This is a genomic window from Mucilaginibacter sp. UYP27 (assembly GCF_040547175.1).
GTDB lineage: Bacteria > Bacteroidota > Bacteroidia > Sphingobacteriales > Sphingobacteriaceae > Mucilaginibacter.
In genome coordinates, this window is the sequence record NZ_JBEPPE010000016.1 from 1 (window position 1) to 55,462 (window position 55,462).

A 55,462-nucleotide genomic window follows, 5' to 3' on the forward strand; every position below is an offset into this window, starting at 1 on the left:
AGTTTCCAACATCCCCACAGTTACAACAACAATAATTATATTTTTGAATTAAATAAGTCTATAAAATACCAGTCCGAACTAAGGGAGGGTTACAAATGGGCGGTACGCCCGGAAGCATATTGGTTTTTATAGGGCGCGGAAAAGCCTTCAACTTATCCTGTTCGGTAATAAGCAGGGCGAGCTGTTCATGCAATCCTGGGATATTGTTGAGCGCATCCCTGTACTTACTGATACAGTAATAATAAAACTCCGGCAGATTGAAGCCGTTCAGTATGAGTAAGGCCCTGATCGATTGGGTACTGGGGTTGTCGGCACTGGTTACAACGTTCATCAGATGACGGCAGTAATCCGCAATCAAAATGTTGATCTCCTTTCTATATACTAAATGGAAAATTCCTTTTTGCAGGCTAGTCTTTAGATTTTCATCCACAACCATTTGGTGTAGCTGGAGTGAAAATATTCTGTATTGTTCTTTCAAACCCATCATCAGCTCTGGCAGGCTGTAACGGGTAACGGGAATTTTCCGGTGAATCTTCGGAGCCAATCTAGCCATATCTTCCAAATGTGTTTCTATGCAATTGAGCGTATCAATGTAAATAGATTTGATTTGGGCGGCTGACTTACCCTGATTCCAGGCGGGCGCAAGGCGATTCAGATAATAATGGATTGTATCACTGGTGGATACCAATTGTTGCAAACTGTTAACGACATCTTTTTTAGAAAGGATGAGCTGTTTGAACACCATCTTTCTGAAAGTTTTAATTTCTGATGCAAATTCTCCTTGCAGGGACAGAACGTCAGCTTCGGTTAGCGATGAATTGGACAGTTTTTGGGGATGGATGTTATCCTCCACCCAATTCAGTATTGGTACGGATCCGTTATTCATAGGTCAATGATTTTCGTAGATGATTGCTTAACAAAAATTTGCTAACAAAAATCGATACTCTGCTCAGCCTATAAAATACGTTAAAAGGAGATTTGACTAAGTAAATCGACTTATTTGTGTGGTTATGATCTACATAATGAGATTATTAACATTACTGATAAGTAACGGTCCTAACTCAGTCCGCTATCAGTTATAAGCCTTGTTAACTCTGGCAGCTTAACCTGATGGAAAAAAAAAGAAGGTTATAAATAATGTAATAAATATAATCAATAATGATACATCTATCAGTTTTTGACATCCATTGCCTTATGCAGTAACAGCCAGTTTTTAAAATTTTCCGCATTTTCGGATTTTGGCTCGAAAGAGATGAGAATATCATTGCGGAGTAACATCATAAAATGGTTATTTGGTTTTGAAAATAGCTTTAATATATTCCCTTTATGAGAAAAGCCAGGAAAATATTCAGAATTATTCGTGTTAATCATAAGTTTTTGAAAGATAAATTCTAATTGCAGGATTTCCTCATAACTATTCTGCAAATCATTAAAGGTTTTTAAAGTAATTAGGAGTATGTATCCCACTTTCGAGCTTTCGAAGTAATCCCAAGCGACTATGAGTATTTGTTTTAGTCATCATATTCTGGAGGTGAGTAGTTACCGTCCGTTCCGCGATATGTAGGCGGGTCGCTATTTCTCCCGTGTAGTAGCCTTCATGGAGTAGTCTGACGACCTCGGTTTCCCTAGAGGTCAGCCCAAAATGGAGACAGCTTTCTTCAAATATTTCCGGTCTAATTCCTTTGACGGAAATCTCCCTAAGTTGACTAATAGCATTTCTGTCCTCTCTGATCGACTTAAGGATAAACATGCCGGTGACCCAAAGAAAGCCAAGGTTAGTAAATAGAACTTCAGTCAATTGGCTGAAGCCGAAATAAGCGATAGCAGTCAATAACGCCCATGGTACGACGGCAGCGTATACGGCAATCTCTTCTACGTAATGTTTTTTCCTTCTGTTTTCCTTATAGGCTGCCCTGATGGCTCGTAAGATCGCCCAAAGCAAAACAATTGAATAGAAAAATGGCACTATAATGCCCCAATGAATGCTAAAACTCAAGTCCTGGTTAATTGAATATGAAATGACAAAAAACAGAATATAGGGGGACAATAGGAACATCGGCACACCATAAAGCGCATGGAAACGAAGCAACTTCAGGTTAAACGCCTTATAAAAATAAAAAGGGAAATACGATGCCATCAGGAAACCGCTGCCATAGGCAATGATATTCTGCACATATATTGGGATCGGGTAATCAGGGTCAGGAAGTAATCCACCGGTTACGTTGTACAGGATCAACAGAAATAAAAGGACTAGGTACCAGAAGCGGAGCTTGTTGTCCGGTCTATTTAGATAACCCGGAATCAGAAAAATGAACATCAGTACTTCCAGCATCGAAAAAATAAATGTCACTAAATGCATCTCTGTTCCAAACACCAGCATAACTTCTATTATTTAGATGGATCACGTCTTAAAAAATAAAGTGTATATGTCAGAGTAAGTTCATCATAGATACGAAAACCAAACTGCTTATACCATGGCAGGTTCTGCAAAGTGGAGGTTTCTAAAAAAATTGGGATGACCTTTTGATCTGCATCTGCGATTACCTCCTTTAGCAAGCTACTGCCGATGCCCGAATGCTGGTATATCGGGTTGACACCGATAAACCAGAGGTAGGCCATGGCTGCTTTGGGCTGTTTGGCTTTGATCGACGTCTCCCGTTTCAAGGCTTTACGTATACCGCCAAGGCCGATGGCGCTGAAGATCAGCTTTAGATCAAGGCACACCGATTTTAGCGTTGTTCTCTTTTGCTGGGGATACAGGATCAGCGCGCAGGCTTTCTTGTCATCTGACAGCCAAACTGCACCGAACACCGAACACATCTCGATGGAGTAGTCCATTAGCGCACGGATACGTTCTTTTCTTTCGCTGTCCTGTTTAACAATGTAGTTTACGCTTTGGTTGTCCTCAAAAGAACTGATAAGAATTTCAACTACATGTGGTTTTTGATTTCTATCGACCTTAATCATAGGGTAATGATTTTGAAGTATTAGTTAAGCGGATATTTATATATTATTCCACTGGAAATTCCAACCATTATCTAGCACACTAGAAACCATGAAACAAGGTGTCTGATATTCGGAAGTAACCGGTTCAGAGATGTCCAGCGAAACGTGCCAAGAATTTTGACCAAAATACTTTCGAAATAGCTCAAAGACCTAGAAATCAATAAACTTGTCATGAGAAAGGTTTATGATGGCTATCCTGTAATGGTAGAATGTACTGTAGCCCCGTATTGCAAAACTCTAAAACCGTTGATTGATGAAATGGTCAAATGGGGACACCAGCATTGAATAAAAATCTCTAAGTACCTAAATTAAAAGAGCAGAGGTTTGCTTGTGAATCCTTGCTCAGACTTAACTGGTGGAGGCAGACATGAGTTTTTAAAAACCTGCCCGTCATTTGCTTGCACGTCTGTTTTTCATTGCCGGGCGCCAGAGAATTTTAACACTTTATCAATATTGATCAACTTCTATAATAGCAGCGGCGAAGGCTTGCGGCGCTTCTTGCGGCAGGTTATGGCCGATACTACCGGGCAAGGTGCGGTGCATATATTTACCCTTGAACTTATTACGGTAGGCGGAGGGCTCGGGATGCGGCGCACCATTGGCCTCGCCCTCTAGCGTGATTGCTGGTACGTAGACTGCAGGGCTTGTTGCAAGCTTCGTTTCCACTTCATCATACTGCGGCTCACCGGCTGCCAGGCCTAAACGCCAGCGATAATTATGGATAACGATGCTGACATGATCGGGGTTATTCAATGAAGCCATACTGCGCTCAAACGTTGCATCATCAAAGTTCCATTTTGGTGAAGCGGTTTCCCAGATCAATTTGGCAAAATCACGGCGATAGGTTTCGTACCCTATTTTGCCACGCTCGGTGGCAAAATAATACTGGTACCACCAGGCATGTTCGGCTTTCGGCAGCAGCGGGTGCTTGCCTGCTTCGACGCTGCCGATGAGGTAACCGCTGACGGATACCAACCCCTTACATCTCTCCGGCCATAATGCCGCAACGATACAGGCCGTGCGTGCGCCCCAGTCAAACCCGGCAAAGATCGCCTGTTTGATTTTCAAGGCGTCCATCAGGTTGATCATATCGGCTGCAACTACCGATTGCTGCCCGTTACGCGGCGTACTATCCGAAAGAAAACGGGTGGTGCCATGACCACGCAGATGCGGGATAATTACACGGTAGCCTTGGGCCGCCAGCAAAGGCGCGACCTCCACAAAACTATGTATATCGTAGGGCCAGCCATGCAACAGGAATACCACTTTGCCATCGGCAGGGCCGGTTTCGGCATAACCGATATTCATGGCTCCTGTGTTGATCTGTTTGATGTTATTAAAGGTTGTGATATTCCTACCTTTTGTTCTATTTTTTTTTGACAGCTTTTCCGTTAATGCTGCGGCGTCAGCAGATCCGAGCATCACTAGTGGCCCGGCGACAATGGCGATGGCTGCCGCGCTTAAAAAGTTGCGGCGGTCAAATTTGAGTTGTTCAGACATGACTTATTTATTTTATTGAATTTGTGGCATCTTCGATCACAGCCATAATTTCTTTCTGGTGAGAGAACATCGCCACGTGACCCGATTCAATTTCAGTAGTTTTAGCCTTCATCCGTTTGGCCATAAAACGTTGCAGGTCGGGATGAAGTGCTAAATCATTTTTGGTCAGGATGAACCAGCTTGGCTTTTGCTTCCAGGCAGGCGCGCCGCTTTTATCACCGAAAGTTGATTGTTTGATCGGCACTTGGGTTGCGTAGATCAGGTTTTGATATTTTGCGCTCAGGTCTTTGGCAAAAGCTTTCTGAATTCCCTCATTGGAAAGGTAGAGGTATTCGCCTGATTTCACAAAGTAGTTGCCTAATTTAGTAGCAGGGGCATTTGCTGATAAGGTCTGTACATTTTCACCGGCATCGGGTGCAAAGGCGGCTATATAGACCAGTCCGGCTACCTTGGGGTCATTGCCGGCCTGAGTAATGACAAAACCGCCCCAGGAATGACCCACCAATATTACTTTGCCCGGCGCCTGCTCTATCGCTCTTTTGGTCGCGGCAACATCATCGTCTAAGGATGTGATCGGGTTTTGTACGGATGTGACATTGTATCCCTTATTCTGTAAAGCGGTGATCTGATCGATAAAGCTGGAGCCATCGGCCCAAACACCGTGAACAAAGATAATAGTCGGCTTTTGCGTTGCTGTTCCCTGCGCCCGGCCGGTAAGGGTACCTAAAAGTACCAATAGGCATACGAATAAAATTTTGATGGTTTTCATTTTTGATGAATTTATGGTTATGAATAATTATTGTTTTTTTCTTTTGATAATACTGATCATTCCGCAATCCTGCGGGTTAGTTTAAAACAATGCGCTGCTGACGAGTAACATTTAAAACAGGGGGATTAAAACTGTCATAATTTATTCGGGCGGTGCTGGTTTGGATTGTTCATTTCACGCTGATTTATTATTCAAAACTATGACGAATACGCTTCGCACGTTAGTTAAAACTGTGCCGGTTAGACATTATCTGGTCTGAAATAGGCATATTCCGGGATGAAATCATTTGGAGGGAAATAATAAAGAAGCCGGATCATAGGACCCGGCTTTTACAGCGATTTTACTAACGTAACATTTCAGTTCAAAGAAAACTCTGTTTACTTACTATGGTAAAATGCCCACTGCACTCTGTACAAATGACAAACGATACCGTCCATTCTTTTTTTCAAAGGGGTGGATATGGGGATTGTCTGGCTCAACCCGCTTAATGTCCATTTGGGCTACAATTAGCTATTTGTTTTAATTCACTTACCTTAGCTTTATGCCTATAGTGTTTAGTGCTGATTTATTTGATGATCAATGAAAAAAACAACTTTTAGCATATCTCCCGGTATCATCTGGATCAGCTCCATTTTCTTGGGCCTGTTATCCTCCGTGCCCCAGATCGCCGAACTTCAATTTAATATAAAGGAAGCTGTCGTTAACTCGGGGATAACTTTCCTGTTCGCGATTTTCATGTGGTACTTCAATATCTTTATGCTGTCGCGCGGTGCCCCCAACAAAAAACAGCAGGGATTATCCTATTCCCGACTCATTAGTAGCCTGGTGTTTGGTATCGCAGTGATGCTGGCGCTGGCCTGGGTGCAGCAGCTGATCCTTTCGCAGATCAATTTCGGGCCGGTGATGCTGATGGTGGAAGTCCGTGGTATCCTGATCAACCTCGTATTTTATATGTTCGTGAACCTGCTTTACCAGAATTATGAGAACCAGCATGTTAACATTGAACTGGAAAAGATAAAAAGCGATAACCTCGGTGCCCAGTACGATCTTTTAAAGCAACAGATCAACCCGCACTTTCTATTCAATAGCTTGAACACCTTAAAGGCGATGGTAGAAACGAAGGATAAGAACTCGGTAGATTTCATTATCAAACTGTCCAATTTTTATCGCTTTACCCTGGAAAGTCGTAAGCTGGACCTTATTCATGTAGCCGACGAAATAGAAATCCTTCAGGCCTTTTTGTTTTTGCTGAAAGCCCGGTTTGAGGACGGATTTACCTTTAGGAGCCGATTGGAAGAAAAGTATTTGGCTACGCTGATCCCGCCCTTTACCTTACAGCTGTTAATCGAAAACTGCATTAAGCATAACGTAGTATCTTTGGACAAGCCGCTATACATCGAACTGTATATCGAAGATGAGATGATCGTTGTCGAAAACAAGTTGCAGCCGAAGATCGGCGAAGATTCGTCCCTAGGCGTAGGCCTCAAAAATATCAGTCTGCGTTACAGCCACTTGTTAAATAGAGAAATTGAGATCATCAAAACCGATAAAGTATTTAGAATTAAACTCCCGCTAATCCATGAACATTATCATCATTGAAGACGAAATAAAGGCCGCTAAATCATTGGAAAATATCATTTTGACACTTCGGCCCGGTAACAAAGTACTGGGCAGGCTTCAAAGCGTAGAAAGCTCGGTGGCTTACCTGACCGAAAATTCGCAGCCCGATCTGATCTTTATGGATATCCAGTTGGCCGATGGTTTGTGCTTCGAAATCTTTAAGGTGGTAAATATTTCTTGCCCCATTATTTTCTGTACCGCCTTTGACGAATATTCCCTTGACGCTTTTAAAGCCAATGGTGTAGATTATATACTGAAACCGTTTGAAAAGGAAGACATCGCCACGGGGCTCAAAAAAGTAGACGATCTGAAGAACTTCTTTCAGCAAAAAATCGTGCCTGATCTGGGAGACCTGCTGGCCAGGGTAGGCGCACCTGCCGGTAAGAAGAATTTTCTGGTGATGAAAAACAACAAGTACACCAATATCGCCACGGATACCATCGCCTTTTTTTACATCCGGAACGAAATGACCTCTATCATGTGCTTTGACCAAGAAGAATACATCCTGTCCCAATCGCTTGACCAGGTGACCGCTCTTGTTTCCCCTCAAAAGTTCTTCCGGGTGAATCGCCAGTACCTGGTTAATTTCAGTGCCATTAAGGAAGTGGAACATTATTTTTTGAGGAAGCTGTTTATCAAGCTGCTGGTACCTACGCCAGATAAGCTGTTGATTAATAAGGAAAAACAACATGTTTTTTTAAATTGGATGGAAAATCGTTAAGCGTACCCGCTAAAAGAAATGATCAAAGATCTCAGTGAATGCCGGGATCTTTTTTTGTTTACGTGCCGCTACCCCGCTGGATTTCTGGTTGTATAAATGCCCGGTTCGCGAACCCATATGTCTAGTTCGACTATTAACCGATTGCCGCTGGGCACAATTAGGGGTAATTTAGCTGAATATTAAAACAAAAAGACAATGAAAAAATATGCACAAAAGATCACAGGCACACTTTTAACCGGTGCCATCCTGTTCTTAACCACAGTTGGTTTCGCGCAAACCACCCCGGCTGTCGGTAACCAGGTAGCCGATGGCATACGCCCTCTCCATGTGGAGATTCCGGAAGCGGCTCTAACCAATTTAGCTATGATCGTACGCTTAACTCCAAATGAGGCAACAGCACAACAATCGGGTATCATGCGCACGGAGCTTCAAAGACATGATTTAAGTGCTGCAGGATATGAGGCTGTCCAGGTACGCGTTGATTTCGAGCCTGGAACTGCTTTCGGATTGCACACCCATCCGGGGGAGGAGATCATTAATGTTTTGGAAGGTTCACTGGAATATGTCATAGAGGGAGAAAAGCCCGTTGTACTTAAAGCAGGTGAAGTGCTTTTTATCCCCGCCGGAAAGTATCACTCCGCAAAAAATGTGGGTAAAGTAAAAGCCTCGGAACTTGCAACATATATTGTGCAAAAAGGGAAGCCGATCTTATTACTAAAAGTTGAAACTCCATCATCAAAAGCAAAAAATTAGATATCGTTTAAACGCTGCTAAAATTTTCGATATTCTCGGATCCCAAATTTCTGTATATATTCTGATAACAGTCAACAGAAATTTTATAAAGTATAAGATAGGTACTTACCTCTTTTCACATCTTACTGGGAAAAAGATCTAGGCCTTCAAATGATAGGTATCAGGCACCAAAAACCTGGGCCGAAAAAGCTTACCATAACCTAATCTATTCCACGAAGCCACTACTGGCGGCCACTTTGCCCAATGGGAGCAACCGCAGTTATTTGCCGACGATTTTCGCGCAGCGTTTAAATCATTGCGCTGAGAACTAAGTTGTTTCGATAAAAGCCGTCCAATTCATTACTGTGGGCGGCTTTTGATTTTACATTGAAAAATAAGCATATGAAACCTTTCAAATTAATCTTCGTTTGTGCCGGGGTCGGCCTGATGCTTTTTATTGTAGCGTTCGTCAATCGTCCGGCAGCTACTATAAAAAAAAACCATGGAGTAGCAGGGGCGAGGGGCTTTGCCTTACTGGAACTGTTTACCTCCGAAGGTTGTTCAAGCTGTACCGCGGCAGATGACTTGCTAGCCCAAATTCAAAAGGAATCCCCAAATGAACCCGTATATGTGCTAGCTTACCATGTTGACTACTGGGACCGCTTGGGTTGGAAGGATACGTTCAGTGATTCTGATTTTACCAAAAGGCAGTACGCTTACAGTAACTGGCTCGGCGCCCAGGTCTATACCCCACAGGTCGTTATCAATGGCAAAACGGAATGTGTAGGCTCTGATGAAGCTGTATTACGCAAGCGGATCAATTATGAACTGGCATTAGCGCCCGTAGAGGTGATCGATCTGAAGGCCTCCCTAAAAAATGGTTCCCTTTCAGTAAGTTACCAGATTACTGGAAAGCCGGGTGATGTGCAGTTACAGATTGCTATCGTGCAAAAAAATGCCATCAGCAAAGTGGCCCGCGGTGAGAACAGCGGCAGGACTTTATCTCATGCTCAGATCGTAAGAAAAATTTACCCGGTGAGCCTCAAAGAACGTCTTAGCGGAACCGCGGTGCTGAAAGCGCCACAGCGGTTTAATGCACAAGATTGGGAAGTGATCGGATTTCTGCAAAACACCAAAATGGGTAAGATTATAGCTGCCGCTAAAGCGGGTTTAAGTAATGCCGCGACAACGTTATAAGTCAGTTTATTTGTATTTACACCGGTGCTGAATACGGCTTACCGGTGTAATTATAAGAATTGCGCTTCGACTTCCCGTTTAATGATATTGATCAATATTTTCATGGACGAGGAATCCTGGTGAACCCTCGACATCAGTACACCGCCCTCCAGCATCGCGAAAATTTTTATCGCGTACTCGTCAGCGTCCCATTCTTTTCGAAATTCACCATCAGTTATCCCTTTTTTAATAATCACTGCGATATTCCATTTGGCTTCGTTCATGGCAACATGTACCTTCTCCCGGATCACTGGGTTGGTATCATCGACTTCCATCCCGAAATTGAGCATGGGACAGCCTCCTTTTATCGGGTGGTTAACCGGATCATGCAGGAAGTCCAGGAAAGCAAATAGCTTATTTTTAGCGGTGCGATGCTGATCCGTAGCAGTGGCAGCCTTTACAAAAAATTGATTCAAGTTAAAATCTACCACGCTGTAGGCCAATTCTTCTTTGCTGGTAAAGTGCGTATACAGGCTACCTTTACCCATATTTGTTGCCCCCATAATATCACTTATGGCCGTAGAAGCAACCCCCTTTATGTTAAATACCGGTGCAGTCTGCTCGATGATAAACTGCCGGGTTCTTTCCGCCTTCGTATTCATGAAGACAAATATACGAACAATCGTTCATTTATTTTTAATTTCATTATAAAACGAACAATTGTTCGTTTATATTTGTGGCGTTACTCTGTCACATATTTTAAACATTTTAAACTCATTTGAAATTATGAAAATTACCTATTACGGCCATTCCTGCTTTTCGGTATTAGCGGGCGGTAAGCACCTACTATTTGATCCCTTTATCTTGGGCAATGAACTGGCTAAAGATGTTGATATCGAAGCGATCAAAGCAGACTATATCTTTGTTTCACATGGACATTTCGACCATATTCTCGACGTGGTGGCCATAGCCGCCCGTACCGGTGCAAAGGTGATCGGAAGCTGGGAACTGTACAACTACTTTAACCAACAGGGGGTAAAAGAGGTATTGCCGCTGAACCCTGGCGGTAAGGTGGCGTTCGATTTTGGGCTCGTTAAAGCGGTACCCGCGCAACATTCCAGCAGCTTTGCGGACGGCAGTTACGCAGGTGTAGCCAGCGGGTTTGTGGTGACTACAGAAGAAGGGAATTTCTATTACAGTGGCGATACGGCCCTTACGTTGGATATGACATTAATCAAAAATTACGCGGACATCGACTTTGCGGTGTTCCCAATCGGTGATATGCTCACCATGGGTATTGAAGACGCGATCCAGGCAGCAGAATTTGTCGGAACAACCAAAGTCATCGGGGTGCATTATGATACTTTCGGGTTTATTAAAATTGATAAAGAAGCGGCAGTTCGCAGGTTTTATGCTTCGTCCCTGACGCTGCATTTACCGAAAATTGGTGAAACGATCAACATTGAAAAATAGATCTCAAAACTCTTCAAATAAGAACGGCAGAACGGTTAAACGCTCTGCCGCCCTTATATGTTGTAATCTCATTAAACCAGGTTGATAACCACATTGATGTTGCCCTTGGTGGCTTTGGAATACGGACAGGTTTCGTGCGCAGCTTCAATCAGCGATTTTGCGCTTTCAGGATCAATACCCGGCAGACGTACATTCAAACGGGCCTGTAGAAAATATGCGCCGTCTGTATTGGCCAGGTCAATCTGTGTATCTACTACAAGGTCTTTGGGCAATCTGATCTTAGATTTTCCCGCAGCTATTCCCATTGCACCAATAAAACAGGCAGACCAGCCAGCTGCCATCAATTGCTCCGGATTAGTACCCGTACCTGATGACCCGGGAACAGATAATTGAATGTCTAAACGACCATCATTGCTTTTTGCCGCGCCCTCACGACCTCCTGTGATATGTACGTCACTGGTATATAATACTGTTTCTACGTTATCGATTACTTGTGAATCAATAATATTAAAAGCTTCCATTTATAAAGAATTTATGTTTAAGATTTTTGTTGCCCAAAGATATTCTAAACCTGTCCGGATAATTAGCGTAAAAATACTGAGTTAGACAAATTGAGTCTCCAGATAGACAATGGTAACCTTTAATGTATAACTTCTTATATATTCTTTTAACAATTTCTTAACTATAGTCAAATAAGCTCAACTCACAACCCTATATCAGTAGTATATTATTATAAAGATTTAAACTGTTAGTATGTAGCTTGATACGCACCAATTAAAAAGTCAGGCCGATGGCATCAATCTGGTCTAGATTCATTTGAACGCCGACCTAAATGCCGGGATAAGCGGCGTTTATATAACAGCTTTTTTGGCGAAGCTTATATAATGAAATTATATAGGCGAATCCTTCATAGACGGTAGTATTGAAGAACTAACCTTTACAGGAATCTGGCTAAAGAAACATAACTATTTTCTACCAATTCGATAAAGAAACAACATCCATACACCAAATCCTACAATGAAAGCGGGTAACGGATTTTTCATAGTCGTACCGGCCAAAAAAGCTCCGGTGGCAATAATGCAGGTCAAGAAAAATAAAATCAGATTTTTCATGATACTCAAATTTAAGATTTTCAATCAATTAATAAACCTGCATGGTCCAGCTAAACCATGCAGGTGTTAATTTTAAGCAGCATTGTTTAGTGATGCTTCTTTTTTCTGTTTTGCAGATATTTTTACATCTAACCTTCTTAGCAGGGTTATGACTTTTATTTGCACGTCATCAACTATGCTCCAATCTTTTTCAATATAAATGTCCGTTGTGCGGTGTTCATCGTCTACATGGTTGAGCGCTAATGCAACATCATCCTTACTTATACGGCACGCATTCCGTGCCACAGTGGCAAATGTGTGTCTGGCCCAGTAAATTGTAGCTCCAGGAATACCTGTAAGTTTTCGCAGCTGCTTCATTCCCTGGCTTAAAGCTGTATCCAAGACACCGTATGTTGAATAACGTATAGATAGCTTTTCAATATATTTTTCTAATAATGGCTTGGCTTCTTCGATAACCTTTATACTTATGAATGCATTGTCCTTCCTTCTGCTTTGTGTTTTGGCCCGGTTATAATCAATTCGCCCATTCCTAATATCTTTTCTAGTTAAATGAAAGAAGTCTACCGCATTCATCCCGCATAAATAGAAAGAAAGCATGTAAATCTCTTTCGCCAATTCTGCCCGGCTACCTGCTTTGGTTACGCAATCCCTAATTGCTCTAACTTCTTCTATGCTATTGTTTCTTTTCTTTGTAAGTGGAGCGGAACCTACCTTATACTTTTTAAACGGGTAATGCTTGATCCGGTAGATGCCCAGGTCTTCGTTATTATACATATTGCAGGCGGCGTTGAACAGGGTACGTAGGTCTCGCATGTGGTTATGGAGTCCACTGTCGGATAGACCATCAGTTGTCTTCTCTTTCGTCTGACCACACTCGGTAACAATACGGGTCATTGTACGCTTGCCTCTTAAAAATCTTTCATAGGAAACCAGCATATTTGAATTGATCTCAGTAATAGATACAGAGTCTCGTTTGAAATAATCGATCAGACTGTTCCGTACAGTACGATGAGTACCAGCAGTTCCGATACGGTTTTCCTTTTTCATCTGCTCAATGTGTATCTGACAGAACTTGATAAAATCTACATCAGCATCTTTGTCCCGGAGATAATCCCTTAAAGATTCTGCATTAAAGAAGTTGAGCTTTTCGCTAAGTTCACTGATAACTTTGCGGTAGCCTTTCAGCTGATCATCGATCAGATCATTTACAAAATTGTCTTTGATCTTTAATTTTCCCGTTAATTGTTTCTTGACTACATAGTGATTGGTGTCAATAAACTTTCTTTGGTCTTTGTGATGGACACAGATTTTTACGTTGTAGGTGCCATCTGCTTTCTTGTGGTGTTCATAAACTTTTGCGCTTACGGTTGCCATAATTTTCTTTTTTAGCACGCAAAATTTCCGTTACGTATTTGTTACGGTTTTGCGTAAAGTTTAACAAAAAATTATGTAAAACCTGCTTTAAAGGAGCTTCTTTAAAGCAGAATTGCTGACGGTAATCAGCATCAGAAAACAAAAAAACCGCCTCCAAATTTCTTTGTAAGACGGTTTTATAGTGGGCCCAGCTGGGCTCGAACCAGCGACCAAGAGATTATGAGTCTCCTACTCTAACCAACTGAGCTATAGGCCCTTACGCATTTTTTTTGCTGTCTGCGTGAGACAAATTTAGACAATTTTTTATGCTTTTAACATTTTTTTCTTTCTTCGGAAATCCCCCAAAGGTTTCCAAAATGTTAAGCTTAAAAAGCTTGTTTTCAATTCTTTAGCTCAATGATTATGAGTCTTCTACTCTAACCAACTGAGCTATAGGCGCAGAAAATATTACTATTTTCGAGGCCGCAATATTACGTATTTACGGGCAATTAACAAAAGCCAAAAATGAAAAATATTAAAAACATCATATTCGATTACGGTAACGTCATCTTCAGTATCGACTTTCGCCGGGCACAGCACGCGTTTAAGCAATTGGGTATCAGCAACCCCGAGGAGTTTTTTGGCCACCGCCAGCAGGACCCGATCTTTGATAAATTTGACCGCGGCGAGGTTAGTGCCGATGAATTCAGGGCCTACGTAAAGCAAAAAATTGGCAATCCCGTAGTCACCGATCAGCAAATTACCGACGCCTGGAACAGTCTTTTGCTCGGCATAGCCCCCGGCAATCATGATCTGCTGCTGAAATTCAAGGCTAAATACCGCACATTTTTACTGAGCAATATCAACGATATCCATTACACCTACATCATGCAATATCTGAAAAGCGATTTTGGGTTCGATGATAACGAGCACCTGTTCGAGCGCACCTACTACTCGCACCTGGTAGGTAAGCGCAAACCGCAGATAGATTTTTTTGAGCAGGTACTGGCCGAAAATAATTTAAAGCCCGAAGAAACCCTGTTTATAGATGATAGTCCTCAGCATTTAGAGGCGGCCAAAACCATTGGCATCCAAACATTTTTAATGACGGCGCCCGATACGCTTGCCGCTTTTGCAGCGCGCGAACATTTGGTTTGATTATTGCCTGATACCGTTCATGTACACAGCCCTCCTTCATCAATATCAGTTAGTTATCTACTCGCGCGAAGCAGTGTTCCAATACTTGGAAACCCTTAAGGCCGAAGATCTGCTTAGACCCGTAACCTCGTTCAATAATGAAAGTATCGGCAGCCTTTTTATCCATAGCGCAGATACCTATACGTCATGGCTGGTAAACTATGCAAGGCAGGAAAAACGGCCGCTTGCTACCGGAGATAATTATAAGGACATGAACGCGATCCGCGCAACGTTTGAACAGGTAAACCTGATCGTAAACGATTTTTTGCACCACTTTACCGACAGGCTGGATAAACCCATGACCCTCACCAAAAAGGAAGGCATGGAGTTAACCACATCGCCACTGCAACTATTTACCCACGTTACCACGCACGAGTTTCACCACAAAGGCCAACTCATGAATATGAGCCGCCAACTGGGCTATATCCCGGTAGATACGGACGTGATAAGGTCTTAAAACAATTAGGGCGTTCCCTGCGGTCGGGCTTTTTGCTCATACTGCAAAGGCATTAGTCACGGGCCGGTATCCGCGTCAATCCTTAACGCAAACACTTCTAAATCCCTCACCTGGAGCGGTGGAGCGGATAGCGCGCAAAGCATAGAGGGGTTTCTACATCCAATATTTTGCGCAAAAACCCCTCCCTAACGCTCCCGTGCGTGGGGATATGTGTAAGAACTTACTTTGCCCTTCTCTTCTTCTCCTTAACTATCAGGCTCAGCTCGCGGCTCATTTGGCCGGCAATGGCGGTATTCTCCTGTGCACGGCGAAACAGGTACGGCAACACGGCTTTTATTGGCCCGTAAGGCACGTATTTGGCTACGTTGTAATTAGCGTTGGCCAGGTTAAAACTGAGGTTATCGCTCATGCCTAACAATTGCGAGAAAAACACATGCTTGTTTTTATGGTCTATCTGTTTTTCGTTCAGCAGGTCGGCAAGCAGGCGGCAGCTGTCTTCGTTGTGGGTACCGGCAACAATGGCAATGTTGGCAATGTTATCCGCACAATAAATAAGTGCGTCATTATAATCGCGGTCGGTAGCGGCTTTGTTCGGTTGTATGGGCGATGGGTAACCTTTTTCTTCGGCACGCCTGCGTTCTTTTTCCATGTAGGCACCACGTACAATTTTGGCACCCATTATAAAGCCTTCGGTTTCGGCAACGGCGTGGTCATGTACCAGCGATGCCAGCTTATCGTGGCGGTAAAGCTGGTAGGTATTGTAAACAATGGCCTGCTCTTTATTAAAAAAGCGCATCATGTTCAGCGCAAGGTTGTCAATTGTCTTCTGGATCCAGCTTTCCTCGGCGTCGATCATCACCGGCACACCTTCAGAATGGGCCATTTCACAAATGGCAAGCACCCTATCTTGCATCGTTTGCCATTCTATCTGTTCATCAACGCTTAGTTTAAGGCCATCGTCCAGTTTCTCCAGCAAGCCAAAACGGCCGACGCCGGTAATTTTAAATACCGTAAGCGGGATGCTCTTGCTTTTTGACGCCGTGATAATGGTACGGATGATCTCGTCGCGCGTATTATCAAAAACAGACTCATCGTCCTCGCCCTCTATCGAATAATCGAGGATGGTACCTACCCCGCCGTCGGCAAGGTTTTTAATGGTTTGTGTACACTCGGCAATGGTTTCGCCACCGCAAAAATGTTTAAATATCGTGGCCTTGATAATACCTTTTATGGGCAGGCCTATCTTAACAGCAAAGTTGGTTATCGGCGGGCCTATCTTAACCAAAAAGTTCACGTTAATAACTTTAAACAGCCAGTAAGCACGGTTAAGGTCGGTATTGGTGGAGTGGCGGAAAGCGATCTCGGTATTTTCGAATGATAATTTATCGTTTGGACTCATGTATTTTTAGAAGTTCATGGTTAACAGTTCATGGTTCATAGCAGCTAATTGGCATGTGTAAAATTAAACACCATAAACCATTAACTATGAACTATCAACTCTTTAAAGTATTGTGCAAAATTATAAAATGATAACTCATTATCACACGAATAGTTTAATTTTGGCACCCATGATAGAATTTAAGGTTGAGGGCGACTATATCCCCATGATACAATTGCTAAAAGCGGCTGGTTTGGTGCAAACCGGCGGCGAGGCGCAGATAGTTGTTGAACACGGCGAAGTTACCTACAACGGCGAGGTGGACTACCGCAAACGCCTCAAAGTAAAACAGGGCGACCTGGTTGAGTTTAGGGGCCAAAAGATCAAGATATTATAATGAATAACATACAGAGCGACGGTTACATCGTATATTTTAACGACACTCTTAACCAACTTTTAAACTTTGTAAAACAAGGCAATTACTCAAGGGCATTTATCCTTACCGATGAACATACTACCGAGCATTGCCTGCCTATAGTTAAAGAATACCTGGACGAACTGGACAACTTTGACCTGATAGAAGTTAATGCCGGCGAAGAAAGCAAGACCATTGATTTTTGCATAGGGATCTGGAAAACCCTGATAGATTTTGGTGCCGACCGCAAAGCGCTGATGATAAACCTTGGCGGCGGTGTTATTACTGATATGGGTGGCTTCGTAGCCTCCACTTATAAACGCGGGATAGATTTTGTGCAGGTGCCTACCACCCTATTATCCCAGGTTGATGCATCTGTTGGTGGCAAAACCGGGGTTGATATGGATGCCGTTAAAAACATCATCGGCACATTTACACAGCCCAAAGCGGTTTTTATGCACGTTGGCTTTTTAGAAACCCTGCCCCCGCGCCAGATCCTGTCTGGCCTGGCGGAAATGTTAAAGCACGGGCTTATTATTGATGCCGCGTACTGGGACCAGTTAAAAGTGAGCGACCTGAGCCTGCCGTCTGATGAATTGGTGCACCGATCTGTTCAGATAAAAAATGAAGTTGTAATTGCCGATCCGCAAGAAAAAGGCATCCGCAAAGCGCTAAACTTTGGCCATACTGTTGGGCATGCGGTAGAAACTTATTCGCTGATGAATGATACCGATCCCCTATCTCATGGCGAAGCTATTGCCATCGGCATGATCTGCGAGGCCTGGTTAGCTAACAAGAAAATTGGCCTGCCGGATAGCGAATTGTTGGAAATTACCGAAGTGCTAAGCCACCTTTACCTGCGCTATAAAGTACAGGAAGACACTTTCCCTACTTTGCTGGAGCACATGCAAAAGGACAAAAAGAACCAAAACGGGCAAATAAATTGCACTCTGCTGAAACATATTGGCGAATACAGTATTGATAATATCTGCACAGAGGACGAACTTTGTGATAGTTTAAGATATTACGCAAACTTGTAAATGCCCCCTTTAAATGCCCGTTCCGAAGCTGTGATTGTGTTGGTGAGTTTGCTTGTGCTGCTCACCCTTGCCGAAATGTGGTTTAGCTACCGCGAGAACAAGCATTACTACGAAAAGCGCGATACGTTTACCAACATCTATTTAACTGTGCTTGCATTCCTGCTAAACCTTGCGGTTAATGGCAGCATGTTTGTTTTGTTGAATTTCGCCTATAAATTCAGGTTTTTCCAAATCGGTAATACCTTCCTGTACTGGTTCGTACTGGTTGTGATGCAGGATTTTTTATACTGGACACTCCATTACACCGGGCATTACTGCCGCTTGTTTTGGGCCATGCACGTAACGCACCACTCGTCAGAGCATTTTAACTTTACTACAGGTTTCCGGTCTACGGTTTTCGAACCTTTGTACCGTACGTTCTTCTATTTACCGCTGGCCCTGTTCGGCTTTAACGCAATCGATATTTTATACGCGTACCTGGTTACGCAACTATACGGCAATTTAGTGCATACACAATATAAGATCCCACTGCCTAAATGGTACGCCGCCATATTTGTTACCCCGGCCCATCACCGGGTACACCACGCGTCAAACATCCCCTATCTGGATAAAAATATGGGCATGGTGCTTATCGTGTGGGACAGGCTTTTCGGCACCTTCCATGACGAGGATGCGCACGAGCCTGTTAAATATGGCCTCACCCATCAACCCGAGAACATGGGCCCGGTAAACGTATTATTCCACGAATGGAAAGCCCTGCTACACGATGTTCGGCGCGCACCCGGCATCGGCAATAAAATCAAATACCTGTTTAACCCACCCGGCTGGAGCCACGACGGCTGCACACAAACCGCAAGGGCGATGCAGCGTGAGTATAAAAACATTTCTGTTGATTAAGTTAGCCTCCACGTGCAATCCCCGGTTGTCGCATTTCACCCGTTAACTTGTCCTTATAACCCCTTACTGCTATTAAATTAATTGCCTAATTTTAATTAATTAAATCAGCAACAAAATGAACTCCGATTATTATCAACTGGTGAGGGATGTCAACAATGCCTTTGAAACTGATGACGTTGATTTTTTGGCGGCCCACGTTACCGATGATGTTCATTGGCAGGTAACTGGCAGTGAGCCCATTAACGGTAAAGCAGATTTTATAAAGTGCTGTAGCGACACGCCTTTCAAAACAGAGTCGCTAAAAATCACCGTTACCAATATTTTGGTAGATGGAGACAAGGCCGCTGCTGACGGCATCATCGAGGCGGAAACCCTGACAGGAAAAGCTTACCGACAAAGCTTTTGCGATATTTATCAGTTTGAGAATGGGATGGTCAGGTATTTGAGTACATACCTGGATACTGCTTATGACCATGCCATGTTAGGCTGTAGCGATACCAACGAAACCAACTAATTAAATAATAATACTACCTATGTTACCAATTAAACCACATATCTGGTTCGACCGGGAAGTTAAAACCGCGGCGGAATTCTACGCGTCGTTATTACCAAACTCATCTGTTGATTATGTAACCAAATTCCCAATACCGCAAGGCGAGTGCGAAGTTGCCGAATTTACCATTGCCGGGCAACCCTTCCTGGGCATTGCCTCGGGGCCGGGCATGGGTATAAATCCGTCTATATCGTTCCTGATCCATTTTAATCCATCTGGCGATGCTGACGCCGCAAAACAAATGGATGAAGTTTGGGCTAAACTAACTGACGGTGGCAAAGTAATGATGCCGCTCGACCGTTATCCGTTTAGCGAACGTTATGGCTGGGCGAGCGACCGCTTTGGCGTGTCGTGGCAATTGATGGTTACTAAGCCGGATGCCGAAAAACGGCCGGTAATTGTACCATCATTGATGTTTACAGATAAGGGGGCCGGGAAAGCAGACGAGGCCATAGACCTTTATTGCGCTATATTTAAAGACGGCAAACGTGGCAACACTTCGCCGCGCGAGGAGGATATGGGGCCGGATAAAGCAGGCTCCCTTATGTATGCCGATTTCCACGTTGATAAAACATGGATGGCAGCTATGGACAGTGCACACCCCCATGGGTTTGCCTTTAATGATGCCATATCGTTACTTATATCCTGCGAAACACAGCAAGAGATAGACTATCACTGGGATGCACTAACAGCAGGCGGGCAACCCGGGCAATGCGGCTGGTTAAAAGACAAGTACGGTGTTTCGTGGCAGGTAGCATCCACCGTGATGTTTGATGCGCTTAAAAATGGCACACCCGAGCAGGTTCAACGCGTTACAAATATATTTATGCACATGCAAAAGCCAGATATGGCGGCGTTGCAAAAAGCCTACCAGGGCGAATAAGTATTGCCCGGCATCATTTATAAATTGAACACCTCGTTAAAGTGTCCACACTTGAACATACAAAGGTGTAAGCATTCACGCTTACACCTTTTTTTATATATTTATCGTAATGAAACATATTTTATCTTTCGTCCTATTTATCACCCTGTCAACCCGCGTATTCGCGCAGGAACCATACGCCGGCCAAAGAAAACAATGGTTAGCCGAGGCAGAAAAGTACAAGCAGTCATTACGTAAACAAAACGGTGTTGTAGGAGATTTTGGCGAACACATAACAGGCTATGTAAGTTTAACCTATCGCTTTTAAACGGCACACCAGATTAATAAATAAAAATGGAAATTAAATATTTAAAAAAACTAAACAACTATCCTTCAGTACAACGAGCTTCGGGAAATGTATTTTATCTCGAGGGTATCCCATTGGAGGATATTCAAAATTTAGAAACGTTATTCAATAACAGCCAACCTTTTCCTACAGCGTTAAGAGAGTTATTATTTATTGCTGGTAAATATTGTTATGTATTGGCGTATGGGGTGAGTGAGAATCAATCAGCTATGCAGCAAAAACAAAGAAATTTTTTACTTAGGTACAATCGTCTTTTAACGCGGCCATTTTTTGTTGTCGATGCATATAATGAAGGTGAAATGTTTCTCTTTGTCTATTTAGACGAATCCCTAACTGACCCTGTCATTCAGCAAGCAGTATTTGATGGCAATGAAGATGGAGGTTGGCTAGATTCTTTAAATTTCACCTTGTCTGAATATATCGATAATCGATTAACTGTTTACCTAAGTGGAAGTAACCCCTACTAGTCATGTCGCGTTATTAGAAATAATAATTATCGTGGAAAAGAACTGCGAGGCATAGCGAATATAAGTGTCGCTTCCCGTTGCTTAGCTTTAAAAAGGTTAGGGTAGAAATTTTGGAAATGGAAATGGTAATCGAATAAAATAAGAAGGTAACACTACCGTGAAAAAATAATCACCTTTTGACTCGCCTTTAAACTTATGCCATCATCGGCGGTCCACAAACTGCAAGGGTAAGTAGGTAAGCGTGGACGCTTGGATGGGCGGCGGATGGGCTATAAGCTTATATACATAAATATATAATTCTATGCCTATGTGATCATGTCAAATCACATTCATATGGTTGCGAATGTAACAGATGGTTCCCTCGGCGACGTTTTGGGCCACTTCAAAACTTTCACATCAAAAGAAATTGTAAAAAGATCGCTACCAATAATCTGGAAAGCCGGCGGGAGTGGATGTTAAAGGCGTTTGAACACGCTGGTAAATACATCCGTTAAATGAAAATCATCAATTTTGGCAGAATGGTAATCACCCTATTTTGCTGTATACACCTGCGATTATAGACCAGAAAATTGACTATATCCACGATAATCCTGTTAGGGCCGGATTTGTAGGTTCGGCGCACGAATTTTGGTACAGTAGCGCAAATCCGGAAAGTCCGTTGAAAATCATTTTTTAGAGTAAGCATAGACGCTTATATTAATTACACCCAGCGTGGGCGCTTGGATGGGCGAAGTTTGCCGCTGTCGCATCAAGCGCCAAATGCCTGCACTTTTTATATATTTATCGTAATGAAACACATCTTATCTTTCGTCCTATTTATCACCCTGTCAACCCGCGTATTCGCGCAGGACCCATACGCCGGCCAAAGAAAACAATGGTTAGCCGAGGCAGAAAAAGCGAACCAAAAATTAAGCGAAACCTTAAAACGCCCTATAGGATTAGTTAAGTTAGTCGCAGATAAAACAGCATTCCAGGGGTGGAAAGCTACGGCAACTAATCCTGTAGACTCGTTGTACAAGCAGTCATTACGTAAACAAAACGGTGTTGTAGTAGATTTTGGCGAACACATAACAGGCTATGTAAGTTTTAACCTATCGCTGTTAAGCGGCACACCAGACGCCCCCACCCGCTTCAAATTAACCTTTGCAGAGATCCCATCAGAACTTGCCGCACCTTTCGACCCTTACAAAGGAGACCTAAGCCGCGCCTGGTTGCAGGACATGGTTGTAGAAACAATGGATGTGCCTACAATCATAAAAATAGAGCGGCGCCTATCTTTCCGGTATGTGAAGATTGAAATATTAGGCACCTCACAAAACTTTGATTTTAGCGTGTCGGATCTAAGTTGCAATGCCGTTACCTCCGCCTTTATTGCGCCGTACGCCCTTGCGGCCAACACCCTCCCAATTATCAAACAAATTGATAACGTTGGGTTAAAAACCTTACAGGAATGTATGCAAACCGTTTACGAGGATGGCCCCAAACGCGACAGGCGGCTTTGGATAGGAGACATGTATTTGGAGTCGCTTGCTAATACCTATTCCTTTAAAAACCATCAACTAACCAAACGATGCCTCTATATGCTGGCAGCCTTAAGCGAGCCCAACGGCTATTTGGCCGGGACCGTTTTTGAAAAGCCCGAACCACATTCGCAGGCTGGCCAGCGGTTAATGGATTACGCCTTTTTATATAATGTTGCATTACGCAATTACCTAACCGCTACCAACGACAAACAAACCGCGATTGACCTTTGGCCGGTAGCGAAGCGACAGTTAGACATCATTCACGAATACCTACAGCCAAACGGCATGCTCAATTACGAAAAGGCTAACAAAGAATGGTGGCTCTTTTTTGACTGGAAGGACGGACTTAACAAAGAAGCTGCCTTGCAGGGCTTAGCCATTTTCACCCTAAAACAAACCTACGAACTTGCCAAAGGCCTGGGCAGGGAAAATGAGGTAAAAGACATCCCTGCATTGGTTAAAAAGATGACAACAGCTGCCAGGGCAAAACTATATAATAAACAAACCGGCCTGGTGGAGAGCGGAAACGATAAGCAGATCTCTTACGCGTCGCAGATCTGGATGGTGTTGGGTGGCGCACTTACTGATGCCGAAGGGCAAAAAGCATTAACAAAAGTAATGGAAACAAAAGGAGCATTATACCCGGGCGGGCCATACCTTTACCATTACTATGTACAAGCGTTGATCAATTGCGGGCTTAATGATAAAGCGAAGGAAACCATAACCACTTACTGGGGCGGTATGGTCAATAAAGGCGCCGATACCTTTTGGGAAATATATGACGCTAACGATGAGTTTCTATCGCCCTACCATTTTTATCCTATAAATAGTTATTGCCATGCCTGGAGTTGTACCCCGGTTTACTTCATCCGTAAGTACCCCGAGATTTTCCAGACTGGTAAGGAATAATATTGGATAAATCATTGCCGGCCTACTTGCAAAGCCTATAATGGCAATACGGCTATTAAACTCCATTTTAAGTTTCTCATCCCCTTCTCAAAAAAGCCTGTAAATAAAACTCAGCTCGTAAACTAAAAATACAACCACCAAAACCGCGTGGAATTTTTTATTGCTGGTATTCACTGCAATAATGCACAGCACCAGGTGCGATAAATTCCTTGCCGGATACTCCCAGCCATAATGGTGCGAATAATAGGCCTTACCTTTGATATAGGTATCTATAAAATCGAGTATAAAGCTTAGCCCCAGCGTGCCGAAGATCCATTTTTTGCGCGAGTAGAAATAATTATAGTATCCCGTATAATCTTCCATGTTTTCGGGGAGGAGTAGCGAGCACAGGAAGTAATACACCGATATATAAATAAACAGGAAAAAATATTCCGTGAAAGTCCAGTGATTTATCAGCCGTAACTGCGATTCCCACCACCAGAAGTGCATGATCAATAGCAGCACGTATACACACCACGATAAATGCAGCCAGTAAGGTTTAGCCAGTTTGGGGTGTTGTGCAAATTTGATAATGCCCTTTATTAAGTGGGCAATGCTTAAGCCTAAAATAATACCCAGGATGGTTTTTATATGGTCAAAGGTCATGCTGATGAATAGTAATGATGTTAAGGTTTATAAATTTAGTGTTTTTATAACAAATGGTATCGGCCATATTAAATCAATCAAGTAACCAAACAACCATTTTTACAAAATAAAATTCTGTTCGCTATATTTATTTTACAAAAAATAAAATTATCTATTGACAAAATGAATTTTACTTGTACATTTACAACATCAACAACGACATGAAATTACAAGCTACATATTTTTATGGTTTCTATTTTTACTTTAGCAGTAAGAACCGGGACTGATATGTACTAACAAAACATACAAAACTTAAAAAGTCCCGGCCCTAAAAGCCGGGACTTTTTGCTTTATACGCATTATGAAAACCGAGAAACCAAGAGTTGCTATACAAGGAATCCGCGCCTCGTTCCACGAAGAGGCGGCATTCAAATACTTTGGCCGCGATATTGAACCCATTGAGTGCAACTCTTTTAAACAAACGTTTGAGGCTTTGCAAAATAAAGAGGCCGATTACGTGGTGATGGCTATTGAAAACAGCATAGCCGGCAGCATATTGCCAAACTACTCGCTGATGATGAGCTACAGCTTTCCGGTGGTTGGCGAAGTGTATGTGCCGATACAACTGCACCTGATGGCTTTGCCGGGCGTAAGGTTCGAGAATATCAAATACGTAACTTCTCACCCTATCGCCATTCGCCAGTGTATTGATTTTTTTGACGAGTACCCGCACCTTAAAATTGTGGAGAGTAACGATACCGCCGCCTGTGCCAAACGTATCCGCGACGAGCAATTGACCGATACAGTTGCCATAGCAAATACGCTGGCCGCGCAACTTTACGGCTTGGATGTTTTAGAACGCCGCATCGAATCTAACAAACTGAACTTTACCCGTTTCCTGATCCTTACCACACATGAAAATGCAAAAAAGAAGGGATCGCCAAACAAAGCGTCGTTATGTTTCCAGGTGAGCAACCAGGTTGGGGCATTGGCAAAAGTGCTTAACATTTTTGCACAGGAAGAGGTTAACATGAGCAAAATTCAAAGCATGCCCGTTTTAGGCAAGCGTAACGAATACAACTTTTATGTAGACATAGAGTGGACCGAAAGCAAGCAATATGATACCGCCATTCGCCAGATCTTAAAATACACACACAATTTTAACATCCTGGGCGAGTATCAACGCTTTGAAGACGATACCACCCCAAAGCCACTGAAACCCGAAAAAACAAAACGGTATATCAGCGTGAAAAAAATAAACGAGCAGAAAGATGAGTGAAGAAGATAATTAGTCGGAATCCCGATAGCTATCGGGACCGAAGAAAAGATAGAAACACAACATTAAAATAACAAATAAGTAAAATTTAAAAAGCATCTTCCGGGCCTATCCGGACAATTAACAAGAACATGAAACACAACTTAAATATACAGCCCCTAAATACCTGGATCAATCAATCGGGTAAAGAACCTTTGGTAATTGCCGGCCCATGCAGCGCCGAAACTGAAGACCAGTTAGTAGCAACCGCGCATTTATTAGCCAAAACAGGTAAAGTAAGCGCCCTGCGTGCAGGTATCTGGAAACCACGTACCCGCCCTGGAGAGTTTGAGGGCATTGGCAGCATTGGTTTAGAGTGGTTAAAACGCGCTAAAGAAGAAACTGGCTTGCCAACCGCTGTTGAGGTTGCTACCGCTAAGCACGTAGAAGAAGCTTTAAAAGCTGGTGTTGATATCCTTTGGGTTGGTGCGCGCAGTACCGTTAACCCTTTCACCGTGCAGGAAATTGCTGATGCACTTAAAGGTGTTGATATCCCGGTAATGGTAAAAAACCCGGTTAACCCCGATCTTTCGTTATGGGTTGGTGCTTTAGAGCGTATCAACAACGCGGGTATCACTAAACTGGCGGCTATTCACCGTGGTTTCTCATCTTACGAAAAATCCGCTTTCCGTAACGAACCGATGTGGGATATCGCGATAGCATTAAAAACGCTGGCGCCAAACTTGCCTATTATAAACGACCCAAGCCACATTACCGGCAACCGCGACCTGATAGGTTATATCTCGCAAAAAGCATTGGACCTTGATATGCAAGGTTTGATGATAGAGTCGCACATTGACCCTACCGTTGCCTGGACAGATGCCGCACAACAGGTTACCCCTGCTGCTTTATCTGACATTATCAGCCATTTAGCTTTACGCAAGCCTGAAGTTAGGGGTGCTGAACTGAATGACAAGCTTACGGAACTGCGTAACCAGATAGATAAGATTGACGACCTGGTGATCCAAAAAATGGCCGAGCGTATGAAAATTGTAGAGAAGATTGGTAACTACAAAAAAGACAACAACATCACCATTTTACAGGTTAACCGTTGGGACGAGATACTGCATAAACGTACCGGTTACGCAAAAGCATTACAGCTAAGCACCGAGTTTACCGAGAAATTGCTTGAACTGATGCACAGCGAATCTATCCGTAAACAAACCGAAATTATGAATGCGGGCCAGGAATCGGCACCTGCAGAAAAATTGACACACGCTTAAAAGCCTCACCACCTGCCCTCTCCAAAGGAGAGGGTGTAAAAAATTAGCTTCCTTAAAGCCCCTCTCCTTTGGAGAGGGGTTGGGTGAGGCATATATTATTATGGCAAAACATAACATTATACTTACCAAACAAGGCAAAACGGTAATTGGTACGGTACAGCTCACGGGGTCTAAAAGTGAGTGCAACCGGGCCTTAATTATCGGGGCGCTGAGTGAGGGTAAGGTAAAGGTCGAGAATATGTCGGATGCTGCGGATGCGGTGACGCTGGCGGGGATTTTAAGAGGGAGCGAAGATTTTGGAGTGGAGAGCGATAAAGGCGTTTATGAAAATACGCACCTTACCACCCGCACCCCGCACCTCATCAACATTGGCCCGGCGGGTACGGCTATGCGTTTTTTAACGGCATACCTGCCATTAAAAGGCGAAGAAATAACCCTAACAGGTTCCGAGCGGATGCAGCAGCGCCCTATCGGCATCCTGGTAGATGCCATGCGTACACTGGGTGCTAAGATCGACTATGTGAATAATGAGGGCTACCCGCCCATCAAGATCCACGGTGGTTTTCAACAACTGGCAGATCGTATCAGCATCAAAGGCGATATCAGCAGCCAGTACATTACCGCGTTGTTGCTTATCGCGTCGAGCCTGCCGCAAGGTTTAACACTCGAGATAGATGGCGAACTAACATCCCGCCCTTATGTGGAAATGACGTTGGCGATGCTAAAACAAGCAGGCATCCGGCATAGCTGGAATGACAATGTGATCGTTATCGAAAACCAACCATTTGCCGAAACAGCACTTTTGGTAGAACCTGATTGGAGCGCGGCATCTTACTGGTACGCCATTTCCGCTTTAAGCGACGAGGCGGAGCTTTTCCTGCCGGGATTAACATCATACAGTCTGCAAGGCGATAGCGTTATCACCGAGCTAATGGCCAACTTTGGCATAACGTCGCAGTTTAAGGATGGCGGTGTGCATTTAACAAAAGAGCCGAAGCCTATCTTCCGTAAGATCTTTGATCTAAAGGAATGCCCGGACCTGGCGCAAACCGTTATTGTGGTATGTGCCGCACTTGGCCACGATGCAAGTTTTACCGGCCTGGAAACTTTAAAGATTAAAGAAACCGACCGGATCTTAGCCCTGCAAACCGAACTGGCAAAAATTGGCGTTAAGCTGATAGAAAAAGGTCAGGTTTATAAACTGGATTGCAGCGAAAAGCAGATCCCGCAGCGTATGTTTGTAAACACTTACGACGATCACCGCATGGCGATGGCCTTTGCACCTTTAGCCACCCTGATACCCGAACTGGAAATTGAAGACGCCGATGTAGTAGAAAAATCATACCCGGCGTTTTGGAAAGATCTTGAAAAAGTTGGGTTTGAAGTAAAATCGGCATAAAAAAAAGACCGTCATTGCAAGCGTAGCGTGGCAATCTCTTTAGGACAATTCTACACCTTGCATGAGGTAATTGCTCAATGAGATTGCTTCGTACCTCGCAATGCCATTATAAACCACTAAATAACAATCTGCACTCCCGATAACTATCGGGATGCATATCCGCACATTTGCACATCTAACATTCCATGGCAGGTAATTCATTTGGTCAATTATTCAAGATAACAACGTTTGGCGAATCGCATGGTGTAGCTATAGGCGTAATAATCGACGGCTGCCCTGCCGGGCTCGATGTGGACCTGGATTACATACAGGGCGAACTGGATAAACGCAAACCGGGGCAGTCAAAGATAACCACGCAACGTAAAGAGAGCGATGTGGTGCAGATCCTGTCGGGTACGTTCGAGGGTAAAACCACGGGCACCCCTATTGCCATGATCATCCCCAACGAAGATCAGCGGTCAAAAGATTACGGCCATAATGTAGATGTGTTTCGCCCCTCTCATGCCGATTATACTTACGCAACCAAATACGGCATCCGCGACCATCGTGGTGGCGGTCGTTCATCGGCACGCGAAACTGCCGCCAGGGTAGCTGCGGGCGCTTTAGCCAAGTTATTATTAAAAACGCAGGGCATAGAAGTGTTGGCGCATGTAAGCAGCGTAGGCACCATCAATGCGCCGAATGTAGATATAAGCAGCGCCGCGGAATTTTTAGAGACGCGCGAACAAAACATCGTCCGCTGCGCTGACCCGGCAACGGCTGTAGAAATGATAGCGTTTATCGACAGCATCCGCAAGCAGGGCGATACCGTTGGCGGTAAAGTAAGCTGCCACATCATAGGCGCACCCGTAGGCCTCGGCGACCCGGTATTTGACAAGTTGCACGCCGACCTTGGAAAAGCTATGCTCAGCATCAACGCCGTACATGGTTTTGAATTTGGCTCGGGATTTAGCGGCAGCGAGATGCGCGGATCTGAGCATAACGATATTTTTGTGAAAAACGCACAGGGTAACGTTGGTACCCGCACCAATTTTTCGGGCGGCATCCAGGGTGGTATCAGCAATGGCATGCCTATCGAGTTTAAGGTAGCCTTTAAACCGGTTGCCACCATTATGCACAACCAGCAAACTATTGATGGCGAAGGCAACGCTGCCGAAATTACCGGCAAAGGCCGCCACGACCCTTGTGTAGTGCCCCGCGCCGTACCTATTGTAGAAGCAATGGCCGCCCTGGTATTGGCCGATCATTGGTTGAGGAACAAGGTTTCGAAGTTGTAGAATTATCCTTTTCGCGGTTGTCACCAACAACCATTAGAACAGGTGTCACATGGTGTAAATGCATGTCGGCTTATTGATGATAATAACAACAAAGGCGGGAAACTGCGACCAGTACTTCATTTAACATTTAACGTCCTTTTTCTTCGGTGCAATGCCGCCGTGTTTGTCCCATACTTTTTTGATGTAGTCGGTTGCTACGGGCACTTTGCATGCTGTGCCGTTCTTATCTACGGTTACCATCCCTATCTTAACAGCTGTTGCAATAGCATCATCTGCGAGGGCAGCCACGTATGAGCCAACCGAAATTACAAAACTATTCATGTGATAGCATACCCTGTCCTCACTCGACTTGATATTCTGTTCCGCTCTTTTCAATAGCACGCGCAATTGTTCCTCGTCCAATTCGCTATCGGGCCTTAACGCTACTACATTACTCAGCGTGGCCCAGCCACTGGCGGCGACGTGTTCTATCCCACTATCTATCCATTCCATGGCCATTTCAAACCCATTCGGGTTGCCGGCAGTTACCCATGGTACGGTATATTCGCTAATATTGTTAGACGAGGCTTTTTCCACCCAAGTTTGCAGATCGTCCCAGGTCATTTTCTCATCATCGGCTATCAGTCCGGCAAGGTACATAGCATCGGCATTGCCTGTGGCAAAAAGGTCCTTAGCAAGCTGGTAATCCTTTTTTATCTTTTTTTGGATTAGTTTTAAATATTCCACTTTCACCCCAAAAAATGGCTCTTTAACGCCATGTTTCAACAATATCTTTTTTATGCTCTCACTGCCCTTTGCCTGCAGTTCGGCCATAATTTCGTTCACATCCATCGCGCGTTTTTAAGTAATTAAATTTATGATAATTTTCACATTTAATACACACGAGCAAAATCAAACAGTATTTTTGTTAACGACCTAATTTGCCCTTACCGTGTCCCTTTTTCAACTATATAAAAACGCTTACAGCGGCCTAGCCCGCAACAACTGGTACCTAAGCATCGTAATGTTCATTAACAGGAGCGGCACTATGGTTGTACCTTATATGACGCTTTATTGCATCAACGAACTTCACTTTAGCGTGGCGCAGGCGGGTTATGTTTTAGCATTATTTGGGGCAGGTGCTATCCTGGGTAATTACATTGGCGGCTGGTTAACAGACCGTACCGGCTTTTACGATATGCAGGTAGGCACGCTGTTATTGGGCGGCACCATGTTCATCGTATTGGAGTATCAGCATACATTTATAAGCATGTGCATTGGAGCCTTGATCCTCAGTTTTTGTAACGAGGCCTTTCGACCTGCAAACTCCTCGGCCATAGCCTACTACAGCGCGCCTCAAAATAAGACCCGCTCCTATTCGCTGCACAGGCTTGCTACCAATTTGGGCTGGGCGTTTGGCGCGGCCATAGGCGGGTTCATCGCATCGGTAAACTATAAATTGTTGTTTTGGGTTGATGGCTGCACAAACATCTTCGCGGCGCTAATCCTGTTAAGGCTTATCCCACGTTCAACTTATGTTAAACCTGTAAAAAGCATTGTCACAAGTATTAAATCAATTTCCGCATATCGCGATAAGCCATATCTGGCGTTCATTGTTCTGGTAACGCTGTTTAATGTATGCTTTTACCAGTTCTTTATTATGGAGCCCGTATTCCTGAAAACGGATTGGAATTTTAGCCTGCGCTTTATCGGCTTCCTGCTGGCGCTAAATGGCATTGTAATCGCCCTGGTAGAACTGATCATGATCAATTACCTGGAAGGCCGCAAACCCACTCTTGTTTATATTATTTATGGTGTGTTGATAACCGGGAGCGGCTTCGCGTTGTTAAACATTTTACCTCCGGGACCGGCTGCGGGTGTCCTGGTGGTGCTGATCGTTACGTTTGGCGAGATGATGAGCATGCCGTTCATGAACTCGTTTTGGACCACCCGTGCCGGCGAGCATAACGGCGGGCAATATGCAGGGTTGTATGCCATGTCCTGGTCGGCGGCGCAGGTTATAGCACCTGTTGTTGGCGGGCAGATTATTGCCAGGGGTGGGTTTCAGTTGCTTTGGTACACGCTTTTTGCATTGAGCACTTTTGTAGCCTTCGGTTTATGGTTGATGCACAAAAAGCTTTACAACAAACCCAACGATGAGCCCAAACAAATTTTACCTTAATTGCTTTTATTTATACTATGAAACGCGTACTGATCCTTGACCTTGATAATACCATCTATCCTGTACAATCCATATCCGACCACCTGTTCGGTAAACTTTTTAACCTAATAGACAAAGAATTGGGCGAAGCCGACAGGATCGCCGCCGAAAGCGCCAAACACGAGCTTACACGCCGCCCCTACCAGCATGTGGCAGACGAATTTGGATTTAGCGAGGAGTTGAAAGAAAGAGGTATGGACATGCTGCGCAATTGCACTTTTGACGAGCCGATGCACTCATATCTACAGTATAACGACCTAAAGCAGATCCCGATAGATAAATACCTGGTTACTACCGGCTTTACCAAATTGCAAATGAGTAAGGTGGCAATGCTGAATATAGGCGGCGATTTTAAACAGGTTTATGTTGTTGACCCAGATCAATCTGATCTTACCAAAAAAGACATTTTCCAAAAAATAATGCAGGAGAATGGCTACACTATACAGGATGTATTGGTAATTGGTGATGACCCACAATCAGAGATTAAAGCGGCTATCGAGTTAGGTATCGACACCTTCCTGTTCGACCCGGAAAGTAAGTACACCAACGAGGGCGTTACCCACCACGCTAAAGATTACAGGGATGTTGCGGAGATAGTGTTGAAGTAGTCCTATATATAATTGTAATCTCGTAGCATTATGGCGTTCAGGCATTGGCTACGAGATTGGCACGCTATCGCATAATGTAGGGTTACTTTTTCAACACCGCCACTGTCACTATCAGTTGCCCTAAATGCCGCATGGTGTGCTCGGCGCTATGCGTATAAAGGCCAATAACGGTTGATGGTAATTGCGCCCTGCCTACGCCTCTAAAATCGGTTAACCGGGTTACATCAGCATTGCTCAGTTGGGCTAATGCTTCATCTACCTGTTGGTTAAAAGCATCCACTAATTCCCTAACGCTGTATATTTTTGTAGTCGGTTTACCCTCGGCTGCAAGGTAACTTAATTGCTCATCGCCCAAAGCTTCCCCTCTGGCGTAAGTAAATAACCTATCCAGTACGCCGCTTAAATGCTGCAGATGAAACACGGGCGAAGCCATGCCTGCAACTTTTTGCCACAATAATTCGTCGGGGAAACCCACTAATAATTCATTTAATTCCTCGCGTGCCTGCAATAAAGCATGCGCAACAGGCTGTAACAAAGCGGGGATGTTATTCAACGGGCCTCGCATCCATACCTCAGGAAGCTTATCATTCGCCATAAATCAAATATAATTAAAGCCTTTTTGTCTGCTCATCACCCAAACGTAATTACTCAAATAAATTTGTACAACAAGTTGTGGTATAAGGATTGCATTGCTCCCATCAAATAATTATAAATATGACAATATCTACTATAAAAAGATCGGCCCTGCCGGTATTTCTTTCCTTCATCTGTTTACTGGCCTTAACAGTTCAAAGCTGTAAGAAAAAAAGCCGTTCGGACCTGGGTGCCGCGCTTTATAAGAAAACCAACAACAAAGTATTTAAAGATGCCACCCCCGAAGGCTTGGCAGAAGTTTTTAAACAAGTACTGGAAACCAACAAGGGCAAAATGGACAATCCAAAACTCATAACCGCTTTCTACGAAAAAAACGATTATGACCCGGTTTTCGTGATGGACCATATCTTTAATGGCGATGTTGATATTACCGCCAACTATTTCGAAAAGGCAAGCCAGCATGGGTTAGATCCAAAAATGTTTAAAGCAGATCAGATCAAACAACTGGTTGCCAAATTTAAAGACAAAAAAGGCATAAAAACCATTGAGGAGGCTTACCACGATATTGCCCAACTGGAAATCTTGATGGCGAATTCACTTATTACCTACTCAAGTGCGCTGCAGTTTGGTATGGTTAGCCCGCGTAAGATCTATTCACGTTACTTTACCGCAACCAAACGCCCGGATAGCACGTCGATGATGCAATCGTTAAATGCAACAAATTTAAAAACTTACCTCGACAGCATCCAGCCTAAAGACCCACAGTACCTGATGTTACAAAAAGCATTAATGGCGGGCGGCACGGCACAAGGCATGACCAAAGAAGAAACCACCCGATACTTAGTGGTTAACATGGAACGCCTCCGTTGGAAAAACAAACCTACACAGGCTAAATATGTGATCGTAAACATTCCGGATTACCGTTTGGATGTGATGGACAACGGTGCGTCAATCCTAAATATGAAGGTTGTTGTTGGTGAAGGCCGCAATACGGATAACACGAATAGCCTGGTTGAATTTGACGAAAGTGATAAAGTTGACCGCCCGTTTAGCCGCGAAACGCCGCAGCTTAATAGCATGATCCATAGTGTACAAGTAAACCCGGTTTGGAACATCCCGCAAAGCATCGCCAGTAAAGAAATTATGGTAGAAGCAGCGCAAGACCCATACTACCTGTCTAATAAAGGCATTGACGTTTACGAGAATGGCAAAAAGGTGGAAGACCCCGAAACCATTAAATGGGGAAGTGTATCAAAAGACAAATATGAGTTTAAACAACGCCCGAGTGATGATAATTCATTAGGCAAAATTAAATTCCTGTTCAATAACAACAGTAGCGTGTACCTGCACGATACACCGGCAAAAAGCGCCTTTACCCAAAGCATGCGTGCTTTAAGCCACGGTTGTGTGCGCCTTGGTGACCCGCAAGCATTAGCTAAAGCAGTATTTGGAGATGGAGCCACTTATGAAAAAATTGCTAAATCTATGAGCGAGGATAACCCCGAGCCTACTACCATTGGTGTACCTAACAAAATGCCGGTGTACATTACCTATGTTACCTGCTGGGCCGATAGCAGCAACACCCTGCAATACCGCCCTGATGTATATGGTTTAGATATCGTATTATACGGCCACCTGCAAAAGTTTTTAGCTAATACAGATCAACTCGCTACGCTGTAGTGATTAGTGAATAGGAGATTGGTTACTCAATAATAAGAGCACTTTTATAATCTCCGTCATCTAAAATTTAAAATAAAAAAGCCCGTCAGCATTACTGCTGACGGGCTTTTTTATAACTGATTAATTTGTTTAAAGCTTAGCTATCGTAGTCGCCCCTGTTGTATCAGGCACGTTTATAGAATTAGCCGGTGCAGTTTCATCTAATAATTTAGATGTGTAATTGCTGGTATTACCATTAATATACAACATCGAGCCACCTTTTATAGTATTGATAACCTGGTCAGACACCTCCGGAGATACGGCCGGGCAACCAAAACTACGCCCTAAACGCCCAATTTGGTTAATGGTATTCTGGCATACATAATCTGCAGCGTGGATAACAATACCACGTGCACGTGCAGCGCTGTTAACTCCTTCATCTAAACCATCCAATTTTAACGAGCGGCCGTGCTTGCCAAAATAAACTTCGCTTGCCAAATAAAAACCAAGGCTGCTTTGATGCGACTCATTATTATTTGAAAAACGGCTGGCCATATCATCACCACTACCCTGCCCGTGGGCAACCCATGTGTTTAACACCAATGTCTTATTCAGCACATCAATGACCCACATACGTTTCTCGCGGCTCGATTTATTAAAATCGACAACGGTAATGATGTTGCTGTTTGGGGCCAATTTATTAGCTAGTTTAAGGTTTAAATAACCTGTAATAGCTTTTTGAAACACAGCCACATCCATACCTGTTTGTTGCAGGTTGGCCGATGTATAAATATTAGCCACATACTGTGCAAAATATTCTTTAGCACCAAGAGTTTTGGCTGTAATTTTGTCTTTTTTGATCGCGCTAGTCGGTTTCCAACTGATAACCGTTATAGAAAATAACAATAAAGCGCCAATGATCCACCACAAGTGTTTTCTCATAAATATTGTGTTTAATCGTTTAATTTAATCTGGTTGCAAATCAACCAATGATATATTATTAGTTGATATTGTTAATTCAAATATACGAAATAAAGCGGCAAACATTGTCACAGCAGTCTAATCATCCACTTTTAAGAAATATTCATACTTAAAAGTTAACGAAAACCTTACTTAATCATCTTCAAAGAAGAACACTTGAGCGGTAAATATAAACCCTCTCCTTTAGAGAGGGCAGGGTGAGTCCCTTATTATTTATTCCAGGTGATCTTTTCTTCGATAGGTGTTTTTCTTTTGCCTTCGGGCTGTACATCTGTATAGCCCATAAACAATACACCAAGTACGCTATCTTCGGCACCTAAACCAAAATGCTCGGCATAAGCTGGCTTCAATACCATACCGCCGGTGCTCCAAAAAGCACCGATATTTAGTGCTGTTGCACCTAATAAAAGATTTTGTACCGCGCAAGATGCTGCTATAACTTCTTCAAACTGCGGGATCTTTGGCAAGTCGCCACGTTTTTGGTAAGCTACTATAACGTGCGATGCTGTGTTGGCTTGGTTTTGAAAGTTAGTGTAAACCGTTGGGTTAAAGCTTTCGCCCGGGTTGGCAGCTTTGTACAATTCGGCATGTTGTTCGCAGTAAACTTTAGGGTCTTCAAATACGATGAAGCGCCAAGGCTCGGTGTTACCGTGGTTAGGTGCCCAGTCGGCAAGTTCAAGTATAGAAGCTATGTGGCCGTTCGGGATCTTGTTACCATTCATGGTTGACGGCTTGATGGTACGGCGGGCCTTAATGTTATTTGCGATTGCTGAAAATGTAGTATCCATAGTTTAAAATATAACAGCCTGTTTTAGGCATCCGCAAAAATAGAGAAATAAGTTACATGAATAAATATTTTAAGAGGGATATTATTTATCTTTCAAAGCCATTAGTTGGTATCAAAACAACAGGCGAATAAATGAGTAAGTGGATAAAAAATTATAGCGGGATGATATGGCTGATAGCCGGCATAATTGCAGGCAGCATAGCCGGTATTGTACTGGGCGAACGGGCCGAAGTGCTAAAACCCATTGGCGATATATTCCTGAACCTGCTTTTTGTTGCCGTGATACCTTTGGTGTTTTTTGCAATTTCTTCGGCTATTGCCAATTTACAGGGTTCGCAAAAACTGGGGCGTATCATGGGTGTGATGTCGGCAGTGTTTTTGGGCACTATCATCATGGCGGCGCTACTTACCATTATTGCCTTATGGCTTTTCCCGATAGGGCAAACATCGTTTTCGGCGGCGGGCGCTACGCCTGTTGCAACAGGCAAAAACCTATCCGGCGACCAGATAACCCAGCTGTTTACCACCAGCGAATTTTTTAACCTGCTATCGCGTAAGAATATGCTGGCCATGATCATCTTTGCCCTGCTGGTTGGTTTCGGCGCACGCAGCGCAGCCGAAAAAGGGAAACCATTTGTTGAATTTTTAAACGCAGGTAACGAAGTTTTTAAGCAGGTATTCGGCATTATCATGAAAGCCGGTCCAGTTGGCTTGGGCGCTTATTTTGCTTACCAGGTTGCTGTATTTGGCCCATCGTTGTTTGGCACTTACGCACATGTGCTGGGTATTGGTTACGGGGTGAGCTTGTTTTACTACGCCGTGTTTTACAGCCTTTACGCTTTCATTGCAGGTGGTATAAAGGGCATTAAACGGTACTGGGGAAACAACATTATTCCATCCGCTACCGCGGTTGGTACCTGCAGCAGTATCGCCACCATACCTGCCAATTTAGATGCTGCTAAAAAAATGGGAATTACAGATGCCATTGCGGGGATTACCATTCCGCTTTTAGGCACTTTGCATAAGGATGGTTCCAGCATTTCTTCAATCCTGAAAATGTCAGTGGTATTTGCCATGTTCGGCAGGGGCTTTGATAGCGCAGAAGTGATCATCCTGGCCCTGGGCATGACGGTTTTAGTGAGTATTGTTGAAGGCGGAATTCCTAACGGCGGCTACATTGGTGAGCTACTGTTTATTTCGGCTTACGGTTTCCCGCCCGAAGCCCTGCCACCAGCCATTATCATCGGTACGTTAATTGACCCCGTAGCCACGCTGCTGAACGCCACAGGTGATACGGCTGCCGCGATGCTAATTAATAGGTTTGCAGGGGAAAAGCGGGTTACATAATTAGATGTAATACCCCTTTTACTGGAGTATTTCGAATGTAGTATTCTACTTATTTCCAAATTATAATTAATCGAACACGGTAAGTACCGGAACCAAGAATTATAAATTGTTTAATATAACATTTATCTGTTTCCCAATTATCGGTAATGCCTTTCCAATTATCTCCGCCATTGTCAGTCTCTTTAAATTGCGGATACTGATCTTGAATTTGTGTTGATATTAATTCTTTATTGGCATTAAACAACCTACCGAGTTCTTCTTTCTTTTCTATACTGCCCTCCCAATTATATTCAACTAATCGTAATGTGCTATCAGGTAATGAAAAAAAATAGCTAACAGCTTCGTTAAAAGGAATAAAATTGTGTTTATATATCCTTGGGTTAGCCAAAGTTAAACTATCTACACCCGGCAAATAATCTTTGCAATCCTTATCTGGTAGTTATACTTAAATTCCACCCCTCCCGATTTTGATTCTAAAGAGTCAATAACATTTAATGGTTTTCTTTCCAACATGAACATTGCTTGTTGGCTAAAACATAGCAAAGGGAATATATTAAGAAAGAAAACAACGAAGATTTTATTGATCATTGACTACTTAAACCCTTAAAATATCGCCGGGTATTTACCCGGGTTTACTTCGTTCATCATTTTATAAACAGCTTCTACCACATCATCATTAGATGGCTTGCTGAAATAGTCGCCATCAGAGCCATATGGTGGCCTGTGCTCGGCTCCGCAAAGGGTTTTGGGCCGTGCATCAAGCGAGTAATAGCCGTTTTGTTGTTCGATGATCTTTTGCAGGATAAATGCAGAACCACCTCCCGGCAGGTCTTCATCGACCACTAAAAGCTTATTAGTTTTTTGTAATGATCTGCCGCAAAGATTTTCCGTGTCGAACGGATAAAGTGTTTGCGGGTCTATCACTTCTATGTTGATGCCCATCTTGTTCAATTCCTCAGCTGCTTCCATTACAATACGCAGGGTTGAGCCATAGCTTACAACGGTTACATCCGTGCCTTCCCTCAATATCTCTGCCTTGCCTAATGGCACGGTAAACTCGCCAACGTTGGCAGGTAATTTCTCTTTTAAGCGGTAACCGTTAAGGCACTCAATAACAAGTGCAGGCTCATCGCCGCGCAGCAGGGTATTGTACATACCGGCAGCCTGGGTCATATCGCGCGGAACGCAAATGTGCATGCCCCGCAATGCATTCAGTATAAAACCAAGTGGCGAACCTGAGTGCCAAATACCCTCTAAACGGTGCCCACGTGTACGCACAATAAGTGGTGCACGCTGCCCGCCGCGGGTACGGTAGCTAAGGCTTGCAAGGTCATCACTTAAAACAGTGATGGAATATAACAAGTAATCCAGGTATTGGATCTCGGCAATTGGCCTTAAACCACGCATGGCTAAACCCATCCCCTGCCCAATAATGGTTGCTTCGCGGATGCCCGTATCGGTAATACGCAAATCGGTGTATTTAGATTGTAAGCCGGCAAAGCCCTGGTTTACATCGCCTATTGCACCAACATCTTCACCAAAAGCTACAATAGATTTATCGCGCTCAAAGTTGGCATCAAAACAAGCGTTTAATACCTCCCGGCCATCCATCAACTTAGCATCATCATCGTACGTTGGTGCGATAACAGGCACATATAATGGCGATTTTGGGGTATCGGTAAATAGCTTTGAGTTAAAACGCTCTGTATTTTTATCTTTTTCGGCAGCTAAATAGTTCACCAGGTTTTGGCGGGCATCGCTGTTTTCTTTAACGGTAAGGCGTAACACCTTACGGATGCAAGAAATGGTATCACGGCGACCCGGATCAACACAAGTTTGCAGGTTAGATACCATGCCAAGCAAATCATCTCGCCGTGCAGATTGCTGTGCAATTTTGTCTATCAGGTCAACGGCCTCGGCCATTTCCGCCTTTATCTCGTTCTCTAACTCGCTCCAGGCTTCGCGCTGGCAGTTACGCACGTGTTTTTTAGCTTCAGCTTCTAATTCATCAATCTCTTCGACAGCGCCAATTGCTGTTTCTATCATCCATTTACGCATCTGTAAGAGCGAATCATGTTCATCTTCCCAGGCCAAACGATCTTTAGATTTATAGCGCTCGTGGCTGCCCGATGTGGAGTGGCCTTGCGGCTGGGTCATTTCTACCACGTGGATCAGCACCGGCACATGCTCTTCACGGCAAATTTTAATGGCGCGCTCGTAAGTCTCGCAAAGCGCTACATAGTCCCATCCCCGTACTTTAAATATCTCGTACCCGTTACCTTTTGCATCCCGCTGGAAGCCTTTAAGTACTTCGGATATATCTTCTTTTGTAGTTTGCAGTTTTGCAGGTACAGATATGGCGTAGGCATCATCCCAAATAGAAATAGCCATAGGCACCTGCAATACACCGGCCGCGTTAAATGTTTCAAAAAATAAACCTTCGGACGTTGAACCATTACCTATGGTACCAAAAGCAACCTCGTTACCGTTTACCGAAAAGTTTTTAAGGTACTCAAGTTCTTTATTTTGACGGTATAATTTTGAAGCATAAGCCAAACCTAAAAGGCGTGGCATGTGGCCGCCTGTGGTAGATATATCTGCGGCGCAGTTCATTGTTTCGGCCTGGTTTGTCCAGTTACCGTCAGCATCTACATAGCGTGTAGCGTAGTGGCAGTTCATTTGCCTTCCGGCAGATGCAGGGTCTTTCTCAATATCGGGGTTAGCGTATAACTGGGCAAAAAACTCCTTCAAGTTGCTCATGCCTGTGGCAAACATAAAAGTTTGGTCGCGGTAGTAGCCCGCGCGCCAGTCGCCTTTTTTAAAAGCTTTGGCCATAGCCAACTGGGCTACTTCTTTGCCGTCGCCAAAAATGCCAAACTTGGCCTTACCTGTTAATACCTCGCGCCTGCCAATAATACTTGCCTGGCGGCTCTCGAAGCCAACGCGGTAATCATCGATTACAATTTTTCTAAAATCGTCAAAACTGAGTTCGGCAGCATTTGTAGTGTTGCCTGTGTTCAATACAGTTTCGGGCATATAAAATTTTGTTTAGTCGGTAAAATTAGGAAATTCTATTTTGTTATTCGTATTGGTTAGTGTAAAACATATAGTTTTTACAATAGTTTTGTATTTAGGTTAAACCTTTTATATTTGTAATAGTCAAACACGTAACCATGAAAAAAATATTAATGATATGCGCGGTAGTTTTAGGCTTTGCCTTTAATGCATCTGCCCAAGCCGACACGAAAGCCGAATTTAAATTTAACGAAGAGAAACACGATTTTGGTAAAATTGCACAAGGTACCCCGGTAACCACAGTGTTTGAATTTACCAACGTTGGTAAAGAGCCACTTATTTTAACCGATGTAAAACCTACGTGTGGTTGTACCATTGCAGATTACACTAAGACACCTGTATTATCAGGCGCAAAAGGTTCAATCAAAATCACCTATAATGCAGCGGTAGCATCTGCTTTTAACAAAACCATTGTAGTAACATCAAACGCTAAAACCCCAACAAAATATTTAAATATTGTGGGCGAAGTGGTTGCAAAAGCACCGGTAAGCAGCAAATAAGAAGCCTCTCCCCGGCCTTTAACAAAGAAAGTACATTCAAAAAATATAAGACACCGTAAAAACGGTGTCTTTTTTTTGTTACAAAGTCTCCCCACCCGGGGGAGATTTAGAGGGGGCTAATTTTTTTACTAATTTTGGCCTATGCCAAAGATATCTGAAAAAGGGCTGCGCATGCCCGCCTCTCCTATTCGTAAATTAACGCCCTTTGCCGATAAAGCTAAGCTTGAAGATAAAAAGGTGTATCACCTTAACATTGGCCAGCCGGATATCGAAACACCGGAAGGTATGCTGAACGCGATAAAAAATATTGATTTTAAGGTATGGGCCTACACCCCGTCCGAAGGCACCTTAAGCTACCGTACAAAACTTACCGAGTACTACAACAAACTGGGTTACAATATTACACCCGATAATATAATTGTTACCACCGGCGGGTCTGAAGCCATAACAATTAGTATGATGGCCTGCCTTGATCCCGGCGATGAGGTAATTATCCCCGAGCCGTTTTACGCCAACTACAACGGGTTTGCTAACCAAAGCGATATTGTTGTGAAACCGATCTTATCATATATAGATAATGGTTTCGCGCTGCCGCCGATAAGTGAATTTGAGAAACTGATCACCGATAAAACTAAGGCGATCATCATCTGTAACCCAAATAATCCTACAGGTTATTTGTATTCTCAGGAAGAACTTGACGCTTTAAAAGAACTTGCCTTAAAATACGATCTCTACCTTTTTAGCGACGAAGCTTACCGTGAGTTTTGCTACGACGGCCGCGAGTTTATATCGCCCATGCACCTGAGTGGTTTGGATGATAACGTAATTGTGATGGATACCGTAAGCAAGCGTTACAGCGCATGTGGCGCGCGTTTAGGTTGTTTGATCACCAAAAACAAAGCTGTACTTGCAGCAGGATTAAAGTTTGCGCAAGCGCGATTATCTGCAGGCATGGTTGAGCAAATTGCCGGTGAAGCAGCCGTGGATACCCCCGATGAATACTTTACCGCTGTAAACAAAGAATACACTAAACGCCGCGATACACTGGTTACCGCCCTTAATAAAATTGAAGGTGTGTATTGCCCTAACCCGGGCGGCGCATTCTATGTGGTTGCAAAATTCCCTATAGATAACTCGGATAAATTTTGCCAGTGGATGCTGGAAAGCTTTAGCCACAATAACCAAACGGTGATGATGGCGCCTGCAACCGGCTTTTACAGCACCAAAGGCGCAGGCCTTAACGAGGTGCGTATGGCCTACGTATTAAATAACGACGACCTTAATAAAGCCATGGAATGTTTGGCCGAAGGCCTTAAGCAATACCCGGGGCGGGTTTAGCGGGCAGATAGTGGTTTGCAATTTGTTTTAATAATCATACTTTGAGCAGGCAAACTGCAAACCAACAACTGCAAACCGAATGAAATTTAGCGACAGCATATCGCAAAGCGGCACACAAAACATCAGCTGGATAAATAACCTGCGGTTGATAGCTATGATCGCCGTAATAGTGCTACATACTGCCTCGCCCCTGCTTTTTAAGTATGCGGATAGCCCGCTTAATTGGTGGATGGCCGCGGATGTATATAACGCCATAGTCCGGTTTGCGGTGCCGGTTTTTGTGATGATAACGGGTGCTCTGCTGCTCCATCGCAAGTATAAGCTAACCGATTTCCTAAAGAAACGCATTGGTAGGCTCATCATCCCTTTCCTATTCTGGAGCCTTATCTACATCGCCTACCGCTGGAACAACGAAGAATTTTATTTTACAAACGATGCCTGGGCTAACATCCGCATGGTACTGCACAACTTTAAAATGGGCAGCTATTATCACCTCTGGTATGTGTACCTGTTGTTTGGTTTGTACCTGTTTATCCCTATACTAAGCAGTTTTGTGCGCCACGCGACTGAGAGAGAGATCCTATATTTTTTGGTGATCTGGCTCATCACAATGCTGGTCAGTAAACCTTATTTTACAAGGTTTGATACCGCTGTTGATCTACATAATTTTAGCGGCTACATAGGCTACCTGGTGCTTGGGCATTATTTGGCTTATAAGCAATTCCGTATTCGTGGGTTGCTTTTTATTGTGGTAGTAATATTTGTAGTTTTTGTGGCTATCATTGCCGCAGGCACGTATTATGATGAGTTGGAGGGCAAAGGGCTTACCACTTTCTTTTATGAGCCGATAGGCCCTTTTGTTTTAATATTGTCCGCAAGCGCCTTCCTCATCGCGAAGCACACCGTTGTAAAAATTAACCCAACGATTGATAAAATGATGAACAATGCAAGCAAGTACACCCTCGGCATTTACCTGAGCCATGCATTAGTGTTAAATTGTTTTGAGTTGATGGATATCAATTATACCCTTCTTAATCCTGTCATCAGCATCCCGCTTATTGCTTTGGCCTGCTTTGCGATAGCATGGCTGTCAATTTATATTTTAAGCAAACTACCTGTTATAAAATATGTGGTAGGATAAGTGATTTTATCAGGCCATCAATACCGTAAACTAATCTTTAACCACAACACCACTTGCTTTGGTTATCAACCTATAAAATGGATATGATAACAGAAAAAGCACCCCGACAATTATAAAACTACGGGTATCGCTTATGGCAAAGCCCACAAACAATACTAAAGTAACGGTAAGCGCCAAAATAGTCATGTAAGGATATCCCCATACTTTATATGGCCGATAAAGTTCCGGCTCCTTTTTCCTCAGCATTAACAATGATGCGAAAGAGCAAGCGGTTACAACTGTTAACATTACTGCCGAAAAAGAGAAAATTTGCTCGTAAGTATTGTACAGGATAAAAACTAACGTTAATACGTAGCAGATCAATAAAGAAACGTACGGGGAGCCGCCCTTATTTAGAGTAGCGCCCTGCTTAATAAAAAAACCTTCCCGGCTTAAGCCAAAAAGTATGCGCGAAGGGATAAGCATGTAAGCATTTAATATACTAACCACCGAAAATATAGCTATTATATTGATGATGACAGAACCCCAGCTACCAAAAGCAACAGCGGCAGCGGCAGCAGCAGCCAAAGGCGATTTAGCTATTGAACTAAGCGGAAGCACATACAAAATGGCTCCGTTAATTAACAGGTAAAGTATAATGATGGTGATACCGCCAATAAAATAAGACCGGGGTATATTTTTGCCGGGATTTTCATCTTCTTCTGCAAAAAATGAAACTGCCATCCAACCGTCATACGTACTTAAAATTAACTGCATGGCTTTAAAAAAGGCAATTATTAAGGCTCCGTTTATTACGGTGGGCTGTGTAACCAGGCTTGGCGACCGCAGGGGTTTAGCTAAAAAACACCCCACCACCAAAACCAACAATAGTAGGACTTTTAAAATGCTTGTGACTTTTTGGGTAACACTGCTTGTTTTAATACCGGGTAGGTTAAGCATGGTAAATGCGGTTAAATAACCTATACCCACTGCTTTATCATGCCCCGTTAATTGCGGAAACATCAGCGCTGTATATTCGCCTAATACAATGCAGAAAAAAGCCGGGGCGCCCACATTTAGTATAAAATCGAACCAACCGGCGGCAAAGCCTGCAAAGGTACCAAAGGCCCTTTTTATATAATTGAATGAGCCACCTGCTTTTGGCACCATAGCAGTTAGTTCGGCGTAGGAACTTGCGCACAATAAAATATACAAGCCAGTTAAAAGCCAGCAGCAAAGTATAAGTATTTTGTTAGGTAAAAGCGCGGCTATGCTGCCGGGGGTGCGCAAAATACCCGCACCGATAGTACTGCCCACAACTATTGAGATACCGAATACAATGCCTAAAACTTTTTTTAATTTTACTTCTTTTTGAGTTGCGGTTTTAGCCATTTGATTATCAATACTTTATTAGGTGCCTAAAGATAATAATTTAGCCTTAGGTGCTGTACACCGCTATATTTATTTCAATTGCCATCCGGTAAAAACTAAAACAGTATATTTGTGGTTGATTATTTGCAAACTGGAAACAGCTAACCCGATAGCTATCGGGGGGCAAACTCAAAAAAAATGGGGTCGACCGGAATTGACAGGATGGAGATAACTAAGTAAGCATGTAGCGCGTTGTGTGAATTAGCGCTTAAAACTGAACGCTCAAACTTACAAATGGCGAAAATAACTACGCCTTAGCTGCCTAATTTAGAATTAGCATAGCTTTTGTCCCGCCGGTTTTCTGTTCTGTTGGATCGGCAACCGGGGCATCGAAAAACGGAAATAGCCTGCTTTAAGGTGTGGAAAGCAAGCGAAACAAAGCACCTAAGGATTAAGGTACAGGTAAGCGGTTAACCTTCCATAGTCCCTACAATTAAATAACAGCTAAACATGTAGAAAGCTTTACTTATACCATGTTTGGACGAGGGTTCGAATCCCTCCGGCTCCACTAAGCATGTTTTAAAGAACATCAAAAACGCTGTAAATGAATCATTTACGGCGTTTTTTGTTTATAGCCTATTCAAATAAAACCAAATAATCGCATACTTCTGGTGACCTATTGGTGACCTGTAGGGGTTAAAAGCCCGATAGGTCACCAGAAAGCTTATAAGTTACTGTTATTGAGCCTGTTCAGTCATTAAACATCTTGATAGCAGGCATAAAAGGAACTAATTTTATAACTTTTAAAGCTTTAAGCGATGAACAAAACTTTTGGACTACTCTTCTATGTGAAGCGATCAAAAATGACCGGAAATGGAACCGCTCCTGTTTATTTACGGATTACAGTCGATGGAGAACGCATTGAGATCTCCTCTAAACGCTATGTCAATCCCGACAAATGGAATGCAAACGGACAGAAACTAAATGGCACCAGTGAGGAAGTACGCTCGCTGAATAACTACCTAAAAACCCTCGAACATGAGGTTTACGAAATTCATCGACACCTAATTGAAAAGAAACTACCTTTAACGGCAGTCAATCTAAAAAATACCTTGCTGAAAAAAGAAGAAGTGGCAACCTGCAAAATGCTGGTACCAATTTTTAAAGAGCACAACAGACAGGTTGCCGCGCTTATCGGTACAGAGTATGCCCAAGGAACAGCCGACCGTTACGAAACCAGCTTGAAGCATACCCAGGCGTTTCTTAAATGGAAATACAAGGTAGATGATATAAATATTGAAGGCATTAACCATGAATTTATTATGTCCTACGATTTTTATTTACGGTCGGAGCGCAAGTGTGCTAATAACTCTACCGTAAAGTACATGAAAAACTTTAAAAAAATCATACTGATGTGCATTGACAACGGATGGCTCGACAAAGACCCGTTTATCAAGTATAAGCCCAAAGTAAAGGTAGTGGCAAGGGACTACCTGACCAAAGAAGAATTAGCAACAATGGCTACTAAGTCATACAGCAGTTTGCGGATTGAGCAGGTGAAAGACATATTCATTTTCTGTTGCTATACAGGCCTGGCCTATATAGATGTTAAGCAACTTAAACGCTCAGAAATTATTAAAGGCATAGATGGGCAACAGTGGATTTACACTACTAGGCAAAAAACCAATACGGCATCCCGGATACCGCTCTTAACACAAGCCTTGCAAATTATTCAGAAATATGAACATCATCCTGAATGTGCCGATCTGGATAAAGTACTACCCGTATTATCTAACCAAAAGATGAACAGTTATTTAAAAGAGATAGCGGATGTTTGCGGAATTACCAAAGAGTTGACATTTCATATTGCACGGCATACCTTTGCAACCTCCGTAACCTTAGCCAATGGCGTATCTATAGAAAGTGTAAGTAAAATGCTCGGTCATAAAAACATGAGGACAACACAGCATTATGCTAAAATATTAGATTCTAAAGTAAGTGAGGATATGCAATTATTAAAACTCAAACTGGCCAATTGATTAATATTAATATTCGAACATATTTTAATTCGGGGCTGGTATATCGACCTAAAGCTGCATGGATGCAGCTTTAGGTTTGCAGAAAAGCAGGAAGAATTTGCATTGCCCCTATATTGAATGTTTTATAATGGCAAAATTCCTTACTCATCACTTTTTAATAAACTACTAACTGCAAATCTTTGATATAAAAGTTAAAAAAAAATCGTCTTTAAAAATAGTTTCAAAGATTATATTTATTGTTATTGACTACACTGGGTACCAAGGCATATTTTTCGTGTTAATAATTTAGTACTATCTGTAAATTAATTATTAATAGATTAACAAAAAATGTCATATCATTAACAAAATATTATATTTGTTATACCCTAAACGTATATGCAGACTATCACCATCTATTTTGATGAACCTAAATTATTTGATCCTGGAAATATTAATCCGTTAAGTGGTATTGCTGGATTGTATTTTATTTTTAGCAAATCCATATTTATACAATATCCATTTGACACATCAAGGCTGCTATATATAGGAATGAGCGAGCGTAAAACCAATAGTATTGGTAGCAGATTACTCGGTCACTTTGGCGGAAAATCAAAAAATATAGGTTTAGTTAATTACCGAAAGATAGAACCCCTCTATTTTACCTATATCAATTTCGAAATGCTGCGGAATAACTGGTCTTTCAGAATAGAAGACCTGGAGAGCTATTTTATATTAAATTTTGTGGAGCATTTTGGAGTATATCCTATCTGTAATAACAAAACTGGCGCAGAGGTTTTAGACAAAGCAGAATCTGCACCTTTTAAAATCGATTGGAACTATTTTAAATAAGCTATGGAGAATCAAGTAAAATCAGGAAAGGAAATATTGGATGATTTTTTTAAGGAAATAGAATCTATCGAAAACGTAGACAAGGGGATTGCACAATCTTTAGCGACCTTATATCAACAGGACAAGCTTACAGATGCCAATGTAAAAAATGAACTCCAAAAACTAAGGGAACGGAATGGCAATTAAGATCAAGAAACTGGAAATTGTTGGCTTAAGAGGCATACAAGACCAATTAACGCTTAATTTAGGAGAAAAATCCATTCTATTGTATGGAGATAACGGCACGGGGAAAAGCAGTATATCAGATTCTTTAGAATGGTATTATACGGATAGTGTTTCTCATTTGTCAAGCAGTGAAATTGACCTCAAAGATGCTTTGCGAAATGCTTATTTGGATAAGGATGTAGCCTCTTCGATTAATATCGGCTTCACTAAATCGCTTATAAATTCAGAACGCAAACTTTATGATAAAAAGGGTAAGCTAATTAGCGAGTTTTCGAACACTACCACAGATTTTACAGATTACCTGAATCGCTCGAAGAAAGAAAACTTAATACTACGCTATCAGTTTTTAAGGGATTTTATTGATCAGACCAAAGGAGATAAGCTTAAAAACCTGTCGGATATTATTGGTTTCTCTGAGGTTACCAAGGCTAAAGAAGTGTTAAAAAAGGCATTTAATTCTTTGAAGTCAGAAATTAAAACACAAAATTTCGAAACCCAGATCAACACTCAGAAGCAGACACTTATTGAAAAGATCGGTGCTGCCGTCAGCCAGCCAAACAACCTGTTTGAGAAAATCAATGAGATTATTCACTCCTTAAACCTTGGGATAGTTGTGGCATCAATGGATGATATCGACCAGGTTTTATTAAAGCTTAAAACACCTGCAAGTACCAAACTTGTAAATGAATTAAGGTTTTTAGAAAACTGTCATAATTCGCTTAGCAATTTTCAAAAGGAAACGGATTTTATTGACGCAGAGTACGTTAAATATTTCGTTGAATTTGATAAAATAGCCTCTGATGTTCAAAGTATCATGCAGACATTTTTGGCCGAGTTGTTAAAGACGGGTAGCGATGTGCTATCTAAAAAGATACATAAAGAGGAATCGTGCCCCCTTTGTTTACAACCCAAAAGTATCACGGATCTACAGGCAGAAATAAAAGTCAGGCTTCAGGAGATAGAGGAATCCGCAAAAAAGAAAGCATCTTATGATAATGCAAAGCAAGCTTTTTCAGGATTAATAACAGAACGATTACGAAGAGTAGAGGCAATTGCCGCAGACCCTTTATTTAATGATGCCACTAATACAACCATCAAATCCGCATTTTCGGATTTTAAGCAAAAGTTAGAACTATACCAGAAAGCGGCTAATGAAAAGGTAACATCAGGCAACAAGCTTAGCATCAACACGGAATTAAAATTAAAACCTTCTGATTTTAAGGAACTAGCTGCGCTTGACAGTAGAGCTACTAAAATTAAAGCCGCAATTGCAGGCGATAACACAACAGTTTTATATGCCAATATTTTGGCGGCAAAGGACGCTTTTTTAAAAATTAAGCGTTTTGAAGCAGACAGGGTTAAACTTGAATTGCAAAAGAACTCTTTAGAAGCTATCTACAATGAGTTCGTAAAAAGACAAAAAGAAGGTTTGCAGAATTTTATTGATACCTTTTCCGGCACTATCAATGAATTTTATCAGTTCATGAATCCCGGAGAACTGTTTGATGAAATCAAGATTGTTACGATTGGCGAAGATGATGAGTTGAATGGAATTACTATACAATATAAGTATAATGGTGAGTGGGTTTCCCCGCCACAAAAATACTTTAGTGAATCACACCTAAACTGTTTTGGTATTTCATTTTTCCTGGCATCAGTCGTTGCGTTTAACAAGGAAAATAAATTTCTAATCCTGGATGATATTATTTCCAGTTTTGACACGAGTCATCGAAAACGATTTGCCGATCTGCTCTTCGAGAAGTTTTCGGATTATCAGATCGTGCTTTTAACCCACGAGGAAGAATGGTTTCAATATGTCAGGCAATTAGCAAAGAAAAAAGGTTGGCTGATCAATGATATTCAATGGACGGAAGCAAAGGGAACCCATCTGGATGAACTGCCTAATGACTTAAAAGAGCTCATTGAGACAAGTATTACCAATGGTAATATCGGTTTTCTGGGAAACCCGATCCGAAAATATCTTGAACATATTTTAAAAGGAATCTGCTTGAACCTGGAAGTGAAAATGAGTTTTCGCTTCAATGATATTAACGAAAAGCGGATGCCCGATGAAATGCTTAATGAACTTAAATCAAAGATCAACAAGAGTAGTACTGAACTAAAAGCTAAATTACCTGTCATAGATCGCCTTGCTAATTCCTCCTTGTTGGGCAACCTGCTTTCCCACGACAATCCGTTTAAACCTAAGATGGGAGATTTAAAAGCGTTTTGGGATGATATTCTTGAATTTGAAAAAATATTTCATTGCCAAGATATAGCCTGTAAAAAACCTGATGTAGCTATGAAAAACTATGATACGGTAGCGAAAAAAATAAGATGTGGTTGTGATAAAACCAAATACGATTGGAAATAAATTTTTTAAATAAATATCAAAAATTATGGAAACATACGGTAACGCTGGAGGCGATTCTGGCATTTCAGCTTATGAAATAGGTTCAGATTATGTAAGCGTACGATTTAGTAACACAGGTAAAGTCTATACATATAGTTATAGCAGAGCAGGTAAAGGTCATGTTGACCAAATGAAGATACTCGCCAGGAGCGGCTCTGGACTGAATAGCTATATCATGAGGAATGTGAAAAATCTTTTTGATTAGTAGCTTCCTTTTTAATTCAACCTAAACCACCTTACACTATCATGATACAACGAATTGATTCTATTACAAATTTTGGAATTTTTAAAAACTATTCATGGAGTGGAAGTCCAGGAATGCAGGATTTCAAGGAAAAAAACATCCTCTACGGTTGGAATTATTCAGGCAAAACAACCTTGTCCAGAATATTCAGTTGCCTAAGAGATCAAACGTTGCATCATGATTTTCCATCTGGGTTATTTAAGTTAACAAGCGACCAAGGTTCTATTGACCAATCCAGTCTTGGGTCATTTCCTTACAAGGTTGCGGTATTCAATGCGGAGTATGCTAAAGAAAATCTTCGTTGGGAATATGATGAGCATATCAATGCTATATTTTTTGAAGTTGGCGACAATGCAAAAATAACCGCTCAAATCGAAAAACTTTCTTTATTGATCGAGGGAATCAATGGAAGTTCAACGGTCAAAGGAAAAAAGGATAAATTTCAGGCCGCCATTGATGAATATAACAGGTTTGAAACTTTATACACCCAGGAAGCCGGGCGAATAAAGAACGATTCTTTTGTAAGCTTAATTGAGTTTAACAAAAGTCACTTAAGAAAAATTAAAGATAAAGTTTTAACAGATTTAGAGAGTCATATCATCATCAACAAAGATGAACTTTTGACTATCAGCAAAACTGTAAAGGTAGAAGAACCTAAACCTCCAATAGAAGCTGTTTCTTTTCAAACTACATTTCAGCAAATAGTACAAGCAGCTAATGAGGCACTGCTTAAAGTTCCGTCAAGGTCACAAGTGATTGCAATCCTTGACAAGAATACAAGTGCCTATGAATGGGTTAAAACAGGCATCGGTCTCCATACAAAAAATGATAATTGTTTTTTTTGCGGTAATGAAATCGGTGAAAATCGATATAAAGAGCTGGTCAGATATTTTGAAAACGAATCCTCGCAACTTAAATTAAAGATAACTGAAGTATTAAAGTTGATTGCTACTGAAATCAGCATGGTTGATGAGTTCAATATGCCATCCAGTATAAATGACTTTAACGATGGTTTTCAGGAGGAATTTCAAAAAAGAGAAGCTACAATTATCAAGGAATCAATGAAGTACAATGCGATACTTAATAAAATAGGTGCTGCATTAAAAAAGAAATCGACAGAGAAAATATATAGTAAAATCGTTGGTGGTTTTCAAGAAACTGCTGTTAAGCCGTTGTTGGACAGCATTGAACGATTACAAGACCTAATCTCAAAAAACAATGATTCGTTGATAATTTTGAGGAAACGATAACCATAGAACGGGATAGGTATAAAAATCATTTAGTGGCCCTGTTTTTAAAGCAATCAAATTATGTTGTTAAAGAGGCCAAATATGAGAAAGCCTTGGAAGATATTAAAAAGTTAGATGCGCAACTTGATAGGCACGAAGCAGAAATACAGCGACTTAACGCATCTAAAGAAAGTGATGCTGAGGGGTGTGTACAGTTCAATTCGTTTGTACAAAGTTTTTTAAGCCGGGATGATATCAAAATAGAGCTAAATAGCACTACAAAAAAGTTCAACTTGATGCGTGATGGCATTTTTGCCCAGAATTTAAGTGAGGGTGAAAAAATGGCTATATCTTTTTCACATTTCTTGGTCAGCCTAAAAAGTTTTGAGCAAAAAGGTATACTGAAAGACTATATTGTATATATAGACGATCCTATATCCAGTTTGGACAGTAATCATATATTTCAAATAAATTCTTTATTAAAAGATTTATTTTTCGAAAAAGTCACAGATCCCGCAAATTCTAAACAGTCTATGTGGAAATTAAATTGCAGGCAATTATTTGTTTCAACACACAACTTTGAGTTTTTTACGCTACTCAAAGAATTACCAACTGATAAGTATAAAAAAGAATCGAAATATTTTATTACAAGGAGTTTAGATCGATCAATCATTGAGAACTTACCTTCTGTATATGGTTCATTCGCTTCTGAATATCATTATTTATTCTCGGAAATTTTAAAATTCACAAATGAACCAAGTAGAAGCGCGTCAAGTAAACTTTTACTTATGCCCAATATTATGAGAAGGTTTGTTGAAATGTACACTTTAACCAAGTATCCAACGAGCGAAACGGTTGATGTACGTGCTGAAATAGTCTTTGGTAAACGACATTCCAAAAGAATTTTAAAGCTATTACATTATTTCAGCCATTTTAACAGCCTTGATAGAATACATAAACATAGTGAGTTCGTAGCGGACATTGAGCATGCTTGCGATGATGTAATCCGGCTGATAAAAGAAACAGATCCAATGCATTATAACGCCCTTGAAGCATCTGCAAATTCTTGATTTAATAATGCTGCAAAACATTGACGTATGTTAACAATTTTTAAGGCTATTGGCGGGCAGATAATCATAATATTAGATTATCAACCAAATTCTCTATTAAAAAGAGATATGGCAATTTCTATCTACTTTGTTACTAAAAGAGATTCCAATAAACGAATTATCCCATATTCAACTGTTAAGCAACAAACAGCGGGAGCCGGGTAAAATGTCAAGGCCGGGCAAACCGTTAAAAAACAAAACAAAATTGCCCGCTTGTATAGCCTTTACTTTTTACCCGGCGGTGGCTATATTTGCGGAAGTGGTGAATATGGGATTTTCATATTCACCACTATTAAGTGAAATGCTTTTTTTTAACGTAGAACCTATTTTTAGTCGTATCGTTATGAGGTTTGGCAAAAATGGATATAATTGATAAATTGGGCTGGTAATAGGTAATGCAAGAGATACTTCAGCCTTGTATTGATTTCAAGACTAAGCCAGTCATTGTTAATGAGTAAAACTATTTCTCGATTAGTCTGAAATTATCATTAACGAAAATTTAGCCAACATTTATCGGGTGGTTTTACACCTAATTTCATTGATTTATATGTCCAATTTATGTTTAAATATGAACACGTAGGCGTTTGGTGTCCATTTTTTAAAATTAACCATGCGTTCATATTATGCCATAAAATGAACATGATACTTTTTTTGTTCAAAAATATTCAGTTTATTTGCAACATGTTCAAAAATTAGTTAAAAATGGACATATCATGACTTACGACAGAACCAAACCATTTAATGATTTACCGTTATTGCCACCAAAATCGGAAATCGAAAATGACGTTGAAATTTTAAAGAAATTGGTAACGGCATCAAGAGCATTAGCGGCCGTAAATAGCAGCATAATGCGACTGCCTAATCCATTAATGTTGGTGAATACAATTGCTCTACAAGAAGCCAAGGACTCTACCGCTATCGAAAATATTTTCACAACTGAGGATGCTTTATATAAAGCCATTTCAGATACTGTTCAAGAAGATAAAGCAAATATTGCAACCAAAGAGGTATTACGTTACCGGGAAGCGCTATGGACTGGCTACCAGCTAATACAGGAAGAAGGCCATATTGATTTAGAAAGTATATTGGGAATTTTCAGGCAAATAAAAAATACATCATCGGGGCTTAGATCGCCGGCATCATTAACTATAATACAGCGTGGTCAAAGTGAATTTCGTTCGGGTGAAGTAATTTATACTCCACCAAGGGAGCTTGGTATATTGGAAAAACTAATGGATAATTTGTTGACCTACTTAAATGATGATCAAAAATATCCCACAGACCCTTTACTAAAAATGTGTTTTGCTCACTATCAATTTGAAGCCATACATCCTTTTCCTGACGGGAATGGAAGAACGGGCCGTATTTTAAACCTATTATATCTTGTACAAGCGGGTTTGCTAAATCAACCTGTACTTTATCTGTCTAAATATATTATCGTTAATAAAGACGACTACTATTATAACTTAGGTATTGTTACTCAACGGGGTTCGTGGAAACCTTGGATACTATATATGCTGGATGCAGTAGAAAAGACAGCTCAATTAACGAGCCAGTTAATTAACAGCATACTTGCACAAATGGATTCAACGCTGGCACACGCCAAAGGTTCAATAAAGTGGTATAATAAAGAGGTAAATGAATTAATTTTCAGTCAGCCATATATCAAACCAAAATTCATCGGTGATCAATTAAATATAACATCCAGAACAACACTAACAAAATACTTTAATGAATTGGTTGATGCTAAAATATTAAGTCCTATAAAAGATGGTAAAGAGTTATTCTATATGAATGATGATTTAATCCGCATTCTGGAGGGGTAATTAAAACCATTGCAATTTTAGACAAGTAAGAATGTAATTCTTATCAAAGGTGCCGAAAAAGCTGCTGTAATAAATATTATAGCAGTCGTTTTATTAAAGTCAAATCAATTTTTTTCTTTGACGAATGAAGAGACAGTTTGTTTGAGTAATTACCAAAGAGTTGACATTTCATATTGCCCGTTATACATTTGTAATATTTGTAACATCTGTAACTTTAGCGGTGTCTCCGTTGAAAGTGTAAGTAAAATGCTTAATCATAAAAATATGAGAGCAACGTAGCATTACGCCAAGTTACTGGATTCTAAAGTAAGTGTGGATAGGGCTTTATTAAACTAAAACTGCCCAATTAATTATAAGTGACATTTTAGTCTTCACCTTTAGGGCTAACGAGCTAATCAAAAGCTGCATTTTGACAGCTTTTGATATTTAAGATATACCTTACATTTTACTTAATGCGCCAATTTGGTTCTGCACTCGTTTACGTCGGAAAAGTTTATAGCGCACTCCACCCTGTAACCCTCCCTTAGTTCGGACTGGTATTTTATAGACTTATTTAATTCAAAAATATAATTATTGTTGTTGTAACTGTGGGGATGTTGGAAAC

Annotated in this window: 51 protein-coding genes, 1 tRNA gene, 1 other RNA gene and 2 pseudogenes; 36 read left to right on the forward strand and 19 right to left on the reverse strand. The window is 42.0% G+C overall.

The genetic code is table 11. The features are described from left to right. Window positions 1–58 precede the first annotated feature (58 nt). The 3 genes from ABIB39_RS22265 to ABIB39_RS22275 form a co-directional block, all read right to left on the reverse strand. Window positions 59–886, reverse strand: a complete 828-nt coding sequence (locus ABIB39_RS22265) for a hypothetical protein (protein WP_354432403.1) — start codon at window positions 884–886, stop codon at window positions 59–61. A gap of 543 nt (window positions 887–1,429) precedes the next feature. Then, entirely contained in the window at window positions 1,430–2,380 is a 951-nt protein-coding gene (locus tag ABIB39_RS22270) for a helix-turn-helix transcriptional regulator (RefSeq protein ID WP_354432404.1), read from the reverse strand. An 8-nt stretch (window positions 2,381–2,388) separates the two neighbouring features. Continuing rightward, window positions 2,389–2,967 (reverse strand): GNAT family N-acetyltransferase, encoded by a 579-nt coding sequence (locus tag ABIB39_RS22275; protein ID WP_354432405.1) that lies wholly within the window; start codon window positions 2,965–2,967, stop codon window positions 2,389–2,391. 192 nt (window positions 2,968–3,159) lie between these two features. Between ABIB39_RS22275 and ABIB39_RS22280 the strand changes: the two are divergent. Then, window positions 3,160–3,291: pseudogene (locus tag ABIB39_RS22280) on the forward strand (winged helix-turn-helix transcriptional regulator); the annotation flags it as partial. A gap of 162 nt (window positions 3,292–3,453) precedes the next feature. On the opposite strand, the gene ABIB39_RS22285 reads toward ABIB39_RS22280, so the two are convergent. Then, on the reverse strand, window positions 3,454–4,428 hold the full coding sequence (locus ABIB39_RS22285) for an alpha/beta fold hydrolase (RefSeq protein WP_354432406.1): 975 nt from the start codon (window positions 4,426–4,428) through the stop codon (window positions 3,454–3,456). Between the two features lie 85 nt (window positions 4,429–4,513). Then, complete coding sequence (locus tag ABIB39_RS22290; protein ID WP_354432407.1) at window positions 4,514–5,275, reverse strand: alpha/beta hydrolase; 762 nt, start codon at window positions 5,273–5,275, stop codon at window positions 4,514–4,516. A 579-nt stretch (window positions 5,276–5,854) separates the two neighbouring features. Here ABIB39_RS22290 and ABIB39_RS22295 point away from each other — a divergent pair. From ABIB39_RS22295 to ABIB39_RS22310, 4 genes are all read left to right on the forward strand, one after another. After that, window positions 5,855–6,874 carry a sensor histidine kinase gene (locus ABIB39_RS22295; protein WP_354432408.1) on the forward strand — a complete coding sequence of 340 codons (1,020 nt, stop codon included), beginning with the start codon at window positions 5,855–5,857 and terminating at the stop codon, window positions 6,872–6,874. Further along, window positions 6,855–7,616, forward strand: a complete 762-nt coding sequence (locus ABIB39_RS22300) for a LytR/AlgR family response regulator transcription factor (RefSeq protein ID WP_354432410.1) — start codon at window positions 6,855–6,857, stop codon at window positions 7,614–7,616. Before ABIB39_RS22295 ends, ABIB39_RS22300 begins: the two co-directional genes overlap by 20 nt. 195 nt (window positions 7,617–7,811) lie before the next feature. Next, window positions 7,812–8,369: a cupin domain-containing protein gene (locus tag ABIB39_RS22305; RefSeq protein WP_354432411.1), complete on the forward strand. Its 558-nt coding sequence runs from the start codon at window positions 7,812–7,814 to the stop codon at window positions 8,367–8,369. Window positions 8,370–8,750: 381 nt separating this feature from the next. Beyond that, window positions 8,751–9,545 (forward strand): DUF1223 domain-containing protein, encoded by a 795-nt coding sequence (locus tag ABIB39_RS22310; protein WP_354432412.1) that lies wholly within the window; start codon window positions 8,751–8,753, stop codon window positions 9,543–9,545. Between the two features lie 50 nt (window positions 9,546–9,595). Here ABIB39_RS22310 and ABIB39_RS22315 read toward each other — a convergent pair whose 3' ends face one another. Continuing rightward, on the reverse strand, window positions 9,596–10,186 hold the full coding sequence (locus ABIB39_RS22315) for a TetR/AcrR family transcriptional regulator (protein WP_354432413.1): 591 nt from the start codon (window positions 10,184–10,186) through the stop codon (window positions 9,596–9,598). 124 nt (window positions 10,187–10,310) lie between these two features. Here ABIB39_RS22315 and ABIB39_RS22320 point away from each other — a divergent pair, with 124 nt between their 5' ends. Beyond that, window positions 10,311–10,997 carry a metal-dependent hydrolase gene (locus ABIB39_RS22320; RefSeq protein WP_354432414.1) on the forward strand — a complete coding sequence of 229 codons (687 nt, stop codon included), beginning with the start codon at window positions 10,311–10,313 and terminating at the stop codon, window positions 10,995–10,997. A gap of 71 nt (window positions 10,998–11,068) precedes the next feature. Here the strand turns inward: ABIB39_RS22320 and ABIB39_RS22325 are convergent, their stop codons facing one another. From ABIB39_RS22325 to ABIB39_RS22340, 4 genes are all read right to left on the reverse strand, one after another. Continuing rightward, window positions 11,069–11,518: an organic hydroperoxide resistance protein gene (locus ABIB39_RS22325; protein WP_354432415.1), complete on the reverse strand. Its 450-nt coding sequence runs from the start codon at window positions 11,516–11,518 to the stop codon at window positions 11,069–11,071. Between the two features lie 444 nt (window positions 11,519–11,962). After that, window positions 11,963–12,109, reverse strand: a complete 147-nt coding sequence (locus ABIB39_RS22330; RefSeq protein ID WP_354432416.1) for a hypothetical protein — start codon at window positions 12,107–12,109, stop codon at window positions 11,963–11,965. Window positions 12,110–12,181: 72 nt separating this feature from the next. Beyond that, a complete protein-coding gene (locus tag ABIB39_RS22335) occupies window positions 12,182–13,483 on the reverse strand; it encodes a tyrosine-type recombinase/integrase (RefSeq protein ID WP_354432417.1) in 1,302 nt (433 codons plus the stop codon). 182 nt (window positions 13,484–13,665) lie between these two features. Next, window positions 13,666–13,739, reverse strand: a tRNA-Ile gene (locus tag ABIB39_RS22340). A 248-nt stretch (window positions 13,740–13,987) separates the two neighbouring features. Between ABIB39_RS22340 and ABIB39_RS22345 the strand changes: the two genes are divergently transcribed. Next, window positions 13,988–14,620 carry an HAD family hydrolase gene (locus ABIB39_RS22345; protein ID WP_354432418.1) on the forward strand — a complete coding sequence of 211 codons (633 nt, stop codon included), beginning with the start codon at window positions 13,988–13,990 and terminating at the stop codon, window positions 14,618–14,620. 19 nt (window positions 14,621–14,639) lie between these two features. Beyond that, on the forward strand, window positions 14,640–15,116 hold the full coding sequence (locus ABIB39_RS22350) for a DinB family protein (RefSeq protein WP_354432419.1): 477 nt from the start codon (window positions 14,640–14,642) through the stop codon (window positions 15,114–15,116). A 220-nt stretch (window positions 15,117–15,336) separates the two neighbouring features. On the opposite strand, the gene ABIB39_RS22355 is transcribed toward ABIB39_RS22350, so the two are convergent. Next, window positions 15,337–16,515, reverse strand: coding sequence for a proline dehydrogenase family protein (locus ABIB39_RS22355; RefSeq protein WP_354432420.1), 1,179 nt, complete (start codon window positions 16,513–16,515; stop codon window positions 15,337–15,339). A gap of 169 nt (window positions 16,516–16,684) precedes the next feature. Here ABIB39_RS22355 and ABIB39_RS22360 point away from each other — a divergent pair, with 169 nt between their 5' ends. The 8 genes from ABIB39_RS22360 to ABIB39_RS22395 all read left to right on the forward strand — a co-directional run bounded on the left by ABIB39_RS22360 (window position 16,685) and on the right by ABIB39_RS22395 (window position 23,527). After that, window positions 16,685–16,891, forward strand: a complete 207-nt coding sequence (locus tag ABIB39_RS22360; protein ID WP_354432421.1) for an RNA-binding S4 domain-containing protein — start codon at window positions 16,685–16,687, stop codon at window positions 16,889–16,891. Further along, window positions 16,891–17,949 (forward strand): 3-dehydroquinate synthase, encoded by a 1,059-nt coding sequence (gene aroB / locus ABIB39_RS22365; RefSeq protein ID WP_354432422.1) that lies wholly within the window; start codon window positions 16,891–16,893, stop codon window positions 17,947–17,949. The genes ABIB39_RS22360 and aroB overlap by 1 nt, the downstream gene beginning before the upstream one ends. Continuing rightward, complete coding sequence (locus ABIB39_RS22370) at window positions 17,950–18,846, forward strand: sterol desaturase family protein (protein ID WP_354432423.1); 897 nt, start codon at window positions 17,950–17,952, stop codon at window positions 18,844–18,846. It begins immediately after the preceding gene. Between the two features lie 115 nt (window positions 18,847–18,961). Beyond that, entirely contained in the window at window positions 18,962–19,360 is a 399-nt protein-coding gene (locus ABIB39_RS22375) for a nuclear transport factor 2 family protein (protein ID WP_354432424.1), read from the forward strand. Window positions 19,361–19,379: 19 nt separating this feature from the next. Then, on the forward strand, window positions 19,380–20,282 hold the full coding sequence (locus ABIB39_RS22380) for a VOC family protein (protein ID WP_354432425.1): 903 nt from the start codon (window positions 19,380–19,382) through the stop codon (window positions 20,280–20,282). 109 nt (window positions 20,283–20,391) lie between these two features. Further along, window positions 20,392–20,589: a hypothetical protein gene (locus tag ABIB39_RS22385; RefSeq protein ID WP_354432426.1), complete on the forward strand. Its 198-nt coding sequence runs from the start codon at window positions 20,392–20,394 to the stop codon at window positions 20,587–20,589. Window positions 20,590–20,615: 26 nt separating this feature from the next. After that, complete coding sequence (locus ABIB39_RS22390) at window positions 20,616–21,095, forward strand: hypothetical protein (protein WP_354432427.1); 480 nt, start codon at window positions 20,616–20,618, stop codon at window positions 21,093–21,095. A gap of 788 nt (window positions 21,096–21,883) precedes the next feature. After that, window positions 21,884–23,527 carry an alpha-L-rhamnosidase-related protein gene (locus tag ABIB39_RS22395; RefSeq protein WP_354432428.1) on the forward strand — a complete coding sequence of 548 codons (1,644 nt, stop codon included), beginning with the start codon at window positions 21,884–21,886 and terminating at the stop codon, window positions 23,525–23,527. 87 nt (window positions 23,528–23,614) lie between these two features. Here ABIB39_RS22395 and ABIB39_RS22400 read toward each other — a convergent pair whose 3' ends face one another. Further along, a complete protein-coding gene (locus ABIB39_RS22400) occupies window positions 23,615–24,172 on the reverse strand; it encodes a hypothetical protein (protein ID WP_354432429.1) in 558 nt (185 codons plus the stop codon). Window positions 24,173–24,512: 340 nt separating this feature from the next. Here ABIB39_RS22400 and ABIB39_RS22405 point away from each other — a divergent pair, with 340 nt between their 5' ends. The 4 genes from ABIB39_RS22405 to aroC all read left to right on the forward strand — a co-directional run bounded on the left by ABIB39_RS22405 (window position 24,513) and on the right by aroC (window position 29,365). Then, entirely contained in the window at window positions 24,513–25,430 is a 918-nt protein-coding gene (locus ABIB39_RS22405) for a prephenate dehydratase (RefSeq protein ID WP_354432430.1), read from the forward strand. A 128-nt stretch (window positions 25,431–25,558) separates the two neighbouring features. Continuing rightward, window positions 25,559–26,689 carry a chorismate mutase gene (locus tag ABIB39_RS22410; protein ID WP_354432431.1) on the forward strand — a complete coding sequence of 377 codons (1,131 nt, stop codon included), beginning with the start codon at window positions 25,559–25,561 and terminating at the stop codon, window positions 26,687–26,689. Window positions 26,690–26,789: 100 nt separating this feature from the next. Then, complete coding sequence (aroA, locus tag ABIB39_RS22415; protein WP_354432432.1) at window positions 26,790–28,088, forward strand: 3-phosphoshikimate 1-carboxyvinyltransferase; 1,299 nt, start codon at window positions 26,790–26,792, stop codon at window positions 28,086–28,088. Window positions 28,089–28,273: 185 nt separating this feature from the next. Next, a complete protein-coding gene (aroC, locus tag ABIB39_RS22420) occupies window positions 28,274–29,365 on the forward strand; it encodes a chorismate synthase (RefSeq protein ID WP_354432433.1) in 1,092 nt (363 codons plus the stop codon). A 120-nt stretch (window positions 29,366–29,485) separates the two neighbouring features. Here the strand turns inward: aroC and ABIB39_RS22425 are convergent, their stop codons facing one another. Then, window positions 29,486–30,196, reverse strand: coding sequence for a DNA alkylation repair protein (locus ABIB39_RS22425; protein WP_354432434.1), 711 nt, complete (start codon window positions 30,194–30,196; stop codon window positions 29,486–29,488). A 100-nt stretch (window positions 30,197–30,296) separates the two neighbouring features. Between ABIB39_RS22425 and ABIB39_RS22430 the strand changes: the two genes are divergently transcribed. Together ABIB39_RS22430 and ABIB39_RS22435 are read left to right on the forward strand one after the other, a co-directional pair. After that, the gene (locus ABIB39_RS22430; protein ID WP_354432435.1) at window positions 30,297–31,526 is read left to right on the forward strand and encodes an MDR family MFS transporter; all 1,230 of its coding nucleotides are present in this window, start codon (window positions 30,297–30,299) and stop codon (window positions 31,524–31,526) included. 17 nt (window positions 31,527–31,543) lie between these two features. Beyond that, window positions 31,544–32,173 carry an HAD family hydrolase gene (locus ABIB39_RS22435; RefSeq protein WP_354432436.1) on the forward strand — a complete coding sequence of 210 codons (630 nt, stop codon included), beginning with the start codon at window positions 31,544–31,546 and terminating at the stop codon, window positions 32,171–32,173. A gap of 82 nt (window positions 32,174–32,255) precedes the next feature. Here the strand turns inward: ABIB39_RS22435 and ABIB39_RS22440 are convergent, their stop codons facing one another. Next, a complete protein-coding gene (locus ABIB39_RS22440) occupies window positions 32,256–32,768 on the reverse strand; it encodes a DinB family protein (protein ID WP_354432437.1) in 513 nt (170 codons plus the stop codon). Window positions 32,769–32,887: 119 nt separating this feature from the next. On the opposite strand from ABIB39_RS22440, the gene ABIB39_RS22445 reads away from it, so the two are divergent. Next, entirely contained in the window at window positions 32,888–34,447 is a 1,560-nt protein-coding gene (locus ABIB39_RS22445) for a L,D-transpeptidase scaffold domain-containing protein (RefSeq protein ID WP_354432438.1), read from the forward strand. 129 nt (window positions 34,448–34,576) lie between these two features. Here ABIB39_RS22445 and ABIB39_RS22450 read toward each other — a convergent pair whose 3' ends face one another. Beyond that, on the reverse strand, window positions 34,577–35,368 hold the full coding sequence (locus tag ABIB39_RS22450; RefSeq protein WP_354432439.1) for a murein L,D-transpeptidase catalytic domain family protein: 792 nt from the start codon (window positions 35,366–35,368) through the stop codon (window positions 34,577–34,579). Window positions 35,369–35,616: 248 nt separating this feature from the next. Beyond that, entirely contained in the window at window positions 35,617–36,195 is a 579-nt protein-coding gene (locus tag ABIB39_RS22455) for a nitroreductase family protein (RefSeq protein ID WP_354432440.1), read from the reverse strand. A gap of 131 nt (window positions 36,196–36,326) precedes the next feature. Between ABIB39_RS22455 and ABIB39_RS22460 the strand changes: the two genes are divergently transcribed. Next, the gene (locus tag ABIB39_RS22460; protein WP_354432441.1) at window positions 36,327–37,541 is read left to right on the forward strand and encodes a dicarboxylate/amino acid:cation symporter; all 1,215 of its coding nucleotides are present in this window, start codon (window positions 36,327–36,329) and stop codon (window positions 37,539–37,541) included. Between the two features lie 49 nt (window positions 37,542–37,590). Here the strand turns inward: ABIB39_RS22460 and ABIB39_RS22465 are convergent, their stop codons facing one another. Both ABIB39_RS22465 and ABIB39_RS22470 read right to left on the reverse strand, forming a co-directional pair. Continuing rightward, a complete protein-coding gene (locus tag ABIB39_RS22465) occupies window positions 37,591–37,929 on the reverse strand; it encodes a hypothetical protein (RefSeq protein ID WP_354432442.1) in 339 nt (112 codons plus the stop codon). Window positions 37,930–38,144: 215 nt separating this feature from the next. Further along, on the reverse strand, window positions 38,145–40,577 hold the full coding sequence (locus ABIB39_RS22470; RefSeq protein ID WP_354432443.1) for an alpha-ketoacid dehydrogenase subunit alpha/beta: 2,433 nt from the start codon (window positions 40,575–40,577) through the stop codon (window positions 38,145–38,147). Between the two features lie 137 nt (window positions 40,578–40,714). On the opposite strand from ABIB39_RS22470, the gene ABIB39_RS22475 reads away from it, so the two are divergent. The 3 genes from ABIB39_RS22475 (at window position 40,715) to ABIB39_RS22485 (ending at window position 43,595) form a co-directional block, all read left to right on the forward strand. Then, on the forward strand, window positions 40,715–41,116 hold the full coding sequence (locus ABIB39_RS22475; RefSeq protein WP_354432444.1) for a DUF1573 domain-containing protein: 402 nt from the start codon (window positions 40,715–40,717) through the stop codon (window positions 41,114–41,116). A 141-nt stretch (window positions 41,117–41,257) separates the two neighbouring features. Next, window positions 41,258–42,454 (forward strand): pyridoxal phosphate-dependent aminotransferase, encoded by a 1,197-nt coding sequence (locus ABIB39_RS22480; RefSeq protein ID WP_354432445.1) that lies wholly within the window; start codon window positions 41,258–41,260, stop codon window positions 42,452–42,454. A gap of 79 nt (window positions 42,455–42,533) precedes the next feature. Then, window positions 42,534–43,595, forward strand: coding sequence for an acyltransferase (locus tag ABIB39_RS22485; protein ID WP_354432446.1), 1,062 nt, complete (start codon window positions 42,534–42,536; stop codon window positions 43,593–43,595). Between the two features lie 30 nt (window positions 43,596–43,625). Here ABIB39_RS22485 and ABIB39_RS22490 read toward each other — a convergent pair whose 3' ends face one another. Then, window positions 43,626–44,966, reverse strand: coding sequence for an APC family permease (locus tag ABIB39_RS22490; protein ID WP_354432447.1), 1,341 nt, complete (start codon window positions 44,964–44,966; stop codon window positions 43,626–43,628). A 179-nt stretch (window positions 44,967–45,145) separates the two neighbouring features. Here ABIB39_RS22490 and ssrA point away from each other — a divergent pair. From ssrA to ABIB39_RS22535, 9 genes and pseudogenes are all read left to right on the forward strand, one after another. Beyond that, window positions 45,146–45,516: a transfer-messenger RNA gene (ssrA, locus tag ABIB39_RS22495) on the forward strand. Window positions 45,517–45,763: 247 nt separating this feature from the next. Beyond that, on the forward strand, window positions 45,764–46,984 hold the full coding sequence (locus tag ABIB39_RS22500) for a site-specific integrase (protein WP_354432448.1): 1,221 nt from the start codon (window positions 45,764–45,766) through the stop codon (window positions 46,982–46,984). Window positions 46,985–47,359: 375 nt separating this feature from the next. Next, window positions 47,360–47,812, forward strand: a complete 453-nt coding sequence (locus tag ABIB39_RS22505; protein ID WP_354432449.1) for a hypothetical protein — start codon at window positions 47,360–47,362, stop codon at window positions 47,810–47,812. A 3-nt stretch (window positions 47,813–47,815) separates the two neighbouring features. Further along, window positions 47,816–47,998, forward strand: a complete 183-nt coding sequence (locus ABIB39_RS22510; RefSeq protein ID WP_354432450.1) for a hypothetical protein — start codon at window positions 47,816–47,818, stop codon at window positions 47,996–47,998. Next, complete coding sequence (locus tag ABIB39_RS22515; RefSeq protein ID WP_354432451.1) at window positions 47,988–50,411, forward strand: AAA family ATPase; 2,424 nt, start codon at window positions 47,988–47,990, stop codon at window positions 50,409–50,411. Before ABIB39_RS22510 ends, ABIB39_RS22515 begins: the two co-directional genes overlap by 11 nt. A gap of 25 nt (window positions 50,412–50,436) precedes the next feature. Then, window positions 50,437–50,655 carry a hypothetical protein gene (locus tag ABIB39_RS22520; RefSeq protein ID WP_354432452.1) on the forward strand — a complete coding sequence of 73 codons (219 nt, stop codon included), beginning with the start codon at window positions 50,437–50,439 and terminating at the stop codon, window positions 50,653–50,655. A 113-nt stretch (window positions 50,656–50,768) separates the two neighbouring features. Then, a pseudogene (locus tag ABIB39_RS22525) lies at window positions 50,769–52,993 on the forward strand (AAA family ATPase). Between the two features lie 27 nt (window positions 52,994–53,020). Next, window positions 53,021–53,197: a hypothetical protein gene (locus ABIB39_RS22530; protein WP_354432453.1), complete on the forward strand. Its 177-nt coding sequence runs from the start codon at window positions 53,021–53,023 to the stop codon at window positions 53,195–53,197. A gap of 548 nt (window positions 53,198–53,745) precedes the next feature. Further along, window positions 53,746–54,858, forward strand: a complete 1,113-nt coding sequence (locus tag ABIB39_RS22535) for a Fic family protein (RefSeq protein ID WP_354432454.1) — start codon at window positions 53,746–53,748, stop codon at window positions 54,856–54,858. The last annotated feature ends 604 nt before the right edge of the window (window positions 54,859–55,462 follow it).

Bases quoted from the DNA above. Each gene is read 5' to 3' on its own strand.
- ABIB39_RS22435 (WP_354432436.1), top strand. From the start codon at position 31,544: ATGAAACGCGTACTGATCCTTGACCTTGATAATACCATCTATCCTGTA.
- ABIB39_RS22480 (WP_354432445.1), top strand. From the start codon at position 41,258: ATGCCAAAGATATCTGAAAAAGGGCTGCGCATGCCCGCCTCTCCTATT.
- ABIB39_RS22455 (WP_354432440.1), bottom strand. From the start codon at position 36,195: ATGGATACTACATTTTCAGCAATCGCAAATAACATTAAGGCCCGCCGT.
- aroB (WP_354432422.1), top strand. From the start codon at position 16,891: ATGAATAACATACAGAGCGACGGTTACATCGTATATTTTAACGACACT.
- ABIB39_RS22440 (WP_354432437.1), bottom strand. From the start codon at position 32,768: ATGGCGAATGATAAGCTTCCTGAGGTATGGATGCGAGGCCCGTTGAAT.
- ABIB39_RS22300 (WP_354432410.1), top strand. From the start codon at position 6,855: ATGAACATTATCATCATTGAAGACGAAATAAAGGCCGCTAAATCATTG.
- ABIB39_RS22515 (WP_354432451.1), top strand. From the start codon at position 47,988: ATGGCAATTAAGATCAAGAAACTGGAAATTGTTGGCTTAAGAGGCATA.
- ABIB39_RS22410 (WP_354432431.1), top strand. From the start codon at position 25,559: ATGAAACACAACTTAAATATACAGCCCCTAAATACCTGGATCAATCAA.
- ABIB39_RS22330 (WP_354432416.1), bottom strand. From the start codon at position 12,109: ATGAAAAATCTGATTTTATTTTTCTTGACCTGCATTATTGCCACCGGA.
- ABIB39_RS22275 (WP_354432405.1), bottom strand. From the start codon at position 2,967: ATGATTAAGGTCGATAGAAATCAAAAACCACATGTAGTTGAAATTCTT.
- ABIB39_RS22375 (WP_354432424.1), top strand. From the start codon at position 18,962: ATGAACTCCGATTATTATCAACTGGTGAGGGATGTCAACAATGCCTTT.
- ABIB39_RS22360 (WP_354432421.1), top strand. From the start codon at position 16,685: ATGATAGAATTTAAGGTTGAGGGCGACTATATCCCCATGATACAATTG.
- ABIB39_RS22285 (WP_354432406.1), bottom strand. From the start codon at position 4,428: ATGCTCGGATCTGCTGACGCCGCAGCATTAACGGAAAAGCTGTCAAAA.
- ABIB39_RS22270 (WP_354432404.1), bottom strand. From the start codon at position 2,380: ATGCTGGTGTTTGGAACAGAGATGCATTTAGTGACATTTATTTTTTCG.
- ABIB39_RS22390 (WP_354432427.1), top strand. From the start codon at position 20,616: ATGGAAATTAAATATTTAAAAAAACTAAACAACTATCCTTCAGTACAA.
- ABIB39_RS22295 (WP_354432408.1), top strand. From the start codon at position 5,855: ATGAAAAAAACAACTTTTAGCATATCTCCCGGTATCATCTGGATCAGC.
- ABIB39_RS22475 (WP_354432444.1), top strand. From the start codon at position 40,715: ATGAAAAAAATATTAATGATATGCGCGGTAGTTTTAGGCTTTGCCTTT.
- ABIB39_RS22395 (WP_354432428.1), top strand. From the start codon at position 21,884: ATGAAACACATCTTATCTTTCGTCCTATTTATCACCCTGTCAACCCGC.
- ABIB39_RS22460 (WP_354432441.1), top strand. From the start codon at position 36,327: ATGAGTAAGTGGATAAAAAATTATAGCGGGATGATATGGCTGATAGCC.
- ABIB39_RS22310 (WP_354432412.1), top strand. From the start codon at position 8,751: ATGAAACCTTTCAAATTAATCTTCGTTTGTGCCGGGGTCGGCCTGATG.
- ABIB39_RS22315 (WP_354432413.1), bottom strand. From the start codon at position 10,186: ATGAATACGAAGGCGGAAAGAACCCGGCAGTTTATCATCGAGCAGACT.
- ABIB39_RS22520 (WP_354432452.1), top strand. From the start codon at position 50,437: ATGGAAACATACGGTAACGCTGGAGGCGATTCTGGCATTTCAGCTTAT.
- ABIB39_RS22400 (WP_354432429.1), bottom strand. From the start codon at position 24,172: ATGACCTTTGACCATATAAAAACCATCCTGGGTATTATTTTAGGCTTA.
- ABIB39_RS22380 (WP_354432425.1), top strand. From the start codon at position 19,380: ATGTTACCAATTAAACCACATATCTGGTTCGACCGGGAAGTTAAAACC.
- ABIB39_RS22305 (WP_354432411.1), top strand. From the start codon at position 7,812: ATGAAAAAATATGCACAAAAGATCACAGGCACACTTTTAACCGGTGCC.
- ABIB39_RS22370 (WP_354432423.1), top strand. From the start codon at position 17,950: ATGCCCCCTTTAAATGCCCGTTCCGAAGCTGTGATTGTGTTGGTGAGT.
- ABIB39_RS22345 (WP_354432418.1), top strand. From the start codon at position 13,988: ATGAAAAATATTAAAAACATCATATTCGATTACGGTAACGTCATCTTC.
- ABIB39_RS22485 (WP_354432446.1), top strand. From the start codon at position 42,534: ATGAAATTTAGCGACAGCATATCGCAAAGCGGCACACAAAACATCAGC.
- ABIB39_RS22385 (WP_354432426.1), top strand. From the start codon at position 20,392: ATGAAACATATTTTATCTTTCGTCCTATTTATCACCCTGTCAACCCGC.
- ABIB39_RS22445 (WP_354432438.1), top strand. From the start codon at position 32,888: ATGACAATATCTACTATAAAAAGATCGGCCCTGCCGGTATTTCTTTCC.
- ABIB39_RS22265 (WP_354432403.1), bottom strand. From the start codon at position 886: ATGAATAACGGATCCGTACCAATACTGAATTGGGTGGAGGATAACATC.
- ABIB39_RS22425 (WP_354432434.1), bottom strand. From the start codon at position 30,196: ATGGATGTGAACGAAATTATGGCCGAACTGCAGGCAAAGGGCAGTGAG.
- ABIB39_RS22335 (WP_354432417.1), bottom strand. From the start codon at position 13,483: ATGGCAACCGTAAGCGCAAAAGTTTATGAACACCACAAGAAAGCAGAT.
- ABIB39_RS22290 (WP_354432407.1), bottom strand. From the start codon at position 5,275: ATGAAAACCATCAAAATTTTATTCGTATGCCTATTGGTACTTTTAGGT.
- aroA (WP_354432432.1), top strand. From the start codon at position 26,790: ATGGCAAAACATAACATTATACTTACCAAACAAGGCAAAACGGTAATT.
- ABIB39_RS22350 (WP_354432419.1), top strand. From the start codon at position 14,640: ATGTACACAGCCCTCCTTCATCAATATCAGTTAGTTATCTACTCGCGC.
- ABIB39_RS22490 (WP_354432447.1), bottom strand. From the start codon at position 44,966: ATGGCTAAAACCGCAACTCAAAAAGAAGTAAAATTAAAAAAAGTTTTA.
- ABIB39_RS22505 (WP_354432449.1), top strand. From the start codon at position 47,360: ATGCAGACTATCACCATCTATTTTGATGAACCTAAATTATTTGATCCT.
- ABIB39_RS22470 (WP_354432443.1), bottom strand. From the start codon at position 40,577: ATGCCCGAAACTGTATTGAACACAGGCAACACTACAAATGCTGCCGAA.
- ABIB39_RS22530 (WP_354432453.1), top strand. From the start codon at position 53,021: ATGTTAACAATTTTTAAGGCTATTGGCGGGCAGATAATCATAATATTA.
- ABIB39_RS22510 (WP_354432450.1), top strand. From the start codon at position 47,816: ATGGAGAATCAAGTAAAATCAGGAAAGGAAATATTGGATGATTTTTTT.
- ABIB39_RS22405 (WP_354432430.1), top strand. From the start codon at position 24,513: ATGAAAACCGAGAAACCAAGAGTTGCTATACAAGGAATCCGCGCCTCG.
- ABIB39_RS22450 (WP_354432439.1), bottom strand. From the start codon at position 35,368: ATGAGAAAACACTTGTGGTGGATCATTGGCGCTTTATTGTTATTTTCT.
- aroC (WP_354432433.1), top strand. From the start codon at position 28,274: ATGGCAGGTAATTCATTTGGTCAATTATTCAAGATAACAACGTTTGGC.
- ABIB39_RS22325 (WP_354432415.1), bottom strand. From the start codon at position 11,518: ATGGAAGCTTTTAATATTATTGATTCACAAGTAATCGATAACGTAGAA.
- ABIB39_RS22355 (WP_354432420.1), bottom strand. From the start codon at position 16,515: ATGAGTCCAAACGATAAATTATCATTCGAAAATACCGAGATCGCTTTC.
- ABIB39_RS22320 (WP_354432414.1), top strand. From the start codon at position 10,311: ATGAAAATTACCTATTACGGCCATTCCTGCTTTTCGGTATTAGCGGGC.
- ABIB39_RS22535 (WP_354432454.1), top strand. From the start codon at position 53,746: ATGACTTACGACAGAACCAAACCATTTAATGATTTACCGTTATTGCCA.
- ABIB39_RS22500 (WP_354432448.1), top strand. From the start codon at position 45,764: ATGAACAAAACTTTTGGACTACTCTTCTATGTGAAGCGATCAAAAATG.